The sequence below is a fragment of the Heliomicrobium sulfidophilum genome (genome assembly GCF_057715735.1).
This window is the reverse complement of the sequence record NZ_JBVTZZ010000005.1, coordinates 577,672-635,342: the sequence shown is the minus strand read 5'-3', so window position 1 is coordinate 635,342 and position 57,671 is coordinate 577,672. Positions and strand designations below refer to the sequence as shown.

Below are 57,671 nucleotides of genomic sequence, written 5' to 3'. Positions count from 1 at the left end.
TGCCAAGCAGGGACATCCCCATGTTCACCTGTTGATTTGGGAATCGAATCCCCAGATTCAACGGGGGAAGCTGAACGATGATCAGCTTAAAGAGGTTAAACGGTCCTTCATGAGGCCCATTTATCATGAAAAGCGACAGCGACTATATCAGGAAAAGGATGCCCTGCGTGACCTGCTTCGTTCCAGAGCCCGAGAAAGCGTTACGAGTTTCCTCCAACTGCGCAGAGAGTTGCGCCAGGCCCGCCTGGAGGTGCAGGCGCTGCATGGATTACCGGCAGGCATTCCGCCCGAAGCCACGCCGGAAGCTCTTCAGGAGTTGGGAGTGCAACTGGAGCAGTTGGCCAATCACATGCCTGGGAAAGGCCGGATTGCTTTTAAACTCATGCCGCCGGAGATCAAAGGGGAGGCATTGGCGATCAGCGACTGGATCCTCAAGCAACCGGTATTCGTTCAGAAGCTAGAAGAATATCTGGGTTCGATGCGGGAATTAACGCAATATCACCTGCTCGATGACGAGAAAAACGAAGAGAAGTTTGCGCAGGCAGAGAAGAACGCCTATGAGGATCTAAGAGTGCGGATTGCGCAGGAGGTATTAAAAGGGGCCGCCGAGTTAGAGAAGGTCCAACGGAACCTAGAGGCGGCAATGGAGGGAGAATTGCCGACGGTTCTGCGCGAAGAAGAATCAACCGCTGCTGCGGTGACCCAGCAAAACCCCGGGGCAGACGGTTCATTCAATACCCAAAATGTCAGTGAGGAGTCGAACGGTCATGGTGTGGATGCAAATTCACACCATGACCATTTTTTTGAGCCATTCGAAATCGAAAACGAAACGGAGACGGAAGATGGTTCCGACAGTGTAACCTTCGAGGAGAATGACGAGGAGGAGCGCATAGAGCAGGTTGCGGAAAATGACATCACGAACGACCGGGAGATCCGGCTCCATGGTCGACGCGCAGAGGAAGCCATAGCCAGATTGATGGAGGCGTCGGTTTTCACCTATCAGAGCGACCCGCCGCCAGTGCTTCCCGAGACAGAGGAGGAAAAACGATTTCTCGAACAGCAGATAAAAAGGGCATTGGCGGACGAGACGAAATGGACCGCTTATACCATGGCGGCAGCCGTAAAGCTGATGGGATACGAACGAGGAACCCAGGAGAAGGCGCTGAGAGGTTGGGTTGAACGGGCGGGTGTGGAAGTCGATGTAGACGGGATTTTGCGATGGGTTGAGGAAGATCCGAAACCACGAACGGCTTTGGAAAGACAGGTATTGGATCAACTGAGGAATGACGGCGTTCCGGAATGGCTGGTACAGGAATGGAGGGAAGACTGCTCCCCTACGGGATCATTAGACCGCACGATTCTAGCCCGTTTCCGGGAGGTTGGGCTGAATGACGAGGACATAGACCGGTTTTATGCGCTGGTGACCCCCAACGCTGCGCCACCAGAACCATTCAAGCGATCCCCTTGGCAGATTCGGATGGAGGCACGGACGACAACATTGCATCTAGCAGCCGCGCTTCGACAGGCCGGCTTTACCAGAGAGTTTCGAGAGCAAATCGTGCAGGGTTGGCGACAACGGACTGGGCAGCAGTTGAGTGAGGTTGAGGTCAGCCGCCTCTTGGAACGGGTTCGCGATTACAGCGCAATGACAGATCAAGAGCGAGAAGCGACGCCGCCGATGAGCCGCCGCGACTGGAACCGGTTATTGTATTCGATCGGGAAGGACAACATGGCCTATACCATCATTTCCGAGGCTTCCAGGGGAAAAGAACTTCCAACGGCATTGCAGGCAGAATTGGTCCGGGACTTACAGGGGGGCGTAGGGCCAAGGGCGTCCCTCTTTGCGATTTTGGAAGAACACCTTTCGAAGGGTAACTTGACCCAAACCATGCGCTCCGCTTTGGAAAACGGGATGCGGGCACTGACCCAAGAACGTCCTCCTGAAAAAATGTTGAGCAAATGGAACTGGGAAAGGCTGCGGGCTAATCTGGGGATTTCCGAGCAGGAGTTTTTGCGACCTTGGTTTTCCGTTCGCAAAGAAAAAATCGAACCATGGATGCAACGGATCCGGATGGATGAGGTGGATGCTCAGAAGGCGCTGGCTGCGCTGACCGGACCCGTAGGCTTTCGCTACAGCGCACCCTCAACAGCGAATCAAGATGAAAAACAGGGGAGCGCCGAGAACTACGAAGAGGAACGGAATTGGACGGCGCGGACCTGGTTGCGGGCCATGCGGGGACTGAATGCTAGCGAAACGGAACGGGAGGAAGCAGTCCAGAAATGGAACGCCGGTTTGGAAAAGCCGTTTACAGAGATGGAATTGCGGGACATTCTGGACCGCGCAGAGGTAAACGACCCTCCAGCAATGATCGGCCGAAAGACGTGGCGGAGATTGCTACATAACCTGAACATCCCCTATGTGCGCTCACCTTGGCAGGTTGAACCGTTGCGTCCTGGTCGGGAATGGGAACCGGGTGACGGGCGGAAGTTAGTCATTCATCCGCGAAGGAAGAACGAGGTGCTAGAGGAACTTGCCCAGGCGGAACGGTTCGTCTTTGAGCCGCCAAGACCTACAGCGGAGCCGGAAACGGACGAGGAGAACAGCCTGCTGGAAGAAGAACAAAATCAGGCGGTGCGGGAGGAACGGGAGTGGACAGCGGTCCAGTTGGCCAAGGTGGCGAGGCTGCTCGGGGTGGAACGGGAGACGCAGACAGAGATGGTTCGGAACTGGCTAATAAGGATCGGAGACGCCGGTGGGGAAGCAGAGTATTTCGTAGATCTTGCCAACAACCCTGCGCCGGCAAGGGCGCCCTCGGCGGAACAGACGCTGGCCAATTTGCGAGAGGCGGGTATTCCACGAGAAATAATCCAGGAGTGGGAACGGGCGATCTCACCGGTAGGGACCCTGGACGAGGCGACCCGGGCGTCCTTTCATGAAGCCGGAATCACAGACCGACACCTGGAGGCGATCCATGCGCTGGCCCAGGCCGGGGAACCCTTGGCGGAATATCGCCGGACCGGCGCCCAGGCGGTGGAAGAGGCCCGCTGGACGGCGTTGCATCTGGCGGCCGCCGGCAAGCAGTTGGGGATAACAGCGGAGAGCCGGGCGCGCTTGGTGCGCGAGTGGAACCAGCGGGCTGGCCGGCCATTGACCGAAAACGAAGTCACCCGGGCGCTGGCCCGGGTGAAGGATGCAGCATCGATGACGGAGGCGGAACGGGGGAAGGTCCGGGATCTACGGGGCGGCGACTGGCGACGGCTGCTGCGGAACATTGGCCGGGACCCATCGATGTATCCAGTGTTGCCGGCTGCGGCGGAGACAGGGATTTCCCAGCTAACCACCGAGGCGCAACAGCAGTTGATCGAACAGATGCAGGGGATCCAGGCAACCCCGAAGCAGCTTGTCGAGGTGTTGAAAGCGATCCCTCCGGATGCGCTGCCGGCGGCCATGCAGGAAGCGGTGACGCGGGCCATCGAGGACATAGAGAATCCTCGGATGCCGGCGCCGATGATGGGCAAGGGAGCATGGGAGCGGCTACGAAACAACCTGGGTCTAGCTGAAGCGTCGTTCTTGCGGCCCTGGTTCATCATCCGGGAGACGCAGCGAGAGCCCTGGATGGAGAAGGTGCGTCTCGATACGAAACAGGCGGAGACGGCGATCGCCAAGCTGGCCGCGCCGGAAGCGTTTCACTACGTGCCGCGGCCACCGGTGGGCAGCGAGGAGCCGGATGCGCAGCCCTGGAGCTACGAGGAAGAACGGGACTGGACCGTGCTGACCTGGGCGCGGGCGATGAAGGCCCTGGGCGTCTACGAGGGGCAGAGGGAGGCGGCGATCCGGAATTGGAACGTCCGAATCGACCAGCCGATCGCAGAAGCGCAGCTGCGGGAAATCCTTGACCGGGTGGAACTCAACGACACGCCGCTTATGATTAGTCGGGATAAATGGGAGAGAATGACGACAAATCTGGGGGTGATAATCTCATCGCCGTGGTCAGTTGAAGTGCCAGGATTTTTTCTTAGAAGGTTATGGTCTTCCGCGTGGCGGTCATTAGCCACGGAAAAGTCCAAGGTTGATGCAGAAAATGATCTAGCTGAATCTCATAAAAGAAGAAAGAAAAGAAAGAAAACGCAAGACATGGAGAAATCAAAATAAGACTAGGGGAAGAAAGAGGCCCGTTCTCTTTCTAAATGGTGTTATTTAGTGGGTGAATTATTTCAACGGAAATGAGTCTTAAGGAGAATCAGGTCATTTTATCTTGTGCGAAGCAACTTAGAACATTGATTAATGGACCTTTTCGAGACGTTTTTATCTATTGCAGTACTTAACTCGATATACAGGATTACAACCAAGCCGAACGCTAGTGATATATTCCACGAACGTTCGACTTGGTTGTTATTTTTTAAGGGCATTCTAGCATCGACCAGCCTACAGTCGATGCTCAACTTCGGAAAGATATTGACCGGATTGAATAAAGGATGAACCGGGATGATCGGCGCTGAGAGCTGTCGCCGGGGCATTGGCTATGTTCGATAGCAGGGACCACCTATGCATGGGTGGGAGCTGCAAACAACTTGGACTGCCCGAGGGGTCGTTTCTGCGGACTCGGTTAACCAAATCACGTAAATTTTACTTAACTACAAATTAATTTGTTGTAAAATGTCGTTCCCCTCAGTAGTTAGTTCATAAACATATGGAGTATCTTCAAGTCTTTTAACATAGCCTTTTTCAGATAACTCTTTGCATCTTCGTCCTATAAATTGTGATGTTCTATCTATTTCTTGTCCAATAAGTGATGCAGTAATTCTGTCTTTAAGCAGATTGTGCTTAAGGAAATAAATTGTTTGTAATATTTCAACTTCAACACTACTCACAACGGCTTTTCTGAGGTTATCTTGAACTTGTCTTATAAGGTCATGATTTACCTTTATTTCGACTACTCCTGAATCACACGCCCTACATTTCATTCTAAATTGCTGAAACATGTCTAATTCTTTAATTGAGTATTCTTGACCACAATCTTTGCAGACTATCTTTTTATTATTTACTAGTATGGACAAAACAAAACTCGTAAATTCGAAATCCCTTTGTTGGTAAAACTTATAATCAATGTCGTTTGGCTTTGAAAATTCTATTTTTTCGTAAGTACAAAGCCCGTAGTCAAAACAGTACAAATAATTGTCATCATTTCTATATTTGTTATCTTTTCGACCTTTCGAAGCTATTATACCTACTTTGTGTAAAAAGCCGTTAAATTCTAGTGATTCTAGAACATTATTAACTAATTCGCTTTCAGAATCTATTGTAAAATGACTCGTGGGTACTGTGTCTAAATCTTTAAAATACGTATTGTTTTTATGTGCAAGTCCGTATTTATTAGCCTGTGCTTTTCTTACCATAGATGACAGCAAACTCTCTTGAACTATTGCATCTATTTTTTCATCAAACACACCTTTTGTTATTCCTTGCTTTTTAAAATATACCCCGAGGATTTCTACATAATATTGTCTACTCGCTTCTTCTATTGCAGTGGGTGTGATGGTTTTACCATGTGATATATTTGATAACCAACAATAGTTAAGAATATGGCCAAGTACCCTAGTAACATTAATTGATGAATAAAAAAGCAATTTATAGTACAAGTCCATGGAATATTTAGTGTCAAAATACTGCTCGATGTTGGAAGAACAATAATGGTCTACTCGATTGTTAATTATTCTTTTTGTGTACTCAACAGCCAGGGTTTCTGCCGTTGATATGTTATTTTGCTTTCCATAAATATGAAACATATCAATGTATAATGACTCGTATTTTCCGGTATCCAAATCACCGTAGTAAATTCTACCAGGATAAGCCGCTATTTTTAAATTAATTTTGTCTTTACCAAGGTGATAAAATGGACTTACAATAGTGTTCACAAAGGATACCATATCGTTCTTATCCAATTCCGAAAAATCATCAATGAAAATATACATTTTTTTTCGAGTGCAAACGTCTAAAATGCCTTTAATAATGTCGATAATTTGACCAATGTTAAGATATCTGGCTAAAATATTAGAACTTTGTTTTTCGTTACTAAAAGACCGATTATTAGATATTTTTGCTTGGACCGGTTCATTAAACGCTATACTTAATTCTGCTAAGGTATCTTTGTTTATGGTTTCTTTTTGTTGACTAGAAAAAACCCTAGATATATTTATTAACTCTGGGTTTTCTACTGCTGCGTTAAGATTGTCTAATAGGTTGATTAAACGAGCATCCCTATACATATTTGCTATTTTTTCAAAAAAACCATAAGTCTCCTTTTGAAGTTCTTCTAACAAACTTTTTCTAAATTCACGTAAAAAAATACGTATTAAAAGTATTCTCCTTAAGTCTTCTTTGTTTAATACTTCTTGCAAACCAGTTAAATCACCTAGGTTTTCTACCTTTGCTTGATCATGTACGGACTTAGCGTTTATGTATACAGAAAGATCGGTTTTTAGCTTCTGAATTTCGTATTGTGCTCTAGAAAAGATTGTTGATTTTCCTGTTCCCATTCGACCTATTAAAAAAGTTGTTTTATTTTCTAGAACCTTTTTTAAAATACCTTTATTAGGAAGCATATCCACGTATAAGTCTTCTAATATGGCTGAGTTTTCATCATCGGTATCGTCCATGTTAAAGTCTGATGGTTTAATTCTGTGAAAAAGACGTAAAGATTCAACTGCATTCTGAAAACCATCGATATCCAATTCAATCTCTCCAATCATATTATAATTGCTTTTGTTAAGAGTATACTATGGGAAATACAAAAATAATGTCGAAATTTGCGGACGAATGGGAATAAAAGCACCTAAAATAAAAGAAATACTATCAAGCAGTAAAAATAGCCAGACAAGTACTTAGTTAGCCCTGCATACCTTCCCGAAAGGGGGGATGCGCATGGCTGTTTTTTGGCACTCTGGCCCGTTGCATGACAAACAACGAAAAGCCTGTTATCATTATCTCTGGCAAAAGTATCGGAGGGAAAAGATCAGTGCTGACAGGCATATACATCCGCGAATCGAAGGACGACGCATGGAACAAGAGCTACTCCATCGCATCCCAGATCCGGGCCTGCCGGGAAAAGGCCGGGAATGATGACATAAAAGAATACATCGACGCTCATGTGACTGGGGAAGTCTTAGAACGCCCGGGTCTGACCCAACTAAGAAACGATATAAAGTCCGGTTTAATTAACCGGGTTATTATGTACGATCCGGACCGAATGGCTCGGAAGCTCATGTTTCAGCTTATCGTTACCGAAGAAATCGAACGTTACGGCTGCGAGTTGGTCTTTGTCAACCACGACTATCAGAAGACACCTGAAGGCCACCTGTTCTATACGATGCGCGGAGCTTTCAGTGAGTATGAAAAGGCCAAGATCCGAGAACGAACTGGGCGTGGCCGCCGCGAGAAGATGCAGCAGGGGAAGGTGCTCCGCGACTTTCGCATCTTTGGCTATGACTTTGATTCGGAGAAGGAAAAGCTCGTCATCGATGAAGACGAAGCGGCCATTGTCCGGTTGATTTTCGACCTTTTTACTGTCCCAAACAAACTCGTGGCTGGTATCAACGGGATAGCAGTTTATCTAACCGAAAAAGGCATTCCTACAAAGCGAGGCTCCACCCGATGGCACCGCCAGGTCGTCCGTCAAATCCTCATGAATGAGACCTACACCGGTGTTTTCTATCAGAATAAATGGAACACAGAGGGAATGCACAAAAACAAGTTTTTGCCGGAAGACGAAAGATACCGTATGAAGCCTAAGCCGAAGGAACAGTGGATCTCGGTTCCCTGTCCGGAAATTGTCTCACAGGAGCAGTTTCAGCACGCTCAGAAGATGCTTTCAGAATCCCGCCGACGGTGGGCTGGCAGTCCAAGGCGCCAGTATCTGCTTTCCGGCTTGCTACGTTGTGGCCATTGCGGAAATACCATGACTGGTATGCAGGCTAAGAACTGGAACACCTATCACCTGGTGTACAGTGATGTTAAGAATACCGCCGGTGCAAAAAGCCGGGGCTGCGGATTCAAGATCCGTATCGAGAAGATAGAGGACTTAATTTGGACCACCGTTGTCGAATGGCTCAATGACCCTGAAAAGATCGCCGAGACAGCTAATGAGCAGCCGGCTGGAGATAATTATGAAGAGTTGGAACTGGAGCGTATCGACAAAGAGCTAGAGAAGCTGAAGCAGGCCAGAAAAAAACTCCTCAGCCTCTACTCCTTGTCTAGCGAGATCGGGGAGGAAGACCTGCTAAGCAACCTCCGGGAAATCAAAGACAAAGAGGCAAGACTTACGGAGGAGCGAGAGAAGCTCGCCAAACGGCTTGAAACCATGCAGACGACCGAGCGGACGACGGAAATCCTCAAGGAGGCCGCAGAGTACTATCTTCAGCATTCAGAGGAACTCTCGTTCGAGGACAAACAGACCATCCTCCGGACCATCATCCGGGAGATTAAACTTTACCGGGATATGAACGTCGAGATCTTCACGTTCTAGCGCAACTATTGACATTAGGAACGAAATTCTTATGCACCTTCGGGCCATGAAAAAGATGCGCGGCGAGGTCTCCCTCTATGACCCCATCGGCGTGGATAAGGAAGGCAACGAGATCACCCTCATCGACATCCTTGGCACCGATCCGGAATCGGTGTCCGATATCGTGGAAAACGCCCTGGAACAGGCCCGCCTGTTGAGCAAGCTGAAAAAGCTGAGCAAGCGGGAGCGCTACGTGATTGAACTGCGCTACGGTCTCTTGAGCGGCTGTCGGCAGACGCAGCGGGAGATCGCTCGGAATCTGGGCATCTCGCGGAGTTACGTGAGCCGAATTGAGAAGCGGGCGATTATGAAACTGATGTCTGACCTGGCCAGTAAGGCCTAAGACGGTTATAAAAATAAGGCGACAATAGAAAAAAGAGGCCACAAACCGTGTAGTGGTTGCGGCCTCTTTTTTTGGTGAGAAAGGTTGTCCTCCTGTTTTTTTTGGAATATAATGTTAGTTAATATACGTGCTGAATAATATAACGGTTCGTTAGCATCCTCAAAAGACGTGGCACTCGATTTTAGTCTTTTAGGTAAAAGGTGGAGATGAAAAGTAGTTTTCAAGAGGATCTTAATACCCATCATAGTTTTGAAACTGTTGTTGTGCAAAAGTTAGTGGCCACACTATCGACTATGGTGTATGTAAAAGTCAAACACGGCGATGAAGGATTAACATTCCATTACGTAGAGTTTGAGTCTACGTTTGGAAACTACTTTGCAGCATATAGTAACGAAGAGGGGAGATTGGTGTACTTTATGCTTGCTCCTGATTCCTTTCCTGTCTTTGTCGTTGTCGACCCCTTAGATCCACCGGGATAATTTTATTGATTCATTATTTTGAACAAGATTACGGCTGATTCGAGGTGGGACCATGGCGATGATCATCGACCGTTTTGAAGGCTCTTTTGCTGTTGTCGCAGCAGATGGAAAAGGGACCATCAACATTCCTAGAAAAGAGATTCCGGCTGGAGCGAAGGAAGGCGATGTGCTCCGACTGACCGACGGGAAGTACGAGGTGGACACGGCAGAAACGAAAGGCCTCCTTGAGAAAGTGAACAAACAGATGGAGGATTTTTGGTCATAAAGCCTCTTTTGTGGGAGCCGTAAGGTCCTCCGTTGTGAGGACGGAACGGTCTAGCCACATTGGACATAAAAAAAGCCGCCGAAGCGGCCAGGGGAAGAGGCAAAAGGTTGATCAAGAGCTAGAAACAAAAGGTGAAATCAAAGGGTAGGAACGATGCGGCAAGGCGCAATGTCTACGGGCAGCGGATCCAGAGGTTCATATCCTCATAACCGCCGGCGATATGGCAGTTGTTGATCAGGCGACCGCAGAAGCGGTAGCCGAGTTTGTAGAAGACCCGGTTGATCCCCAGGGAGCGGGCGCGGGCCAAGGTGTAGAGCAGATAGGGATCTTTTCGTTGCGCCAGTGGTTCGAAGAAGCCGATCAACCGCTCCGTCAGGGAGAGACCGCGATAGGCATCCAGGGTGGCGCAGTCGGTGATTTCACACCGGCGCCACCGGTTGTCCGGGTAGGCCGCCGCCACGCTGACCAGTCGCTCGCCCTCAAAGACGCCAGCGAAATGGCAGCCTTTTGCCATAAGTTCGGCAATGTAGCGCGGGTTCTCGACCGGTGTCGGGTAGGAGCCGAAGACGGTTTGCATTAGGTGGGAGATGGCAGCGCTGTCGACAGGAGAGAGCAGTTCAGTGTGCAAGCCCTCCGGTAGCGGCGTCGGCGGGCGGACGGGCGCCTCCTGAATGATCTGAAGCAGTTTGTCTTCCACGGCGATATATTCGGAGCGGCCACGCGTTGGCCGGAGGTAGTGGACCAGGATGACCGTCGGTTTGGCAAAGGGATCTTCTGGCATACGGCCTTCCTCGACAAACCCTGAAGCCAGGAATTCAGCAACATCCTTGGCGAAGGCCCAGAGCCAGATCTTTTCGAGGCCCTGTTCGCGGGCCAGTGCGATCCAGTGCTCGACCAGGCGGGCAGGGTTGCTCGCCCGGGGGCCGCGAAGCATCTCGATGATATGGATCCCCTTGCTGACAGGGGTGCGGAAGTGTTTAATGCCGCGGGAGAGATCGCACTGATACAGGTAGTAGGGGCGGATGCGCATCCGCACGAGCTTTTGGACGAGATTTTTGATCGTGACGGGGCAGTCGTTGACGCCTTTGAGCAGCACCGACTGGTTGCCCAGCGGGATGCCAGCGTCGGCCAGTAAGGCGATGGCCCGTTCTGATTCGGCGGTGATCTCCTTGGGATGGTTGAAGTGGGTGTTCAGCCAAATGGGATGGTGCTTGCGGAGGATGCTGACCAGTTCCGGTGTGATTCGCTGGGGCATGACCACCGGCGTCCGCGTGCCGATGCGGATGATTTCCACATGGGGGATCTGCCGGAGGGAGGAAAGCAGGAATTCGAGCATCTCATCGCTGATGCAGAGGGCAGTCGCCCCCTGACAGGAGCACGTCGCGCACCTCGGGATGGGAGCGGATGCAGTGGAGCGCGAGCATGAGGTCTTTTTTGCTGCGCGGCTTGTCATGAGCGCTGGCAAAGCGACGGCGGGTGCAGTGGCGGCAGTACATGGTGTGACGAGCAACAGGACGCGGTCCGGGTCGCGGTGCGTCAGTCCGGGAACCGGGGAGTCGCCCTCTTCGTGCAGTGGATCTTCCTGATCGGCGGCAGAAAGGGACAGTTCATGGAGCGAGGGGATCGCCTGTTGGCCGATGGGGCAGTTGGGATCGTCCAGGTCGATCAGGGAAAAGTAGTAGGGCGTGATGGCCATGCGGAAGTGTTTCAGGCAGCGTTCCACAACTAGCGTTGTTTCTTCGGGGGCAAGTTCCATGCGGGCTCGCAGTTGGTCCAATGAGTCGATGCGATTGGCCATCTGCCAGCGCCAGTCGTTCCAGTGTTCGGGGGTGGCCACGGGCCAGAATTGTTTGCTTATTGCAGTCATTCCCATCCTCCTTGTATTCAATTGAAAAAGAGCAAAACAAAAAACTCACGCTGTGTGTACCAGCGTGAGTCCTCGTTTTCATGGGGGGTCTGAGAGGTCATACGAAGAGGGCTTCATACGGGGGGAGATGCGAAAAGCGGGGGATAGCGACAAAGCGATTCAATCGGCAAAAAAGCAAGGAAAAGCGCAATAAACAACCCATAGGGCAACAAGCCCCCAAAAGAGGTGGTCTCTCACTGCGGCGCTTACGAAGTTAGCTGACGGATTCGGGCCGGAGAGACGCCGGTTGCCTATGGTTGGTTGCCTGTGGTTACCTAGGTTACAGGCACCTTTGAAAGAATATCCGCTTGTTCGAACGAACGATATAGATGTATAATTAATACATCGAGGACGCAAGGATACCGATGGACGCTGGATAGCGTTGAGATCCCATTGCGAGAAATCCAAGCTAGCACACAGAAAATAATGTGATAAAAAGCACAAACGCAAAAACAGCGTCATATCGAATCCTTTAGGTGATCTTTGATTTCAACGGGACGCCGACTCCACGGGGAATCAGAAAAAGGGGATGAAACAATGCAGATTAAAAACAAGCTACTCGTCAGTTTTGTCGTCCTGACGGTGATCTGCGCCGGCGTTCTCGGTGTCCTGGCTGGTATGAGGGCGGATGATGCGCTCACCCGGGCAGCCGTTCAAGACAGCGAACACATCACCGAATCGATCGAGGGCATGGTGGGCATCCGCCAGGCGGCGCTGGAAGAACAACTGAAGCGCAACATGAAAGAGGCCCAAAAGAAATTGGCTGACATGGGCGAAGTCCGTCTGGAAGTCGGTGAGCCCACGCAGGTCGGCACCTATTCATTGCCAGCCTTGTATGCCGGCAATCAGCGGTTGACCCTCGATACGGCCTTCGTGGACATGCTCCAGGAAACAATCGGCGGGACGGCGACGGTCTTTCTGCTGCGTGATAATGAGTTGGTGCGTGTGAGCACGAACGTACTCGACAAAGAGGGGAGGCGTTCTGTCGGCACCTCGATCAAGAGCGATTCCCCCGTTTACCAGGCGATCCTGCGCAAACAGCCTTTCCAAGGCCGGGCCTTTGTGGTGACAGGTTGGTACATCACGGGGTACACCTCGTTGATGGACAGGCAGGGAAAAGTGGTAGGCGCCCTCTATGTGGGTGTCAAGGAACAGGATCCGATCCTGGAAAAAGCCATCGCCGACATCAAAGTTGGCCAGAACGGCTACGCCTTTGTGATGGATACGGCCGGCGATTTTATCATCCATCCCACCTTGAAAGGCAAAAACGGCAACGACCTGCCTTTTATCCAGCAGATGATCAAAGAGAAAAACGGCAAGATGGAATACGAGTATGAAGGAAAAAAGAAGCTAGCTATCTTCCGTTACTTTGAGCCCTGGGACTGGTACATTGTCGCCAGCGTCGATATGGACGACCTGCGCGCCGAGGCGTCCCGCCTGATCATGACGCTCATCATCGCCGGTCTGGTCATTGCCGGAATCGCAGTGGCTGTCTCGCTGACATTGGCTAACTCCCTCGTCAAACCGATTTACCGGCTGAAGGCGTTTATGGAGACGGCGAGCCAGGGTGATCTGACGGTCCGCTCAGACATCAATGGAACCGATGAGATCGGGGACCTCTCCCGAAGTTTCAACCTCATGATCACCGCCAATCATGATGTGATTCAGGGCCTGCGCAGCGCCGTCGACCAGATGAACCTGTCGACGGAGCAGGTCGCCCAGGCGGTTGAAAGCGCCAATAATGGGATGGCTGAGGTTTCCGCTGGCGTGGAAGGGGTGGTCCGTGATGCCATTCATAACGCTGACTCCTTGAAAGAGGCGGGCAAAGGATCCGATGAGGTAGCGAAAACGGCCCAGCATGTGGCCGAATCGGCCACATCAGCTTCCCATGACAGCGCCGTTGTCAGCGAAGAGGCGGCAGAGGTGTTGAAAACGATGGACCTGGTCGCCGGTACGGTGGAAGACCTGGACACCAGCCGCCGCGAGATCGCCGGCGTCGTCGGGCAACTGGTGGAGGCGACCGAGGGCATCGCCGGCTTCGTCAACATCATCACCGGGATCGCCGAGCAGACGAACCTGCTCGCCTTGAACGCCGCCATCGAGTCGGCCCGGGCCGGCGAACATGGCCGCGGCTTCGCCGTCGTTACCGAAGAGGTGCGCAAGCTGGCGGAGCAGTCGGGAAAATCAGCCCAGGAGATCGTCAATGTCATCGCCGATATGCAGGCGAAGACCCGCGACGCCGTGGTGATGAGCGACAAAACAGGGGAACAGATCGTCTCCACAGCCGCTCAGGTGCAAGTCATGACGGCAAAGGTTCAATCGATCGTGGCCGCCGTCGGCCGTGTGAACAGCCAGATCCAGGAGATCGCCGCCGCCGCTGAGGAACAGTCGGCCTTGAGCGAGGAGATGACGGCCACCATCGGCGACCTCTCCGGTTCTACCCAGACCTCCGCCGCTTTGGCCCAGCAGATGGCGACAGGGGTGCAACTCCAGGCGAGCACCTTGCAACAGATCGGGGCGACGATGGAGGAACTCGATAAGATGGCTGCCGACCTGCTGGAGAAGATCAAGAAGTTCAGCGTATAAGCGTTTAAGGGTATAAGTGTATTCAAAGCGTATAAACCAATCAGCGTAGAAGCCAAATTATAAGCGAGCATGATACCACTCAAGAGAATGACACCCAAGCCTTTTCTGGTTTGGGTGTCATTTTTTCAAAGAAGGGCGCCCATAAACGGAAGGGGCACTGGCTAACCAGCTTTTGACCCCAGGGACGCTTTGCGGAGCAAGCGGCAGAGCCGTTCCATTCCCGCCTCGATCGATGCCTCAGGGACATTGGAGAAGTTCAGCCGCAGGCAGTTAGGTTCGGGATGGCTGGCGTAGAAGGGCGCGCCCGGGACAAAGGCCACCTTCGCCTCGGCAACGGCTTGCGGCAGCAGCGCGCCGGTGTCGACGCCGGCCGGAAGGCGCACCCAGATGAACATGCCGCCCTGGGGCTTTGTCCAATGGGCAGCGGAGCCAAGGTGACGGCTGAGGGAATCGAGCATGACTGACGCCCGGCTGCCATAGGCCTGGCGCAGCGCTGCCAGGTGGGCGGGGAAGTCGAAGGCGGTCATCATTTCTGCCAGGGCGGCTTGTACGAAGGTGCCTGTATGCAAGTCGGTTGACTGCTTTAACAGCACCAACCGGGCGATAAAGGCAGCGGGGCCGAGCACCCAGCCGACGCGAAAACCGGGGACCACCGTCTTGGAAAAGGAGCCCAGATGGATGATGGCGACATCGGTCTCTGCGCTGCTGCCACCGGCGAGGGACCAGAGGGACGGTTGCGCTTCCCCGGTGAAGCGGATCTGGCCGTAAGGGTCGTCTTCCACGATGACGACGCCGTAGCGGCGGGCCAGTTCAATCACTTGCTGGCGCCGCGCCAGGCTCATGGTGATGCCGGTAGGGTTCTGAAAATTCGGGATCGTGTAGAACAATTTGGCCTGGCCCCGGCTGAAGGCTGCCTCCAATGCAGTCGGGTCGGGGCCGTCGTCATCGAGGGGAACCTCCGACAACCGGGCCTGGCAGCCTTGGAAGATCTGCAACGCGCCCAGGTAGCCCGGTCGCTCAACGATCACCTCATCACCGGGGTCGAGGAGGCTGCGGGCGATCAGATCAAGCCCTTGCTGGGAACCAGAGACAGGCAGGACACAGTCGGGCGTGACGCCATATTGCTGTGCGATATAGGCCTTCAAGGGCAGCCACCCTTCCGTCGGGCTGTATTGCAAGACGCTGAGGGAATCGCGGTCGAGGACAGTTTGGGTGGCCTGCCTCAGCGCATCGACAGGAAACAGGGCGGGTTCAGGCAGGCCGCCGGCGAAGGAGAGGATGTCCGGGGCTTGGGTCACCTTCAGGATCTCGCGGATCGCCGATGCTTTCACCGACTGCATCCGCTCGGCGTAAGGGAAGGGCATCTTTGGACACTCCTTTCGTCATGCGAAACCGGTTCGCCGGAGCAGGTTTGCCGAAGCCGCGGCAGGTCTTGCGTTTCCGGCACAGGGTCTACTGAAGCCGGCGCAACGGATGGGCGAAGAGGTCGATGGGTTCCGGGAGATCCTCAACGGAAGGGTCTGGAACGGTCGAGATTGCGCCAGCGGGGATGAATGGGTGGGCCTGGGCCAAGGATTCGGAAGACGCAAAGGGGGCTTTCTGCTCCGAGGGGTCGTTAAGGGTAAAAGGACGTTTCCGCGCCGGAACACTCGAGACGATCGAAGGCTCTGCATAAGTGGCAGAAGAAAAAGCTTGACGGGCCAAGGCATGGAGAGCGCCATGGCTTCCGCGCATTCCGCTAGGGGGATCAGCCCAGACGGCGGTGATGACTGTTCCCTCTTCCGCCCAGAGAATCACCTGTTCGCCTGGGGCGCGGCGGAGTTCGAGCTGGTAGCCCAGACGTTGGCGATGGGCGAGGATTCTCTCTAGTTGCTGCAGGAAGGATGAGGGCCCCTGCAGCCGGACCGTTGTTTCGGTGGTCAGCAGGAGCGTTTCCGATTCCTTGAGGATCTCTTCGTAAGAAGACAGCAAGGCCGGACTTGGCGGGGGAGCGGCGATTTCCCAGCGCATAAGCGCCATCTGCGCCCGTTCCAGATCAGCCAGGAAGGAGCGGCGGAGATAGTCCAACAGGGCTTGCGGCGGTTGGGGCCGGTAGCGCGCCGGTTCCCCGGGGATCAGGAGAACTGCCTGTTTTTCCAGCAGGCGAGGCATCGTCTCGTAAATCTTCGGGTGGGGCACACCAGACAAGCGGCTGATCTCATACCCGGTAGCGGGGTGCTTTTTCAGCAGGGCCAGGTAGGCTTGACCTTCATAGCGGGAGAAGCCCAGGGCTTGTAACAGCGATAACAGGTTTTCATCGATCATCCGGACCCCCCCACTGTTTTTCGTAACTACTAAAGTAGTAACGCTGATGGGCGTATTTTACTCCCAACGGAAAAGTTTGTAAAGGGATCAAACGTCAAGATCTGAACTTTGAAGCTATTGTCACTATCCTTTGACGATAAGGCTGATGCCCTTGTCGAGAGCCTCTCAGGCGGGTTCAAGCGTCGGATTTTCATCCTTCACGTGCTGGTGCGGGTCCTGCTGACGGATGCCTGACCTGGGCACCGGTGCGGTTGATGGAGAAGCGGCTGCTCACGTGAGGAGCGGCTAGTGGCAAGGAGGTTGCATGGCTGTTTCAAGGTGGGGACAGTTTTAAGGTTGAAACTGCCATGCGCAAGCAAGCCTAGAGATCAGATCAAATGAGAAAGACGTCCTTAGCTGGGAACTGCAGCCAAGGGGCGTCTTTTCCGTTTATCAGGACTGATGCACCTTTCTTTTCCCTTTCGAATAAAATGGGAGCGCAATGGAGGAGCAAAGAGGTGAGGAAATGGCCGTCATCAAAGCGCCTGCAGACCACGTCAAAATGCTGGCCCGCCTGATGCGGGCTGAAGCGGAAGGCGAAGGCCAGCAGGGGATGCTTATGGTCGGCAATGTGGGCGTCAATCGCGTTCGGGCCAACTGCCTCGACTTTCGGGGCATCCGCTCAATCCAGCGGATGATCTATCAATCGCCCGGCGGGTTTGAAGCGGTGCAGCGGCCCTACTTCTACCAGAGAGCCAGAGAAAGAGATCTGCGGTTGGCGCGGCGCGTCGTCAGAGGGGAACGCATTCGTCCGGCCAGCAACGCCCTGTGGTTTTTCCGGCCAGGCGGCGCCGGCTGCCCGGGGACTTGGTACAGACAGCCGAATACGGGGAAACACAAAAAACACTGCTTTTTTGCGCCGCTGCAGAGGAATTGCCCTGACGTGTACCGAGGGTAGAAAGGATGTGCTTTCATGGACCGTGATCATCGTGAAGAGATGAGACCGATCGCAGGAAGACCGGATTACACGGGCCAGCCTGGTCCTTGTGATCAAGACGCATGTCGCCCCGAGCCTTATCCGCTGCCTGCCCAACCCATGTATCCCATGCCTGAAATGCCTGCGCCGGGTCCTATGACTGGTCCCATCGCAGCGCCCAGTCCTTGCCCCATGCCCGGCATGATGCCAGAGATGCCCGGGATGTTACCCCAGATGCCTGGGATGATGCCGGGAATGGTCAGCCCTATCTGCGCCTACCCGATGCCCACGGTTCCCTATCCCCCTAGCGGCGGCATGATTCCGGGCGGGCCTGTCATGGAGGAAGGACCTCAGGTGCCGGGCATGTTGCCCTTGGAACAGTCGTACATCGAAAACATCCTTCGTCTCAACCGGGGTAAGGTGGCCACCATTTACATGACCTTCGAGAACAATGTGCAGTGGAACGCCAAGTGCTTCCGCGGGTGCATTGAGGCGGCCGGCCGCGACCACATCATCCTTAGCGACCCCAAGACAGGGAAACGTTATCTCTTGTTGATGGTGAACGTCGATTATGTGACCTTTGATGAGCCCATTGCTTATGATTACCTGAATCCGTGAGTTGATTTAGAAGCTAGACTTCCAATCTGATTATCCAGGGTATCTAGCGCCGCCGGTGCAGCAGCGGTAGCAAAATATTGAGGGAGCAATGCCCGTGCCGGAAGTGTGCGGGCATTTTTTTACTACAAAAGAAAATAGGACTTGGGACCTAGATCCTTTCGTTAGAAAATGGTAGTATGAACTTATAAATAAGGAAGTTTCTCAAAATAATATGCAAGGTTGCGGGGGGCTTATGAACCAACAGGAACAGGGGTTTACGATTTTAGAGACGGTCCTCGCTCTTTCGATTCTGTCTATCATCGTTCTTGCAGCCACCAATGCCTATGTCTTTGCCACCACCCGCGGTACGGAAGAGCGGAATAAGGCAACGGCACTCGCCTTGGCCGCGGAACAACTGGAACAGTATAAGGAGGAATACTCCCGCAATTATCGTTTTGATAAAGAAGGGTATCTTTATCGTCAAAATGAGGCTGGGCAGTGGGGGCACTATGATGTCCCCCCGATTCCAGACAACGATCTACGTAACAACCGCAACAATATGTGGTTTCATTCAGAACTTCAGGTGCGCTGCAGGGACCTGGAGAAGCATATTGATGTCAATGCTGCTTTTGTTATCGCGACAGATAAGAACGGAAATGAGCAAAAACTGTATGACAACCAGTTGATACAACTGACTGTCAAGGTCTCATGGCCTCAGGCGGCACCGCCGGAGCAGAGGCGAACGGTTGAACTGACAACATATGCCAAAACGAGGTAACTGTAATGGTGCAATCCGACAGCCGTGACCAACGGGGTATGACGCTCGTCGAGGTGCTCACTGTTGTGGCTATCCTGTCTCTGGCTTTTACGGCCATCTACGCCATGTTGCAGATGAACAGCCGTGTACTGGAACGGGAGAGCAGAAACGCTGAAATCCGCTCAGGACTTTATGATCAACTGAACAGCCTCTTGCGGGATGCCCAAAAAGCGCGGAAGCTGGTGATTAACGATGCCGACCCCAAGCTTGTTCAATTGGAGTTGTATAACGAACTGTTTGAGCCCCATGGGGTAAAAACATACCGTTTGACCGACGCAGACGGAGACGGACAAGATTATATCTTGTCTGTAGATGGCAATGAGGTGCCAGGCCTCCGGGTGAACTCGATTGAAGGCGAGACATTCAAGTTCTTTAAAAAAGAAGAAGGAAGCAGCATACTCGTCGTTGCGATGAATTGCCGCGATATCCGGACGAACGGCGCCGAGATGGTGTTGGAGACGTCGATTACCAGCCGGGTCTATGGTCCATCGGCGCATGTCAATACGTTGAAGCTAGAAGACCATAGGGGCCATGTGCTAATTGACGACGACAAGCCAGCTTTTTTTTTCTATTCAACAGCCTGCACAGAAGGCGACAAACTTACATTGACGACAGACTATGATGATGATGCCTACCATATTGAATATTGGTTGATAAAAGGAATAGATAAAAATAAGCTGACTGGAATAGATGGGTTTACGATATCGGCTGCTGGTGAGTACCGATTGATTGTAACAGTTGTCAATCAGAACGATGAGAAAGACAAGGTGGACTATGAAATTGTTATCTATGCAAAACCGAGAGTTAATGGGTAGTAATCGTTGAAGTCGCTTGTCTGACTGTTTAATCTATTTTGACAGAACGTTGTCAATTGGGGGTGTGCTTTCCGGTGCAAAGGCTGGACCGACGTGAACAGGGTTCGCTTGTTCTGGTCCTACTCTTCATGATAGTCCTGATGACGACGGCCACCGTCCTGATCGAAGGCACCCTCTCAGAGTATTTGGCGAATAGGAACCGCCAGAACGATATAGTGGCCCGTTATGCGGCGGAAGCAGGGGCGGAGCAGTATCTTTATGAAGTGGTTCGTCAAATAAACGCGCTGAATGACTCTGATGGCTATGCCTTAAAAAGTGAAGGTGAATCGGAAACAAGCTGGTATAACAAAGATAGGCTGGACGTGGATGCTTTTTTCGAATACCTTGTCATTCCGGGCGTAGATACAATCAATGAGGAGTTGAAAAAAGAAGAGGCGAACAAGCTCCCGGGCGGAGGGCATTTTCTGCTGAAGAAGCGCCCTGAGATCATGAACAACGACGCAATCAATGAAGCCTCTTATGATCCCGCTGATCCGAATAAGCTTGTCAATCCTCAAATCTATCTTCCTGAAAGCTTGGATATCTCTGTTTTCGAGATCGTCGATTCCTTTAAGATGAGGTATACCGTTGTCGCTACAACCGCCGCGGGTGTGACACGGGAACTGGAAGTGACCTCTATTATTAATGTTTGTTTAAAGAGGTCGAGGGTTACTTTTGGAGAAAGTCCAGAAACAACGCTGGAACAAGAATGGCGCTTTGAATTATTGCAATAAGAGCAGAGTCAGTGCTTTATTAAGTTTGTATAAAGCTTTGCTGAATTGAAGAAAGGTGCCTAGGAATGAAGGTCTCCTTTGTCGAAGTGTGGGTCACCGAACAGGATCGATGGGGATATTGGGGTCGGTTGGGAACAAGGACGATGAAGATGAAATAGAAGGAAAGGGAGGTGAAGTCTTCGGGGCCTTTGAAGGGGGAAGCCCGAAGACGAGTGATGAGGCGTTGGAAGAAGTGGATCAGCTTAGTTGCTCTCTGTGTGTTTGCTGTGGTCACGGCGTCTGGACTAGACCACGCATGGGCTGCCAGCAAATTTTATGGGCCATCCTCTGATAGGAACAACGGCAACTGGCGTGATAAGTATGTATTTATGACGGATACGCCGGAAGCCGACTACATGTTCCGTGTGGGCGATATTGACAACTTTGCCACTGGATGGGAACAAAACTTTGATCCTTTTAGCGGCCAGAAAACGAAAAATACCCATGCCTTTCCGCCACGGACACAGCCAGCTGACGAGCCGACTGGCTTTGATGTGGTCATGATCGGCTCCAAGTCGAAAACCAATCCTGTGTTACGGCCTGATTATGACAAAGAAGAACATAAAGGGCATGACGGCTACAGCGGAATGCAGAATGGAAGACCTACCGCGATGACGGCAACGCCGATCACCATCGACTTTACCCAGTACAAGGATGAAATCTTTCAACAAGGTCTCAACTCAGTCCTATTGCAAATGTATCTCGACGACTTTCAAGCGACCCGTTTCGGAACAAAATACAAGGTCTGGATTAACGGACAGAGAGCCTATTTTATGGAACCGGCCATTAACTCCCTCGCCCAGAGCGGCCCCAGGGGCCAGTTAGTGACCATTCCAATTCCAGTTGAATTCCACCCCTTGTTGCTCAGTGGTAAGCTGACGCTCAAGTTTGATGATGATGAGACGGGATACCCGGACGGATTTGCCATCGATTTTGCAAAACTCTTGATTAACGTGAACAAGACGTCCAGTACAGGCGCGATCAGAGGGAAAGTGAAGGATAAGGAGAATGGCGGAAATTTGCCAGGTGCCACAGTGGCAATACCGGGGTTGATGGCTGTCACAACGGATCGCAATGGTGATTTTCTCCTAGAAAATGTGCCTGCTGGCCTAGCCTTCGTTACAGCTTCCAAACCGGGTTACGAAAGTTTGACGAAAAACCTGGACGTTCGCGCTGGAAAGACGGAAGAATTGCAATTTTGGCTTCGTTATGGTGGCGATGTGACGGCGCCCAGCGGGAGCTTGATAATCAACGGAGGAGCGGAGACGACAGGATCTCCTGTCGTCGATTTGACCTTGAAGGCGCAGGATCCGGAGCCGAATGCTACAGGTGTTCAGCAGATGCGCTTTTCAAGTGATGGGGTAAGTTGGACGCAATGGGAGACGTATTCAGAGAGTCGCAAGTACATGCTGCCTGGAAGCGGCGGCTTAAAGCACATCTATGTGCAATTTATGGATGGGGCCAACAATGTGAGCGAGACCGCTTCCGCTTCTATCCGATTTGTACCGCAAGTTGTTTCAATTGCTTTTGAACAAAGCCAATACAAGGTTGCCGTCGGTATGAAAGCCAGCGTCAAGGTAACGGCCTTTTTTAGTGACAACAGTAGTCTTGATGTGTCCACTGATTACAATACGACCTATCAGAGTGATGAGAGTGCGATTGTTACGATCACGGGTGGCACAGTGACAGGTGTCAAAATGGGAACCGCGTCCGTGACAGCCCTCTATGGTGGAAAGAGCACCACAACGACAGTTGCCGTAGGACCACCAGAACTGGTCGGCGTCACTTGGGATTCCAACAATTACGTGTTACCTAAGGGAACGCAGCAAGTCGTCACGGTGACGGCCCACTATAGCGACATGTCCAGCAGAGATATTACGAAGGACCCCAAGACCGACTACCGGACAGCCGACCCAAGCGTGGCCACTATCTCGAATGGAGTCGTCACTTCGAAAATGGAAGGATCGTCTAACGTGACGGCTACGTATAATGGAAAGAGCTCTACCTGTACGGTTAACGTCACCGCGGCAGCTGTCAGGGAGATTCGTTGGGAACCAGAAAGTTACAGCATTCCGAAGGGAGACAGCCAATCCTTCACCATTCATGCCATCTACACCGACAATTCCTCCTTGGATGTGACGACCGATCCCCGGATGCGGATTGTGCCTGATAATCAGGCGGTGGCCACGGCAGCAGGTGGCAAGATCATCGGCCAGGGACAAGGAAATACGATGCTCAGGGCGACTTTTGAAGGGATCAGTGAAAGCGCATTGGTCGTTGTGGGCGCGCCTGAGATCAAAGAACTTCGCTGGGAAGGCGCACCTTATCGGCTTGCCAAAGCCGAGAGCCAAAGGGTTACGGTGACGGCTATCTACTCGGACGGCAGTGAAGCAGACATTACAGGTCAGGCTTCCTACAGGCCGGATAAGCCGCAGGTGGCGACGATGGACCGAGAGAATGGCCGGATCGAAGGCATCGGTGTCGGTGATACGACCATAACAGCCTCTATGGGCAGCATTTCCAAAGGGGCTGTCGTGACTGTTACGGAGCCGACGGTGCAACGGTTAATCTGGGAACCGGCGAGTTTTTCCTTGGCTAAGGGGCAAAGCCAGCCATTTACGATCAAGGCCATGTATACCGACGGCTCCTCTTTAGATGTGACAACAGATCCCCGGCTGCGATTCGAGCCGGACCCACAGATGGTGGCCGCAGCGGCAGGGGGGGTGATCACCGGTCTTGGGCAAGGAAATACGATGCTCAAGGCAACCTTTGAAGGGACCAGCGAAAGTGCAGCCGTCTCCGTTGGCGCGCCTGAGATCAAAGAACTTCGCTGGGAAGGCTCGCCTTACCGGATGATAATGGGCAACAGCCAACCCTTTGCGCTGATAGCCATCTACTCGGATGGCAGTGAAGCCGACGTGACAGAAAAGGCTTCTTACTGGCCGGAGAAACCGTTTGTGGTGAATATAGATAGCTCTCTCCGACAGATCACAGGCCGCAGCGTTGGCGATACTTTGCTTTATGCCTCGATAGGCGGTGTTACGAGAGAGGCCCTTGTGACTGTCGATGAACCGATGGTGCAGCGGATATATTGGAACCAAGATCTTATGAACATGGACATGAATACAACAAAAATAGCTTCACTGATGGCGGAATTGACCAATGGTACAAATGTGGAAATCACTGGAATGAAAGATGTGAGCTACGAAACAGATGATGATACCGTTGCCGTCTTCTTCAAAAATAGTGAAAAGGTCATTTCTATTGGAACTGGAGTGGCACAGATTACGGCTCGTTACGGTAGCCTTACAGCGAAAATGACGGTACGTGTTTCCGCTCCCTCTGCTTCCGATTCTCGTGACTCTCGCTCCTCCATCAATATCAACCAGTGGAACAACTAACCTGCCCCCCCGATTCGTCGGGGGCTTTTTTGCGCAGTAAATAAAAAGGAAAACAAGTCGTCGAAGGCGAAAAAAGGGGGAAGAATAGGGTGATGGCCATGATGTTTGCGCCATCTCGGGAAAAGGGGAGCGGCATTTGGAAGCAAAAGAACGGTTGATCGTGGCATTGGATGTAGACACCCGGGACGAAGCAATGGCCATCGTCCGCGATGTGGGGGGGCGCTGCGGCCTCTTCAAAGTGGGGATGCAGTTGCACAACAGCGTCGGTTTTTCCGTTACCGAAGAGATTTTGTCACTAGGTTATTCCGTCTTTATGGATCTGAAGTTTCACGACATCCCTAATACCGTCGGCAAGGCAGCGTCGGTCGTGAGCCGGCGGGGGGTGAAGATGTTCACCGTTCACGGCGCAGGCGGACGGGAGATGCTCTGGCGGGCTGTCCAGGGCGCAAAAAATACCCACGGAAACAAGGGCATAGGGGGGGCGCTCGTCTTGGCCGTGACCGTCTTGACTTCCCTGTCCCAGGTTGCACTCAACGATGAGGTAGGTCTGCCGGGAACGGTCGAGGAGAATGTGGTTCGCTTGGCTCGCCTGGCCCAAGCGGCGGGGGTGCAAGGCGTTGTCGCCTCGCCGCAGGAGATTCGGTCTATCCGTGCAGCTTGTGGCGATGATTATGTCATTGTCACGCCGGGGGTTCGTCCGTCCTGGGCGGCCATAGACGATCAGGCGCGGGTGATGACGCCGGCGGAAGCGATGGAAGCTGGCGCATCCTATCTTGTCGTGGGACGGCCGATCACAGCAGCGACTGACCGTGCTCAAGCGGCTTTGCGGATTGTTGAGGAAATGGCCGAGGGGCTGGCACGCCGGAATAAATAGCAGCCCGTTCAGATGACAAAGCAGGTGAACCCGGCTGTTGTGGGCTTATGATTTGAAGAAGGAGCGATAGTAGGGTGGAAAAGGAATATACAGTTGATGACAGCGCCCGGTTAAGCCATGACGAGGTACTTCATATCTTTCGCCAGAGTGAGGCGCTGCTGGAAGGGCATTTTCGTCTCACCTCCGGCCGCCATAGCAATCGCTATGTCCAATGTGCCCAGGTGCTGCAACATCCTCCATATACAGAACGGCTGTCGCGCCACCTGGCTGCATTGCTTCGCAAAAGCGTCGGCCTTCCCGACGTGGTGATCGGACCGGCCATGGGCGGGATTTTGGTCGCCTATGAGGTCGGACGGGCGCTAGGGATTCGTGCCATTTTCACGGAGCGCGAGAAGGGAACCATGACCTTGCGGCGGAACTTCGTCGTCCATCCAGGCGAGACGGTCGTTGTCTGTGAAGATGTGGTGACAACCGGCGGTTCTGTCCGCGAGGTCATCGACGTGGCGACGGCGGCCGGCGGGCGTGTGGTAGCTGTGGCCTCGCTGGTGGACCGGTCCAACGGACAGGTGGACTTTGGCGTCCCCTTCTTTGCCGCCCTCTCGATGGAGGTGCTTTCTTGGCCGCCTGAGGAGTGTCCATTGTGCAAGGAAGGTACAGCGGCCATTAAGCCGGGAAGCCGGACTTGACCGCTTTTTTGGACAGACAGGATCGGGGATAATTGAGCGGCAGGTGTCAAACCGGGAAGGGGATATTACGTGAAAATACTGAAACCAGCCCGGCGGGTTGATGCCGTTCCTCAGGTGAATGTGGCTGAATTGGCCGATCAAGGCGTCCAGGGCGTAATCATCGACCTAGACAATACCTTGACAGAGTGGAACCAGAATCATCTCTGTCCGGAGATCGCCCGTTGGCTGGAAGAACTCAAGCGATATGGAATCAAGCTTTGCATTTTGTCGAACAACAAGGAAAAACGAGTCCAATCCTTTGCCGAGGCCTGCGGGGTGCCTTATATCTCCAATGCCCGCAAACCGTGGCGTCGGGGATTTTGTCGCGCCATGAACCTTTTGGGGACAAGGCCGGAACAGACGGTTGTCATTGGCGACCAGATTTTCACCGATGTCCTCGGCGGGAACCGATCTGGTCTCTACACGATTCTGGTCAACCCGATCAGCCGCCGAGAGTTTCTTGGCACACGACTTGTCCGGCGGTTGGAGCGTTGGGTGTTGCGCAAGCAGCCGCCTCGCCGCTGGCGAAAGCAGTTTTTTCGTCAAAAAACAAAGGAGGGTCAGCCGTAACAGGCGACCCTTCTTGTCGTTAGCGATTGTTTTCCTTTTTGTAGGCCAAGAGGATAACCTCATCATTCTCGCTCCTCTGGGCATTGAGTTGCTGCTCGACCTTGTGTAGCGCCTGAAACTGGTCTTCGCTCAAGTTGGCGAAGGGCATCTGCTTATCCATAGGGAGGCCTCCTTTTCCACTCTAGGGGTGTTAATGTCTAATATAACTATAACCATTGCGGATGGGTCTCATGCCTCCGCAGTCCTTTGGCCGACAGGGCCGTTGGCGACAGCTTGTGGTTTATTTATGTCAAAGCGCCTTTGAGTCAACTGGGCTCAGACCGGAGTTGCGCCGCCAGCGCAGATGAAATACTGGGAGATAAGGGGGGGCTGGCGATGAATCGTCCCATGTCTGGAACTGCCATCGACGGTCATACACAATGGGTGGCGCTGCTCGGCTATCCGGTTAAGCATTCCTTTTCACCAGCTATGCACAACGCCGCCTTTGAACGGTTGGGGTTTAACTGGCGATACGCCGCCCATGCCGTCAGAACGGAGGACTTGGAAAAGGCTGTCGCAGGACTAGCGGCGCTCGGGTACCGGGGCGCCAATGTGACCGTTCCCCACAAGGAGCAGGTAGCGAGACTGCTCGATAGTGTCGAGCCCTCAGCAAAGCGGTTGGGGGCTGTCAACACCATTGTCATATCGGACGATGGCAAGACGAAGGGATACAATACAGATGGGATCGGTTTTCTGCGCGGGCTACAGCAGGATGGCTTTGCCGTTGCTGGAACAGCAGCCTTGTTGCTGGGATCTGGAGGCGCGGCTCGGGCAGTGGCCTTTGCCCTGCTCGACGGGGGTGTGCGCTCCCTTGTCGTGGTGAATCGGACGTCGGAAAAGGCGGAAGCCTTAGTGGACTCCCTGCGCCAGTCGGGAGTTGCCGAAGGGGTAACCCTGCGCGCTGGCGGATGGGAGGAGGCTTTCCTGTGCGAGCGCGCCAAGGAGGCCGATCTCGTCGTTAACGCCACTTCCTCGGGAATGGTGAAGGGAGACGGCGTCATCGCCTATCCGCTTTCTCCGGAACGGTGGCTCTCCCCCGGCGCTTTTATTTGCGATCTCGTCTATAACCCGTCGGAGACAGAACTGCTGTCGGTAGCCCGCTCCATGGGCTGCCGCTGCCAGAACGGTCTGCCTATGCTGCTCCACCAGGGGGCGGAAGCCTTCGCCCTATGGACCGGTCAGGAGCCGCCGCTGGCCGTGATGACAGAAGCGCTTGTGAAGGCGAAAGGAAAATGAGGGAGTATTTGCTTGCCGGCCTAGGCTCAAAAGAGCAGGAAAAGATAAGAGAAACGTGGAATCTTGACGAAATTGCATTGGCAGATTTGAATAAAGAAGGGATTTTGCACAGATGGCGGCGTTACGTTATTTGACGGCTGGCGAATCGCACGGGCCAGCGTTGACGGTCATCGTGGAAGGCATGGTAGCCGGCCTTCCCCTTCAAGGGGAATACATCGACGAGCAGTTGGCGCGCCGGCAGAAAGGCCACGGCCGTGGCGGCCGCATGGCCATTGAAAAGGACCGTGCAGCGATCCTCTCGGGGATCCGAGGCGGAAAGACCCTGGGAAGCCCTATCTGCCTGCAGATTGAAAACCGGGACTGGAAGAACTGGTCAGCCATCATGGCGGCCAGTGAAGAAGCAAACCTGAACGAACGGAGGGTGACCCAGCCCCGTCCTGGTCATGCCGACTTGGCCGGCGCTATCAAATACGATCAGCGGGATATCCGCAATATTTTGGAACGCTCCAGCGCCCGCGAGACGGCGGCCCGTGTCGCCGCCGGCTCCGTAGCCCGCCGGTTTTTGGTCGAGCTGGGCATCGAGATCTGTTCCCATGTGACAGCCATTGGGAATACCGCAGTTACCGGCGGCCCTATTGACCGGACGGAAGAAGAGTGGGTCAAAATTGCCGCCCGGGCCGAGCAGTCGCCGGTCCGCTGCGCTGATTCTGCCCTGGAACAGGCGATGATCAGCGCCATCGACCAGGCCAAAGCAGGCGGCGACAGCCTGGGTGGCATCGTCGAACTGGCCGTCCTGGGCATGCCTGTCGGCGTCGGCAGCCATGTGCAGGGCGACCGGCGGTTGGATGGGCGCATCGCCGGCGCCATGATGGGCATTCAAGCCATCAAGGGTGTCGAGATCGGCCTCGGCTTTGCCGCGGCCTTGCGCCCAGGATCACAGGTCCACGACGAGATCGGCTATGACCGGCAGAGAGGCTATGAGCGGAGCACGAACCGCGCCGGCGGGGTCGAGGGCGGCATCAGCAATGGCGCCCCTGTCGTTGTGCGCATCGCCATGAAGCCGATCCCCACCCTGTACAAGCCATTGATGACAGTCGATATCGACAGCCGTCAGCCCGTGGCGGCGTCGGTAGAGCGATCGGACGCCTGCGCCGTTCCTGCAGCCGCTGTCGTTGCTGAGGCCGTTCTGGCCATCGTCATTGCCGATAGTCTACTGGAAACGACAGGCGGCGATACGCTGGAACAAGTCAAGGAGCGCGTCGCCGCTATGCGAGAACAGGCGCTGCGTTTTTGAACGGCGAGATGGGGTACGAATAATGGACATGCAAATCCAGCATCAAAGCGACAAGGAACAAAGTCACAATCACAAAAGGAATGTGGTCCTCATTGGTTTTATGGGAACGGGCAAGTCCACCGTAGGCCGTCACCTGGCCGCCCGGCTGGGCTACCGTTACGTCGACACCGATGTGGAGGTGGAAAAGGTGACCGGGATGACCATCGCCCAGATCTTTGATCAGTACGGAGAGGTCCGCTTCCGTTCTGAGGAAACGCAGATGGCCCGCAAAGTGGCTTCCCTGGAAGGGTTCGTCGTGGCGACGGGCGGCGGGATTGTGCTCAAGCCTGAAAATGTGTCCGCTTTGCGATCCAGCGGCGTGCTTATCGGACTGGAGGCAACAGCAGAGGTGATCTGGTCGCGCGTGGCCCGCCGCAATCACCGGCCGCTGATTCAAAAGGATATTAGCGTTGACGATATCCGCGAGATGATGGCGAAGCGAAGGCCTTATTACGCCTTCGCCGATATGACAGTGGACACGTCGCACCTGAGTGTCAACGACATTGTCGAGGTTATTCTCACCTATCTGCGCAACCGCGGTGAGCAACGGGGGGAGTCCTGGGCGACGGGAGAATTGGGAGGAGAGGAGCTATGACGGGAGAAACGACCACAAAGGAAACAACCACAAAGGATGCGACGCCGGTCACCCGCGTTGAGGTGGGGCTAGGCGCTCGCACCTATTCCATTGACATCGGCGCTGGGTTGCTGAGGCAGGCAGGTGCGTTGATCGCCGAAACCCTGCAAGGAAAGAAGATCCTGATCGTCACAAACGCGGCAGTCAACGATCTTTGGGGTGCGCCCTTGCGCCAGTCCCTCACCCAGGCCGGGTTCTTTGTTGCCACAAAGGAAATCCCAGACGGGGAGGCCCACAAGCGCATCGAAACGGTGGCTGCCCTGTATGACGCCTGTGTCGAGGCCCGCTTAAACCGCACGTCGGCTGTCGTCGCCCTGGGCGGAGGTATTGTGGGCGACGTGGCCGGTTTTTTAGCAGCTACCTATATGCGGGGCATCGAATTCATTCAGGTCCCGACGACGCTGCTCTCCCAGGTTGACTCGAGCGTCGGCGGCAAGGTGGGCGTCAACCATCGGGAAGGCAAAAACTTGATCGGTGCCTTTTATCAACCGAAGCGAGTAATCATCGACACAGACACCCTGTCCACTCTCCCGGTCCGGGAGGTGCGTGCCGGCTATGGCGAGGTGATCAAGACGGCCTTGCTAGGGGATTCGGATCTGTTCGCCTATCTCGAAACCTCCGCGCCGGATGTGCTGCGCCTTGATGCTGGCGCACTCCGCCATGTTGTCGCCGCCTGCTGTCGGACGAAGGCAGTTGTTGTCGAGCAGGACGAAAGGGAGGCGGGCCTTCGCGCCATCTTGAACCTCGGCCATACCTTCGGCCATGCCTTGGAGACCCTCACTGGATACCAAACTTATCGCCATGGCGAAGCCGTGGCAGTCGGCCTGATCGCCGCCTGTCGATTGGCTGTGTCGGTCCTCGGGCTGCCAGAGGCGGTGACAGCACGCGTTGCCCGCCTCGTCGAGGCGGCGGGTCTGCCCACGTGGTTCCCCGCCTTTTCTGCCGATGATTGGCGTAAAGCCTTGGCGCTAGACAAGAAAAATCGTGATGATACGGTCACCTTTGTCTTGCCCGAAGGGATTGGGCAGTGCCGTGTTCTTGCTGACGTACCCCTTAGCGAGGCGCTTGTGGTAATCGAAGCAATGACCAAAGGCAGGGCGAAATAATCCAGGAAGATCCAAGGTCGCAACAGAGGAAGCGGGGGCGGTAGTTATGGCATCGACCTATCGGCGGAAGTTAGGCGACCTTTTACAAGAATACAACCTCATTACGGATGAGCAACTCCAGCAGGCGTTAGTGGAGCAGAAGAAAAGGGGGGAACGCCTGGGGCAGACGCTTGTTCGTCTCGGCTTTGTGACCCAGCAGATGATCAACGAGGTGTTGGAATTCCAGCTAGGGATTCCAACGATTTCACTGCTTCAGTACTCACTCAACGCTGAAGTGCTCAAGTTGCTTCCGGAGGGCCTCTGCCGCCGCCACAAATGCCTCCCGGTGAAGCGAGCGGGCAACCGATTGACGGTGGCCATGGCCGACCCCTTGAACCTGCTCGCCTTGGATGACATCAAGATGGCGACGAACCTGGAGATCGACGCGGCGATCGTGGCAGAAGACGAGCTTGAACAGGTCTTCGAAAAGATCTATGGATTGAATGAGGGACAAGAAGCAGACATCAAACGGTTGGAAGTGGAGGCCAACCGTGCCGACGAGGAAAGGTCGATCATCGACCTAGGAGAGCTGGAACGAATGACCGCCGTCGGCGACGCGCCCATCGTCCGGGTGGTCAACACGATCCTGCAGCAGGCCGCCAAGGAAGGCGCCAGCGATATTCACCTAGAACCTCAGGAGGGAGGGGTCCGGGTCCGTTACCGCTCTGACGGCATCCTCCGCCATGTGCTCACACTGCCCAAGGCTGCTCATCCGGCACTGCTGTCCCGGATCAAGCTGTTGGCGAAGATGAATATCGCCGAAAAGCGGCTCCCCCAGGACGGGCGAATCCAGACGAAGCTGGGCGACAAGATGATCGATTTGCGCGTTTCCACTCTCCCGGCCATCCACGGTGAAAAATGCGTCATCCGTCTCTTGGATAAGAGCAACGTGCTCTTCGATCTGCGCCAGCTTGGCTTCCAAGATGAGGTGCGGAAGGCTTATGAAAAAATTGTCCGCAATCCCTATGGCATGGTCCTCATCACAGGACCGACCGGCTCGGGCAAAACGACCACCCTCTACGCCTCGATTCATGAGATCAATACGCCGGAAAAAAACATTGTGACCGTCGAGGACCCCGTCGAGTATGTGCTGGATGGCGTCAACCAGGTGCAGGTGAACATGCGGGCCGGTCTTGACTTCGCCAGCGGCCTTCGCTCGATCCTCCGCCAGGATCCCGACGTCATCCTGGTCGGGGAAATCCGTGACCGGGAAACAGCCGAGATCGGTGTCCGGGCGGCGACGACCGGTCACCTCGTTTTTTCTACGTTACATACAAATGATGCGGCCGGCTCTGTCAACCGACTCGTCGACATGGGGGTCGAACCCTTTTTGGTGGCATCCTCCCTTGTCGGGGTTGTGGCGCAGCGTTTGGTGCGACGTGTTTGCGCCAACTGTAAGCGGCCATACACCCCGGAACCAGGTTCTGCGGAACGGATCTATCTGGGGGTTGCCGATGATGCGCCCTTGACCCTTTTCCAGGGACGCGGCTGTGTTGCCTGCAACAATACAGGCTACAAAAAGCGGGTGGCCATTCATGAGGTGCTGACGGTCACGGCGGCTCAGCGCAAGCTGATCCTGGAGCGGGCTTCTGCTGACGCCATCGCCGCCCAGGCGATCCGCGATGGCATGATTCCCATCCGTCAGGATGGCATGAGCAAGGTCTTGCAGGGGCTGACGACCGTGCAGGAGATTCTGCGCGTGGCCTATGTCAACGAGTAGAGGGGAGGCGCCTTCTCTTGCAGATCCATGATATCCTGATGCTCGCTACTGAGAAAAACGCCTCTGACGTGCATTTCACGGTCGGCCGACCGCCTTTGTTCCGGATCAACGGCAAGTTGACGTCGATACAGGAATTGGGTGTTCCCCTCGACAGCCCGTGGCTGCGTCCGCTCATGCCGCCTGATACGGACGCCTTAGTGCGGCAGGTGCTCAACGAGAAGCAATTGGCCAGCTTTGAACAGAAGGGAGAGGCCGACCTCTCCTATGCGGTGCCTGCGATTGGGCGTTTTCGCGTCAACGCCTTTCGCCAGCGCGGAAGTTCTGCCATGGTGCTGCGGATCATCCCCCTGAAGCCGCCTTCCTTTCGCGAACTTGGCTTGCCCGAGGTGTTGGCCACCCTGGCGCGTCGCCCCAATGGCCTGGTGCTGGTCACTGGACCCACCGGCAGCGGCAAGTCGACAACCCTGGCTGCCATGATCGACCTGATCAACTCAGAACGGGCCGAACATATCATCACCCTGGAGGATCCCATCGAGTTTCTTCACCGCCACAACAAGAGCATCGTCAACCAGCGGGAAATCGGCATTGATTCTCACTCCTTTGCCGGCGCACTGCGGGCAGCCATGCGGGAAGACCCTGACGTCATCCTTGTCGGCGAGATGCGCGACCTGGAGACGATCGCCACGGCCATCACGGCAGCGGAGACGGGCCATCTGGTCATGGCCACCTTGCACACGAACGATGTGGCCCAGACCATCGACCGGATCATCGATGTCTTTGATGTGGGGCAGCAGGCCCAGATCCGCATTCAATTGGCCACTGTCCTACAGGGGGTAATCTGTCAACAGTTATTGCCGCGGGCCGATGGCCGGGGGCGTGTGGTCGCCCAGGAGATCATGGTCTGTACGACCGCCATCCGCAACCTGATCCGGGAGGGGAAGACCCACCAGATCGCCACGGCGATCCAGACCGGTGGCAAGCTGGGCATGCAGACCATGTTTGCAGCTTTAAAAAACCTGGTCACCAAAGGGCTTGTGTCGCGGGAAGAGGCGGTGAAGAAGGTCGCCGATCCGGATGGGTTGATACGGTACATGATGGATATGTACTAAGGAGATGGCGATTAGACGCTGTTTTTTCGACAATATGCCTTGTTTTACAACTGCCGTTGTTAAATGGATATAAAGCTACATTAAAGAAAGGTTAATGGGTGGAAAAATCTCTTTGCAAGGCTTGAGCATTGGGATTAAAATGGAGTTAACAGAAGTCATGGATGTCAATAGGAGCAAAGACCTGTTTTTGACTGACATGAAACCGCCCGTCATCCCCTTTCGTTGAGGTGAGCAACATGGCCTCATATCGGTATAAGGCCCGTGATAAGCAGGGGGCAGTGCGGGAAGGTGTGATGCAGGAGGAATCAGAAAAAACGGTCGCCATGGCCTTGCGGGAACAGGGATTGTTTGTCATCGAGGTGAGGCCTGAAAGAGGCGTTCCATCAAAAGGACAGTTGTCAGCTTCTGGTTCTGTTGGAGTATCCTTTGCCTTCTTCCGAAAAAAAGTGCCTGCCAAAGATCTAGCTGTCTTTTGCCGCCAGTTATCGACACTGGTCAATGCCGGTGTGGCCATCCACAGCGCCCTGTCGATCCTCATCCAGCAGTCCCAGAACGCCGCCTTGCGCCAAGCTTTGATCGACGTGGCTGGAGACCTGCAACGTGGCTTTACCCTTTCCCAGGCGGTCGGGCGGCATCCCAAGGTTTTTCCCGAGGTATTCGTCCACATGATCGAAGCGGGTGAATTGGGTGGCGTTCTTGAAGAGGTGTTGCAGCGCCTGGCTGGTCACTTTGAAAAAGACAATGAGACAAGAAACAAAGTCAAGTCGGCCTTAACCTACCCAGCTGTTGTTTTGCTGATCGGCATTGCCGCCGTCGCCTTTTTGCTGGGATTTGTGATTCCCCGTTTTGCTGGTGTGCTCGGGGAACTGGGCGCTGAACTGCCTGCCCTGACCAAGCTGATGCTCGAACTGGCCGAACTGGTAAAAGCCTATTGGTGGACGTCTTTTATTGCCGCCTTTTTGGGCTATTATGGTCTCCGCGAATTGCTGAAGACGCCAGAGATCCGCTTGCTTGTCGATACCTATGTGCTCAAGGTTCCTGTCTTCGGTGATATGCTGCTCAAGGTGTCTGTATCCCGCTTCAGCCGCACCTTAGGTACCTTGATTCGCAGCGGCGTTCCCATGCTGCAGGCATTGGAGGTCGTCGAGAAAACAGCCGGCAATATGGCCGTATCCAAGGGGGTGATGGGTACCCGAGAGAGTATTCGCAAGGGCCTCGGACTGGCAGAACCGCTGCAAAAGGCGGGCATCTTTCCGCCGATGGTCGTGCAGATGGTGGCTGTCGGCGAAGAGACGGGAGCACTGGATACCATGCTGGAGAAACTCTCCGACTACTATGAGATGGAAGTTAATGGGATTGTTGCACGGCTTTCTACCATCATCGAGCCGATTATGCTCGTCTTTTTGGGCGGCATGGTGGCTTTGATGGTCTTGGCCATGCTCTTGCCGATCTTTGATGTCATCGGCAGCGTCGGCGGAAGGTAACCGGAACTTGATAATGACTGAAGGGGGTTTTCGCATTGCTTACGTATTTTCAGAAAAAATTCAAGAAAATGAAAGAACAGAAGGGCTTTTCCCTGATCGAACTGATGATCGTCGTGGCCATCATCGGCATCCTGTTTGCCGTCCTGGTGCCCCGTCTGGGGAGTTCGGCCGACAAGGCGAAGATCGCCGGTGTCAAGAGCGACATGCGCTCCTTTGAGACGGCGGTTCGGCAGTATCATATTGAAAAGAGTGAGATTCCGACAGCTGATCAGTTGGCAACGGGAACGGTGAAATATCTTGATGCTGCTCCTACAGCTGTAGAAGATCCTTGGAAAAAGGAATATCAATATAAGCTTGTCAATAGCAATAAGACTATATTAATTTATTCTGAAGGAATAAATAAAACAGATGATACTGGAAGCGGTACCGATATTGCAAACAGTAGTGGTAAAGATGATATGGGTATTAAAATTGACTTCTCTTCCGGTTCTCCTGTGGTTACTACTGTTGGATTGGATTAATGCATCGAATATGTTTTTTGCCCTATCTTTAGGCTTATTGATCGGCTCTTTCCTAAACGTCTGCATTTACCGCATCCCGCGTCAGATGTCTGTCGTCTACAAACGCTCCCACTGTGTGTCCTGCGGGCGGCCCTTGTCGCCCGCAGAACTGATCCCCCTGATCAGCTTTTTGCTCCAGCAGGGGCGATGCCGTGGATGTGGGAAAGGGATCTCCCTTCAGTACCCCCTCGTCGAAGGATGTACCGCCTTGACCTTTGCGGCTCTCGCCGCCCTTTACGGCGGCCTAACCGCTGCCTGGGCGGCAGCGGCCCTTATGGCCGCTTTTCTTATCGTCATCGCCGTTATCGACCTGCAGCACAAGATCATTCCCAACAGGGTGCTTGGTGCTGCCCTTGTCGCCATCGCCCTCGGTCAGGCCGGGAAGATCTGGGCTGGCCAGGGCGGCAGTCTCACCCTGTTGCTGGATAGTTTGGCCGGCGGTACCTTCGGCGCAGCCCTCTTATTCGCTGTCTTCTGGTTTAGCAAGGGTGGCCTCGGCCTGGGCGATGTGAAGTTCGCCTTTGTCTTCGGCCTCCTCCTCGGCTGGCCCGGCGCCCTTTGGGCATTGACTTTGTCGGCCATCGCCGGCAGCCTCGTCGGCATTGCTGGCATGGCGACAGGCCGATGGAACCGTAAAAGCGAGATCCCTTTTGGCCCCTTTTTGGCAGTCGGGTACTTTACAGTTTATCTCTTGCTGGACAACGATGCTGCTTTCCTATGGCTTCCCTTTCTGAATTAAGAAGATTTGCCCCGCCTCGCCCTATCGCGAGGCGGTTGGTGCAGATAGAGTGTATGTTCAAAAACACCGCTAAGGAGCGTCGCTTTTGTGCAGTCTGTCAATTTGCTCCCCCTTGAGTTGCGTCCGAAAAAACTGGACAAGCGCGCCCTCTTCATCCGCAGCGGCGTTGCCGCCGGGTTGTTGGCCTGTGTGGCGGGGTATGGCTTATTCCTTGGCAAGATCTATCTGTCCCAGCAGGAAGGCGAAGGCATCGCAGTGGAAATGGCGGACCTGCAACCGGAGTTGCAACGGGTCGACGCTGTGGAAAAAGAGATCCGAGAGATCCGGCACAAGGCGGAGATCCTGGACAAGGTGCGCATCGCCCGTGTGCCCTGGTCTAAGGTCTTCAGCGATGTTGCGATGATAACCCCCGACGGGCTATGGCTGGCCACCGTGACATTGAATGAAAACAACGCCGACAAGACGACCCTCCAGATCGAAGGGGAGACGACCGCCTTCGAACAGGTCGGCGTGTTTATCTTGAAGCTTCGCCAGCTTCCCTATTTTTCAAAAGTGGAGTTGGTCGACGCCCGGGACAAGTCCATCAATCTGAAGTGGGTGACCCGCTTCAAGGTTGAGGCACAACTGGCCCCGATGCCGCAGGAACTGATGCCGTCGAATCAAAATGCAGGCAAAGCTGCGGCCAAAACAAGCGGCGCCGCCCAAGGGGGTGAGCGGCGATGAAGCTGCCACAGTTCCCTAAGTTGTCTTTTTCCTTTCGCCGGTTTCCCCGCATTCCCGCCTTCTTTTCCCTTTCTTTGCCTGCCTGGCTGCGCCTGGAGACGGGAGGTGACAACTGGTGGATGGCGCGGACGAAGCGGGAACGGATGCTCCTGTCGATCTTCGGCGCCGCCGTCGCTGGCGCCAGTTTATACATCCTCGTGTTGGAGGGGCAGCTGGATCAGTTCTCTACGCTGTCAGCCGAACTTCCCGTATCGAGGCAGCAGTTGGAATCGGCAAAAAGACGTATTCAGAACAGACAAGGCCTGGAACGGGAACTGGAAGCCAGCCGTAACAAATACCGCGATGTCATCAGCGCCTATCCCTCTGAACTGTCAAGCGGATCGATGGCAGTGCTGATCGGGGAAGCGGCAAACGCATCGAAGGTGACCATCAAGTACTTCGTCCCCCAGCCTAAGCGGGATCTCCCTGACAGCAATGGAAAGCTGATTTCGGAGATTCCTGTAGATATCGTCGTCGAAGGAACCTTTGACGCCCTCGTCGACTTCTCATCGAAGTTGGAGACACTGCGCGGCGGCGCCCTGGTTCGCAATTTCGCCGTCACCTGGGAGACCCATGACAAGGATAACAAGGAAAACAAAGGCAAAGGCAATGACGGGAAGAAAGAATCGGCCAACGTCCTCCTTGAACTGATCGATATCGTCATCACCACCTTTTCCAAGTCGCCCAACGGCGATGTGGCGGTGCAGCAAAAAAGTGTAAACAACATGTTGACGCGGCTGCCGCGCGCTGAGTACCAACGGGACAGCAAGGAAAAGCCGTCGACGACGATGAATGCGGCCTATACGATCTGCTTCTTTGAAGTGGGAACCGGTGGAAGCCCGGATATGGTGGATCTGAGCCAGTACCGGGTCGGCCGGCCCAATCCCTTTGAGCCCCATGTCTGGGATCGTGCCAATCCTTGGCTGCGCGAGGTCGGTGAACTGCCGCCGTCCATCACAGAGCCGCCCGTCCTCTACCCAGGAGGTACGCCAGGAAATTCGAGCCTCCCCGGCGGATCGGCGTCTCCGGCTTTGCCCGCCATACCGGCGCTCCCCAGCCCCCCCTATCTGCAGGATCTGTTGCCAAAGCAATCCCCATCGAAGGGAGGCGCGGCGCCAACCATCCCGCCGAAAGCGGGGGACAGCGCCAGCACCTGACGTTCCGCCGATTTCACTGAATAGAGCAGGTGAGTACGATGTTCGGACCATCCACGACCTTAGGCGTCGAAATTGCCGGCACGGCAGTGCGTATCGTCGAAGTGGCTTGGCGAAAAAAAAGCTTTGCGATCACTGGCGCAGTGATACAACCCTTTTCGCCGCCTGCAGGAGAGCCGACTTCAGACGCCTATTTTCAGGCGCTGGAACCTGCCATTGAAAAGTGCCTGAGTGGCCTGCAAAAAAAAGTGAAGCGGGCCGTACTGACCTTTCCGTCACGCAATCTGATCTCTCGCCAGATCCGCATGCCCCATATGCCGGAAGAGGAACTGCGGGCATCCCTCCGCTGGGAATTAGAAAAATACGTGCCCCTCTCCGCTGATGATTACGTCTACGACTACCTGCATCAGGGCGTTATCGAAGTAGAGGGCGACCGGATGAGCCAACTGTTGCTGGTGGCCCTGCCCAAGGAGGAGGTTGTCCGGCACTTTGACTGTTTGAAAAAGGCCGGACTGATGGTCGCCGCCGTCGAAACGTCCTCCTTTGCCCTTAACCGGCTCCTCAACGTGGTGCGCGAAAATGATCTCCGGACGTACGGATGCCTCGATATCGGCTTTGACCGCTCCACGCTGACCGTGTTCCGGGAGGGCAAGGTGCAGTTTATCCGGTCGATTCAGATGGGAGCGGCTCGACTGGAGGAGAACCTGATCCAGACCTTCCCTGTCGAGACAGCGCGGTTGCGGCAGATGATGGCTGAGGCGGCTGTGACGGGCGATTCTTCTCCGTCCGCCGACTCTTCCGTATCCCCCGATTCATACACGACAGCCGAAGAGGGACTCATGTTCGAGGGGCAGGCTGCGCAGATGCAGTTTCTCCTGCAGTCCTTCTTCTCAGACCTGATCGTGGAAGTCCGCCGCTCCCTCGATTTTTACAACTTTCAGTACCGCGACAACAGCTTCTCCCATCTCGTCCTCTGCGGCGATCTCTGCCGGCTCAAAGGGATCGACGCCTACTTTACGCAGGAGTTTACGCTGCCTGTCGCTGTGATCGACATGCAGACGAGCTTAGTGGCCCAGATCAGTCCGGATTGTATTGAGCGCATGACCGCTGATATGGCTGTCGTGACCGGACTGGCATTGCGTAGTCCGAACGAAGAATAAACCCGATTGAGAACGAATCTGCTCGAACCCCGCTGAATGTGGCGGGGTTTTCCTGTTTTTAAAAAAGTTTATCTTACAGGAATTAAAAAAATAGGTAGAAATACTAAGAATGGAGTTTGGAAATGGTAAAAACAGGGACAATTCGGGTAGGGAGGAATAGAATGTGACGATTTATTCCAAAATGCAGCCGAGTGATGCCGAGACCTGGCAAGCGACAGCAGAGACGGACCAGAAAGGGCCAATGAAAGAGGTAATTTTTTCATCGAAAAAGGCCAATATGGCTTCGTCTGACAAGGACGGTTACAACTGGGGCGCTGATTCGCGTTCCGTTGTCGAAATGGTAGAAGATATGATTGTTCGGGCAGCCCAGGAACGGGCCACAGACATCCATATCGATGCACTGGAAACACAGAGCGTCGTCCGCATTCGCGTCGATGGGCTGCTCCGGGATGAGTGGCAGTTGCCAAAAAACCTGCACGCACAGGTCATCTCCCGGATCAAGGTGCTGGCCGGCATGGATATTGCCCGACGGCGCGCGGCCCAGGACGGACGCGTTCAAATCACCTTGCCCGACAAGCAGATTGACCTGCGTGTCTCTACACTGCCGACCCTCTTCGGTGAAAAATGCGCACTTCGGCTGCTCGATAAGAAGCAGACGCCCTTGAACCTTGACGAGTTGGGTTTTCTGCCGGAGGCGCTGGAGGCCTTCCGAGAGCTGACACGCAACACCTACGGCATGATTTTGGTGACAGGACCGACCGGCGCAGGAAAGACGACAACCCTTTACGCGTCGGTGAACGCCGTCAAAAGTCCCGAAAAAAACATCATTACGATCGAAGATCCCGTCGAGTACATTCTGAGCGGCATCAACCAGGTGCAGGTCAATCCGAAGGCGGGTATCGATTTCACGGAGGGGCTAAGGGCGATCCTGCGTCATGACCCTGATGTGATCCTGATCGGCGAGATCCGGGATAAAGAGACGGCCAATATTGCCGTCCAAGCGGCGACGACAGGGCATCTTGTTTTTTCTACGTTACATACCGGTGACGCCGCCGGAGCGGCTGGCAGGCTGATCGATATGGGGGTAGAACCCTTTCTCGTCGCTTCAGCAGTTTCCGGCATTGTCGCCCAACGGCTCGTCCGGCGGATCTGCCGATCCTGCAAGACGAGTTATCATCCGCCCCGTTCCTCGCCGGAACGGATACTCCTGGAAACGTCGGGGATACATGCCGACATCTTGTACAAAGGATCTGGCTGTAGCCGGTGCAACCAGACGGGTTTTGACGGGCGTCTGGCCATCCATGAGGTGATGGTTATGCGTTCAAGCCTGCGCGAGTTGATCATGGCAAAGGCCGGCGCCGAGGCGATCCGGGCAAAAGCTATCGAGGACGGCATGGTTGGGCTTGTTGCCGATGGGATGAGAAAGGCGATCCTGGGGGAGACGACGGTGCAGGAGGTCATGCGGGTAGCCTTCCGGATGGATGGATAGCCATGCCCATCTTCGCTTATAAAGTCCGGGATCGCAGCGGCAAAAGGGAGGAGGGTTTTCTCCAAGCACCGACGGAAAAGGCGGCGGCCCAAAGCCTGCAGCGACTGGACCGTTTTGTTATCGACCTCAGGCCCAAAGACTGGCGATGGCGACTGAGGGACTTTTTGGCGAGAAGGCCTGGCGATTGGCTGCGGCTGTGGCCTGTCAAAGGGCGCGACTTGTCACGCTTCTGTCGGCAACTGGCCGCATTAATGGATGCGGGCATTCCCTTATGCACTGCCTTGTCCATGGTAGCCAAGCGATTGACGCCGCCGCCGTTGAAAGGAGCGGTCCAACAGATCGGCCTGGCTGTGGCGCAGGGACAGCCGCTGATCAGCGCCCTGGAGCAGCAGCGCCATGTCTTCCCGGAACTGTTTATCCGCCTTGTTGAAACGGGAGAGACGGGCGGGGTCTTGGACCAGATCCTCCACCGGATGGCGGATCACTATGAAAAGGAAGCGGCAATGTCGCGAAAAATCCGCATGGCCTTGCTGTACCCTGTCCTGGTTCTCGTGACAGCCGGTGGGGCGACGCTTTTTTTTCTCTTCTTTGTCATCCCCGCCTATGCGGATTTGCTGAGCAGTTTGGGGATGGGAATGCCGGGGAGCACCCGCTTTGTCTTAGCGTTGGCAAGTTTTTTCAGAGACTATGGCCCATGGATGGTATTCCTGACCCCGGCAGGACTGGTTGCGCTCCGGAGGGTATTGGCGAGAGAGCGCATTCGTATCGCGCTGGAAAAGGCGCTATTTCAACTCCCTGTGGCCGGCGGCTTTGTCCACCGTGCCGCTATCGCCAGGATCAGCCGGAATCTGAGCGTCTTGACGGGGAACGGCGTTCCCATCTTGCAGTCGCTGATGATCGTGGAAAAAGTGGCGCTCTACCGTAGCCTGGCGGGCGCGGTGCGGGGAGTGCGCCATGGTGTTGGGAAGGGCCATTCCCTGCACCGGATGATGGAACAATCGGATCTGTTTCCGCCTGAGTTTGTTCATCTCGTCTTTATCGGAGAGGAAAGCGGCGCCCTCGATGTGCTTCTAGAGAAAACGGCGGATTACTTCGAAGCCGAAGTGGATGATGCGGTGGCGCGGCTGCTGATTCTGCTGGAACCGGCGTTGCTGTTTTTAATGGCTGGCGTTGTCGGGTTTTTGGCCCTTTCGCTGCTCATGCCCCTTTTCGAGGCTATCAATGGGCCACCGTAAAGGCAGAGTAGGATAAGGCGAGAAGGCGATGGGTACCCCTAAAGCCCATCGGTCCTCTAAAGCCCATCGGTCCACTAAAGACATAGGTTTCATAAGGCAGTTAGGCTCCATTCAGGAGAGAGGTCACAGGAAGTCGCTGAACAGAAGAGCGCATTTGCTGATTGCTGGTGTGGATGAAGGGAGGGAATCAGATGTCACAGGGAGAGCGTCACTTTGGCCGGGAACGGGAGATGTGCATGCCCCAGGATTATTGCCAGCGCGAGGGAGTCTCCAGGTTCCAGAGACTTCGCCAGAGTTGGCATGAAGAACAGGGCTTTACGTTGCTGGAAGTGATGCTCGTGATAACGCTCATTGGCTTGATGACCTTTTTATTTGCGCCGAGGTTGTCAGCTACGCCCGAGAAAGCGAAGGCAGCAGCGGTTCTCAATGATTTGCGGACTGTTGAGATGGCAGTTCGCCATTACTTCATCGACCAGGGAAAACTCCCGGCGGCCGACGAATTGCAGTATGCCAATCTGCTCGATAAAGACCTATCAGCCGTGACTCCGGCAAGTCCAAATGTCTGGAAGGATCCCTGGGGAACAGGCTATCTCTATGAACCGAAAAACTTCTGGGCAGCGCCGACGACGGCGCGAATGGCCTCCTACGGACCGGACCGCCTCCCTGGAGGGGATGATTTGTCGATTACCTTTGCGATTGTCAATGGAAAACTGAGTGTTACACTGTCCGGATTTTAGACGGCGAAGGGGGATTGCCGGCGTTGGCATCGATAAACCTGTTGCCGGTCCCGTTGCGGGCGAAAGGTCAGGAATTGCTCCGGCGCATGGCTGCGGGATTGCTCCTTGGGCTCTTTGTGGGCGCTGTCGTTTACGCAGGGGCCGAAAAGTGGATAAGCAACTTGATGGCGCAAGCGGAAGCCGTTGAAACGGAGACTGAACGCATGCAGGCGAACCTGGCCGTTCAACGAGCGACAGAACAGCGAACTGGGCTTAATGTTAAGGAAGCGGCTTTTTTGAACGCTTTGGTGCTGGAGAAACTGCGCTGGTCAGAGTGCTTGAACAGCCTGGAGAAGGCTTCGCTGGAGGGGCAACTGCGTGTAACGTCTCTCCTGATGGAAAGTGGAACGTCCGGTGAAGCCATGATTGTAGAGGGTGAGAGCAACCAACTGCGCGCAGTTGGCGATTTCATCAATAAGTTGAAGCGGATGGCCGGGTTTTCTGAAGTAATCCTTTTAGAAGGTGTATACGAACAGGGAGGAGAGATTCGATTCCGTCTCTTGTGTCGATTGCCGGGCGCCTTACCCCTCCAAGACCTGGAGCGTCTTTCCGACAACGGTGAGTCTGGGAAAGGAGGACCGTTCAATGGGCGGGCTCCTTGAATGGTTTGAAGGCAGAAGCCGCCGCGAGCGTATCCTGTTGCAGATGACGGCGCTGGCGGCTTTTGTCGCACTGGCGTACAGTTTGTTTTTTGAGTCCCTATGGCGGCAATATCAGGTGAACGCGGAACGCCTGAAGGCTGCCCAGGCGATGGCAGAACAGTTTCGCTTGGTTGAGACAGAAGGGGCTCCCCGAAAAGACCGAGCGGATTCTATCAATGGCGAGCTACTTCAGGCGCTTTCGACCGATTCTGATGGCGCCAGGCAGGTGATGGCGATAACGGAAACCGCCGAGGCGACGGGGGTGCTGATTCGGCGGATCAGCGGCGACGGCTTTGTCGCTGATTCCCAGCGGGGGACGAGCCGGTTGCGCAAGCGCGGAATCACAGTTCTTCTGGAAGGAGATTATCGGGTCTTGAGCAACTTTTTGCGCGACTTGCAGGGGAGGGAGGCAGGCATTTATGTGCAGGCCTTTGCCTGGCTTTCTCCCGAGGAAATCGGGCAGAATGATCCTCTGGCACGTGATCGGGAGGGGCTGTTGAGTAAAGGGCATTGGACGGAGATGGCGACGCTGCTGCAGAAATTGAAAGAGGAAGAAGCAGAGGCAGCGACAGGGGGAAAGGCAGGGGTCAGCCAAGGAGCGGTTGCTGCCGGCACACCACAAGAGACTGTTCGATCAGACGGAATCCAACCGGATAGCCGCCCGCCAGATGGTTCAGATAGCATAAGGGCAGATGATGCTGGAACAGATAGGGCGCAACAAGGGCAACAAGGCGCAGCAAAGAGGGCGCTGACGGGATTACGGTTAGTTTTTTTCTCGATCGACAATGAAAAGAAGCTTGCTGCCAAGAAAGGGTCGCCTGGAAATACAGCGGGAGATGAGACAAAAAGATAAGGAACGGTGGTCATGAGCAATCGACGGATAATGAAAAAAGAACAGGGGAGTATTTTGGTCGAGGTGCTGATTGCCCTGCTCTTGCTGGGTCTTACAGCTGTGCCCCTTTACGGTGTCATGGCAGTGGCGGAACGGCTGGAGCGCCGGAGTGAACGGTTTGCTCAGATGCTGACGCTGGCCCAGCAGGTGTTGGAATCGAAACGGTTACAGATCAAGATGGATCCGGCCCATGCCGACAGTCGTTTTCCTGAGGGGATTGTCATGCCGGAAGGGTTTCGCTGTGACCTCTTCGTCCGGGATGCGACAGAGCCAGCGGGACTGCCTTTGAAGGAGGTGACTGTGGTTGTATGGGATCAGACGATTATCGCACAGGAAGGGGAAGGCGACGGGACGGGGATGCCGTCGGCATCGATTGCTGGGGCAAAGTGTGTGTTGGCAATGCTGGTGGCGCCGAAATGAGGTGGGGAGACGGGGAAAAGGGGGGCGGGCTGCTTTTTCTTTTTTTTATCATTGCAGCGCTGGCGATGATGGCCGCCACGGTCACGGCGATGGGCACCTATGCTTGGTCCTCTGTCCGGACACAAGCAAGGGTGGAACAGGTGCTTTACCGTGCCGAGTCAGGCATCGAAGCGGCCCTCGTCGCAACGGGGGAGTGGCTGCGCAACCGCCCAGATCCTGAAAGTCAGCCTGAGTCGGCCATCCTGGTCAATCACCTCGCCGCCAGGCTCCCGGCTTTTTCACTTAACGAAGGCAGGGTCACTTTAACCTACCGGGCTGTGCCGGGCCAACCGAATGCTTTCGATGTCATTGCGGTTGCGGAAGGGGACGGGGGTCGTTTTGTCATGATGGCTCGCGTGGCAATTGTGAAAGCGGCGGAGGGCCATTGGCAGATTTCTCAGGTGGAAAGGGCCTCCCTGTTGAGTGGCCCGCGTGTTCCCTGAGCGGACGGGGGACTTGCTGGGAGGGTGGGATGAAGAGAGTGGGATGAAAAAAGAGGATAAGCGGGATGTTGAGATCAGCAAAGCAGCGGAGCGTATCGAGCGAAGCCATAATGCCAGAAAATGGTGGGTTTCAAAGGGGGCGTCAGGACGGCGTGAGTCAGAGGTGTTACAAGGATTACATAGGTCGCAAGGGTTTCAAGAATCGCAAGGGTCGCACAGGTTAGACGAATCTCGGGGATATACGCTTGTTGAGATCATTCTCGTCTTGGCCTTGCTCGGCGTTCTTTTACTGGTGGGCGGACCTTTTTTGAGCCGCTGGCATGGGCAGCTATCGCTTGAAGCGGCGGCCCGCCAAGTGCAGACAGATCTGCTTTCGGCCAGGGACAAGTCGGTGCTGGAAAAACGGACGGTGGCGCTGGTCTTCACGATCGGCAGCCCCCAGTACCGCATCACTTACAGTGATGATGAAACCGAATTTCAGGGACGCACCCTCCCAGGAGGAGTTGTCGTGCAAACAACCAGTTTTAACGTGAACTCGCACTTTTATCGGAATACCTTTATTTTTGCCACTGACGGTCGGGCTGGCATGCCGAGTATGGGGGGGACGGTGATGCTGCGAGGGACCAATGGACGCAACCGTTATGTGATCGTATCGCGAAATGGACGGGTGCGCATTGATACGATACTGCCACCGAGCAGCGAAATCCCGTGATGAGCGAGGGTTGGCGCAAGCTCCGTTGGGAGGAGTGCAGGCGAGAAATGGATGGGAAGCGCCAGTATGAGACGCAAGCAAAGCGTGGGGAGAAAGCGGACGTGAGGGGTAGGCGGTTCGCTTTTGGGAAGCAGTCGTGGAAAGAAGTCACCGGGCTAACCCTCATCGAGGTGGTTCTGGCTATGACCATGGCGAGCATCCTGCTCCTGATGGGCTTGCGGTTGCTCAACACAGGCATGTCCATCGTCAACACAGAAAGCCACCGCATGGAGGGGAACAGCGGCGTCCGCTGGGTCTTAGCTTGGATGGCCAAGGATCTGCGGTATGGGCGTGGCATCCGCATTTACAGCGGCGGCGCCCGAGTCGACCTCCAAGTACTGATCGAGAACAACAGCGGCCTTTTGACCTGGACCGATGTTCGGTACACCCTGGAGGCAGGCACCGTCCAGCGACGGGAAGGGGCGGACAAAAAGCCGCTCGCTTCCGGCATCGAAAGCTTGCGCGTCACACAGCTGGCGGCGCCTGCCGGTTCGGGCGAATCGCCCATTCAAATTATGGTAAAGCAGGCCGGTCACAGGAGGAACTCTCGTTCCTTCGTCGAACTTTCTACCGTAGTCGTACCTCGCGGCGTTGTTCCGTAGCATTTGAAGACGCGCCAGAGGGGCGCCGGGAAGGCGCCTTCCGCTCTCATACATTTCCGGTGCAACCGGGGGAGGGTACAGGATGATCCACAATCTCATGGAGGGCGTCGTTGAAAACTTTCTCGACGATTTATTGGCCCAGCATCCCGAAGTCTGCCGTTGTAGCCAATGCCGCAAGGATATCATGGCCGCGGCGCTGAACCGTCTCCCGCCACGGTATGTCGTCACCGACAAAGGGGAAGTCTATTCGAAGATCAATATGCTGGCCAACCAGTTCCATGTCGATGTCATCGGCGCCATCGCCCATGGAATGATGCTCGTCGCCAAAAACCCTCGTCATGTGAGACCGGAGGTCACCCTGGAGGCGGCGGAACCCGCCAACGCAGGTGGCGACGAATAAGGACTGGAGGGGGAGCCCTTTGATTCATCGACCCGCTGTCGACGACCTGCGGGATGTGCTCCAGATCGCACTGCGCCAGGGCGCTGATTTTGCCGATATCTTTATCGAGAAGAAGTCGGTCAACGGGATCGGCTGTGATGACAACAAAATCGAGCGGATCAATTCGGGGATCGATATCGGCGCCGGCATTCGCGTCATCGCCGGGGAGTCGACGGCCTACGCCTACACGAATGATCTTCGTTTGGAGGGACTGGGTCACGCGGCCCAGGTGGCCAGCCATGCCGCTCGCGGCGGCGCGGCCTCCCGTTCCATCGACCTGACGCGGCGGTCGTCTCCGGTGGCGATGACCATCGAGTCACGCCCTGACCAGGTGGCGATCGAGGATAAAGTGGAACAGGTCCTGCGGGCCAATCGCCATGCCCGTTCGCTGGACGACCGGATCAAACAAGTGACCGTCGGGTATGGCGATGTGGTCCAGGAAGTGACCATCGCCAACTCGGAAGGCGATTATATCGAGGATGAGCGGATCCGCACACGCTTCGTCGTCCACGCTGTGGCGGCGGACGGCGCCGTCATCCAGACAGGCTATGAGGCCCTGGGCGGGACGAAGGGCTTTGAGATCTTCCGGGAGCGCGATCCGGAGTCGCTGGCCCAGGCGGCGGTTGACCGGGCGCTGCTGATGCTGACGGCCAAGCCGGCCCCTTCGGGCAAGATGCCTGTCGTCATGTCCAGCGCTGCCGGCGGCACCATGGTTCATGAGGCTTGCGGCCACGGCTTGGAGGCCGACTTAGTCCAAAAAGGCCTCTCCGTCTACGCCGGCAAGGAGGGCCAGCAGGTGGCGTCACCGCTGGTGACCGTCATCGATGACGGCACGATCGCCGGCAAGTATGGCACCCTCCGCTTTGACGACGAAGGGACGCCGGGACAGAAGAACGTCCTGATCGAAAAGGGAATCTTAAAGGGGTTCATGCACGATCGCTTCACTGCAGGGAAGGAGAAACGGTCCCCCACCGGCAACGGCCGGCGCGAGTCCTACCAGCACAAGCCCCTTCCGCGCATGACCAATACCCTCATCGCCTCGGGCGACGAGATCCCGGAAAAGATCATCAAGGACACGAAGCGGGGCCTTTTCGTCAAGAAGATGGGCGGCGGCCAGGTGAATACGACCAACGGCGACTTCGTCTTCGATGTGGCGGAAGGCTATCTGATCGAAAACGGCGAGATCGGCGCGGCGGTGCGCGGCGCCACCTTGACCGGCAACGGCCCTGAGGTGCTGGGGCGGATCGACCGCGTCGGCAACGACCTCGGCTACGCCATCGGCACCTGTGGCAAAGACGGCCAGGGAGCGCCGGTGTCGGACGCCCAGCCGACGCTGCGCATCACCTCCCTGATCGTGGGGGGAACCGGCGCGGCGGAGAGCGGCCATGATGACGATCAAGGGGTCGCCGTCACACCGGCTGGCGGCTCCGGCGCCGGTGGCGAACTGCGTCGCCTCTCAGCGATGGAACTGTTGAACTGTCCCGCCGGACGGATCCGGCGTCTGTAACCCCCATAGGGCCATGCCCGTAGTCGCGGGTGTGGCTTTTTTGGCGTCGTCCGGCAAGCGGATTTGCCGGAACGGGCAAACTGACAAGAGGAGGTGTGGCGGTGAGTCACCTTGCGATGCGGGAACTGGCCCGCCGGATGGTCGAACGGGCGCAGGCGAAGGGCGCGAACCTGTCCGAAGCCTACGGCCTTGACTCTAAAGAACTGTCGATCGATGTCTCCAAAGGCATCGTGGAAACGATGAAGCTGGCCGAGGATCGCGGCATCGGCATCCGCGTCTTTCAAGGCGGAAAAATGGGTTACTCCTTTACGTCTGACCTTTCGGAAAAAGCGCTGGAGGAGACCGTCGACAGGGCGCTGGCCAACGCCCGCTGGAACGCCGAGGACCGCTTGCGGGGCTTGCCAGGAAAAGCGAACCGGTATCCGGACGTGAAGACCTATGACCCGGCCATCGCCGGGGTCCCGGTGGAACGAAAGATCGAACTGGCCAAAGAGATCGAGGCGACGGCGAAGGCCGTCGATCCGAGGATAAAAATCATCGAGCGTTCCAGCTACGCCGATGCCGAGTACACGGTGACGATCATCAACTCACAAGGTGTCGACGTCGCCTACCAAGGCGCTTACTGCGGCGGTTACGCCTACCTCGTGGCCGAGGAGAACGGCGAGAACCAGACCGGCTTCTCCCTTTCCTACGGCTTAAGCTTCGACGGCATCGATCCGAAGCAGATCGGCCGTGAGGCGGCGGAGAAGGCGCTGCGCATGCTCGGCGCGAAGCCCGTATCGTCCCGGCGCGCTCCTGTCGTCTTTGATCCCTATGTGGCCACCCAGTTCCTCGGCATCCTGGCGCCGTCGCTGACGGCGGAGGCCGTCCAGAAGGGGAAATCGCTCTTCGCCGGGAAAAAGGGTCAGCCCATCGCCGCCTCGGAGGTGACCGTCATCGACGACGGCCGCATGGAAGGGCGCATCCTCTCGGCCCCCTTTGACGGCGAAGGCGTGCCCACGTCGCGGACGGTGCTGATCGACAAGGGAACCCTCGAGGGCTACCTGCACAACACCTACACGGCCGCCAAAGAGGGTTCGGCCTCGACCGGCAACGGCTCGCGGGGCTCCTTCCGGGGGACGCCGGAAGTGGGGACGACCAACTTCTATCTGGCGGCAGGCAGCCGCCCGCCGAGCGAACTGATCGGCGAGATTGAATCGGGTTTTTATGTCACCGAGGTGATGGGCATGCACACGGCCAACCCCATCTCGGGCGATTTTTCTGTCGGTGCCGCTGGGCTGCTGATCGAGCAGGGGCGGCTATCCCGACCGGTCCGAGGCGTGGCCATCGCCGGCAACCTCCTCGACTGGCTGCAAGGGATCGACGGCGTCGGCAGCGATCTGACCTTCTTCATCGGCAAGGGCGCGCCGACACTGCGCGCCAAAGAAATGGCCATCAGCGGCGCCTAAGTCGTTGTTGCCGCCGGGGCTTTTGTGGTAAAATGCTGAGGGAAATGGGGGATCTCGCCTGAACGCGCGCATTTTGCTGCTCAACGGTCCCAACCTGAATCTGTTGGGCCGCCGCGAACCTGCCCAGTACGGGATGACGACGCTGGCGGAGATCGAGGAAGCCGTCAGTGAACTCGGCCGCAGTTGGGGTTGGGAGGTTGTCTGTTTTCAGTCGAACCATGAAGGCGCTCTGATCGACTGCATCCATAACGCCTTCGGGCGAGTCGATCTGATCATCATCAACCCTGGCGCTTACACCCATACCTCCATCGCGCTGCGGGACGCCATCGCCGGCGTCAACATCCCGGCGATCGAGGTGCACCTCAGTAACATCCACGCCCGGGAAGCCTTCCGCCATCACTCCTTCATCGCGCCCATCGCCGTCGGCCAGATCGCCGGCTTCGGCGCCGACGGGTACCGCTTAGCCATGGAAGCGGCCCGCCATTACCTGACGGTCCGAAAGGGGGCTATGGCGTGAATCGCGATGAGCGGTCCCTGTGTGAGCAGCCTCTTGAAGCACAACCGTTTAAAGCGCGTTCTTATCAACAAGACTGCCTGGATCAACGCCAAGAACTGCAAAAGCGGGATGCCCATTGCAGGATCACGCGGCTGCGCCAGCGCTGGGATGACGGCATGGACGCGCTCCTGATCTTGTCCCCGGAAAACCGCCGCTATCTCTCCGGCTTCACCGGTTCGGCTGGCTTTTTGCTCATCGACCGGGAAGGCCAGTGGCTGGCCACCGACTTTCGCTACTGGGAGCAGGCGAGCAAACAAGCGCCTGACTGGACATTGCTCCAGCAAAAAGGCGCCTGGACAGGGGCGCTTCTGGAGGCGGTCGCCAACCGGGGCTGGCGGAACATCGCCGTCGAGAGCGATGTGGTCACCCTCGAACAGCAGCAGAAGCTGGAGACGGCTCTGCCCGATGTGAACTGGGTCCCGCGCAAGGGGATCGTGGAGTCGCTCCGGGTGGTCAAAGACGAAAGGGAACAGTTGGCGGTGAGCCGCGCAGCCGCGCTGGCTGACCGGGGTTTTCAACATATTCTGGGTTACATGCGACCGGGGATGGCCGAGCGGGATGTGGCCCTTGAACTGGAGTTCTTTCTTCGGCGGGAGGGCGCCCAGGGCGTCTCCTTCGATTTTATCGTCGCCTCTGGCGAACGATCGGCCTTGCCCCATGGGGTCGCCTCGGACAAGGTGATCGGGACGGGGGAACTGATTACCCTCGACTTCGGATGCATCCTCGACGGATACTGTTCCGACATGACCCGGACGGTGATCTTCGGCCAGCCGACAGCGGAGCAGCGCAAGGTCTACGACACGGTCCTCGATGCCCAGGAACGGGCGTTGGCTGCCATCGCCCCCGGAAAAAGCGGGCGCGCCATCGACCGGATCGCCCGTGATGTGATCGAAGGGGCCGGTTACGGCGACCGCTTCGGCCATGGCCTCGGCCACGGCGTCGGTTTGGTCGTCCATGAAAACCCACGCCTCTCCACCCTGTCTGAGGATATCCTGGAGCTTGGCCATGTGGTCACCGTCGAACCGGGGATCTACATTCCCGGCTGGGGCGGCGTCCGCATCGAAGACCTGGTCATCGTCACAGCCGACGGCTGCCGCAACCTGACCACATCGCCGAAGGAATTGCTCGTCTTATAAGAAGTTTGTATCCCGAATGATTGCCTGCCAAGAGCGCAGTTTCGGGCGATTTGAGCGATTTCGCAGGTTAAGGAAAGTTGCCTGCAGCGGGTGCAGCCGAAGGGCTTTCTCCCGCGCGCAAGCTTTCATGATCATACATCATCCATCAGCCTGACTGGGCATCTAACAAGGGGAAGGAGCATTTTTCGTCCATGATCTCATCGAACGATTTTCGGACGGGTTCGACGATCGAACTGGATGGCGACGCTTTTGTCGTCATCGAATTCCAGCACGTCAAGCCTGGCAAAGGCGCCGCCTTCGTGCGGACGAAACTGAAAAACATCAAGACCGGTTCTGTGGTGGAGCGCACCTTCCGGGCCGGTGAAAAAGTGCCCAAAGCCCGCCTGGAGCGCCGCCAGATGCAGTACCTCTACAGTGACGCCGACGAGTCCTACACCTTTATGGATGTGGAGAACTTCGAACAGATCACGCTACAGCGCAGCCAGATCGAAGAGCAACTCCGTTTCCTGAAGGAAAACATGAACGTCCACGTCCTCACCTGGAACGGCAACCTGATGGGCGTCGAACTGCCCAACACGGTGGAACTGAAGGTGGTCGCCACTGAACCGGGCATCCGCGGCGATACCGCCACTGGCGGCAGCAAGCCGGCCACCCTGGAGACTGGCGCCATCGTCCAGGTCCCCTTCTTCATCAACGAAGGGGAGATGCTGATCATCGACACCCGGAACGGGGCTTACGTTTCCCGCGCCTAAATCGCCATTGCCTAAGAATAATCCCTCCCGGAGATACTACGGATAGCCGATGGCAATCCATAGGAACCGGGAGGGATTTTGTTTTGCAGAAACTACGCCAGCGCATCTCCTACCTGCAAGGACTGGCCGAGGGCATGAACGTGGGGACCAGTTCCCGGGAAGGGCGCCTGCTCACGGAAATGCTGCAGGTCCTCGGCGACATGGCCGACTCGATCGACACGCTGAAAGCAGAGCAGGAACGCCTCGACGAGATCGTCGAGAGCATGGATGACGACCTCTTCCAGTTGGAACAGGACATCTATGAAGACGACGATGAAGACGACGATGAAGACGAAGATGATATCGTCGAGATCGCCTGTCCATCCTGCCATGAAAACGTCTCTTTTGACGCCGAACTGCTTGACGACGATGACTATCTGGAGGTCACCTGCCCCTCCTGCCGGCAAGTGATCTTCGTCCAGGAAGGCGACGAGGATATGGAGGAACGGATACTGACGGGCGGGGAAGAGGAATGCGGCTGTGACTGTGACGATGCAGTCCGTCATCCGCATACCCACTAAGGGCAAAACTCTGCTCAAGGATGAATTTTCCAGGAGTAGCCCGTCATAGGAGCATTGTACCTTTTGGAAGAGAAGGTCTCGCCCGTCAAGGCGCAGGCCTTCTCTTTTTGCATAATCCTGGCAGGGAGGCATATGTTTTTGTAGGGGAAGGGGGGACAAGGATTGCGGTGGCTTTTTTCCGGTGGTGCCGATGGTCTGACGGCGTTTGATGAGGGTGCCGCCGGCAGGCTGGCAGACGATCCGAAGGATATCCGAGACAGTTGCCAAGGATTTAGGGGATGCTTGTCGAGGGACAAAGCCTCTGCGCAACAGGCAGAAGAAAAACAAGAGGCTGATGGAAACTGGCCCGGTCGGCTCATGCCCTACCTGGCCCCCTCGCTTCGCCCCCTCCTGACGGAAGTGCTGGCAGCCCAACCGGGGCTGAGCCATGAGATAACGGAGATCCGGCTCCGCGCTGGTCGACCGCTCGCCCTCTGCGGCAGGTTAGATGACCAATTGTTGCGAGCCGTGACCGAAGAAGAAATCATGCAAACGATTCACCTGATCGCTCACTGTTCGGTCTATGCGCTGGAACAGGAGTTCCGGCAGGGATTTCTGACGCTGCCTGGTGGACACCGGGTGGGACTGGCCGGTCGGGTACTCCTCGACGGTCGGCAGGTGAAGACGATCCATCCCGTTTCTTCCTTGAATATCCGTATCGCTCGCCAGTTTCCCGGCGTCGCCGACCGCCTACTGCCCCAACTCCTTGCCGTTGATGAGGGGATTTTTTTTTCCACCCTGATCATCTCTCCTCCGGGTGGGGGGAAGACGACATTGCTGCGGGATATCATCCGGCAGATCAGCGCAGGGCGACCGGAGTGCCGACTGGCGGGCAAGACGGTGGGGTTGGTGGACGAGCGTTCTGAAATCGCCGCCTGTTATCGGGGCGTTCCGCAAAACGACGTGGGTCCCCGCACCGATGTGCTCGATGGCTGCCCAAAAGCGGAAGGGTTGTTGCGGCTGCTCCGTTCGATGGGTCCCCAGGTGCTGGCCACGGACGAGATTGGCCGCGAAGAGGACGTGCTCGCTGTCGAGGAAGCGGTCCACAGCGGTGTCACCCTGTTGGCCACCGCTCATGGGCGAAACCGGGAAGAACTGCTGACGAGGCCGGGTCTGGAACGGATGTTGAAGCGGAAAGTGTTTCAGCGACTGGTCGTTCTCAGCCGCCGGGAGGGGCCGGGTACGGTGGAAGGCATCTTTGACGCCGGTGGAAATCGGCTGGAGGAGGGAAGGGTATGGCGAAACTGGTCGGCGCAGCGCTGATCCTCGGCGCCTTTTCGGCTGGGGGGTTCATGACGGCGAGGGATCTTCACCAGCGCAAGCAGATCCTGGCGTCGTTGCAATCGGCGCTGGGGATGCTGGCGACAGAGGTCGCCTTCCGAGCGACCCACCTGCCTGAAGCGCTTGAGCAGGTGAGCCGGACCGCCGGTCTGCCCGTCAAAGCGCTCTTTGCCGAAGCGGGCAACCGGTTGCGCCAGGCGGAGGGACAGGCGGCGTCAGAGATCTGGCTGCATTCGGTCGGCGACTGGCTGCCCCGGACGCCGTTGAACCGCTCTGACGGAGAAGAACTGGCGCGTCTAGCCCTCGGCCTCGGCGCAGCGCCGCGGGAGGATCAACTGCACCGCATCGAAGAGGTGAAAAACCGGCTGGCCTATCTGGAGAAGGAGGCGCGGGAGACGGAAACCCGGATGGCTAAAGTCTGGTCCTATGGGGGCGTCCTGTTTGGGGCTGCCGTTGTCCTGGCCATTTGGTGAGGGGGAGGACAAGGGAATGAACATGCTGCAGATCTTTCAGATCGCCGGCATCGGCATCGTCGTCGCCATTTTTTATTCCATACTGAAAGAAGCGAAACGGGAAGAACTGGCGCAACTGTTGGCCATCAGCGGTGTGGCGCTGGTGACGCTCATGGTCCTTCGCCTGATCAGCGACCTCTTCGCTCAGGTCCGGTCGGTCTTTTCCCTCTATTGAAAGCGAAGGCTGCTGAACTCCGCCGCAGCTTCGATGGACCGAAAGCCGGGAGAGGAGGTGTGCCGTGGAGATTCTTCAGGTTGTCGGGGTGGGCATCATTGCGACCATCTTTCTGGTCATCGTGCGCAAGCAGCGGCCCGAACTGGCTGTCCAACTGAGCATCGCCGCCGGGGTGATCCTGTTTCTGTTTGTGCTGAGCAAGATTTCTGCCGTCATTCAGGTCCTGGAGGACCTGGCCAACAAGGCGCAGATCAACCGCTACTACCTGACGACGCTGTTGAAGATTGTCGGCATCGCCTACATCGCCGAGTTTGGCGCTCAGATCTGCCGAGACGCCGGCGAGTCGACGATCGCCACGAAAGTGGAGATGGCGGCTAAGATCCTCGTGATGGTCCTGGCGCTGCCGATCCTGCTGGCATTGATGGATTCACTGATGAGCCTGCTGCCGCGGGGTGGTCCCTCATGAGGCGGCGGGATTGGTTTGCCGGTCGGTTTAGACGAGCGGGTTTTTTTACAAACGCTGAAGCGGCCGCGAACGCCGGGACTGTCTCGCTGGTGTGGCGCCATATCCTCAGGCTGTTCATGGTTCTTCTTCTATCAGTCAGTTATCTTACTCCGGCGGATGCTGCACCAGAAGATGCTCCTTCCGCAGCCGCCGCCTCGGGCGCCTCGCTCATCCCCTCCCAGGGGACTTCCGGCGATCCCTCCGGAGGGGGCAGCCCCGATCCGGCGCCGACAGTGGATCTCTCCGAATTCCAACGGGTCCTCGATGAGTTGGAGCGGGACAAGGGGAAGTACCTGCCCTCTCTGAATCCGCGCACAATCATGGAGGACATCCGCAATGGCCAGGTGAGCCTCTCCGTCGGAGAAGTCTTCCGGGGTGTCATGGGCTACCTCTTTCAGGAGGTGCTGGCCAACACGGCGCTGCTGGGGGAACTGATCATCCTGGCGGTCGTCGTCGCCGTCCTCAACCACTTTCAGTCATCCTTTGAATCAGGGGCCGTCTCCAAGGTGGCCTTCGCCGTCGGCTACATGGTGCTGATCACCATCGCTATCCACAGCTTTTATACGGCCGTTCAGACCGGCCGGGGCGCGATCGAGGACATGGTCCGGTTCATGCAGGCCATCTTGCCGGTCCTGCTCACCCTGCTGACGGCCATGGGTGGCTTCGCCTCAGGAGCGCTTTTTCATCCCGTCATCTTCGGCGCCATCACCCTGATCAGCACCCTGATCAAGGACTGGATCTTTCCCCTCATCCTTTTCTCGGCTGTGCTGGGGATCCTCAATCACGTGTCCCCCCAGTTCAAGGTGAGAAACCTGCAAAACCTGATCAAAGACGGCTACAAGCTGGCCATGGGGCTGTTCATCACCATCTTTTTGGGGGTGATCAGCATCTACGGCGCTGTCGGCGCTGTCGCTGACGGCTTGACGCTGCGGACGGCCAAGTATGCCACCGACGCCCTGCTGCCAGTGGTGGGCGGCCTCGTGGCCGATAGCTTCGAGGTCATCGTCAACTCGTCGATGCTGCTCAAAAACGGCATCGGGATCATTGGCCTTGTCATCATCGCCATCCTCTGCGTCCTGCCGTCGCTGAAGATTCTGGCGCTCGTGCTGATCTACCGCCTGGCTGGCGCGCTGCTCCAGCCCATCGGCGACAGCCCGGTGGCCGACAGCCTGGAGACGATCGGCGCCAGTCTGACCTTGGTCTTCGGCGCCGTCGCCGCCGTGGGGCTCATGTTTTTCCTGGCGCTCACCATCGTCGTCGGGGCCGGCAACCTGACAGTCATGTTGCGGTAAGGAGGGGAGCCGCCTGGACATCCTTCGTCAGATCATCGAACAGGTGGTATTGATCATCCTTGTGGGCACCCTGCTGGACATGCTCTTGCCCAACGGAAGGTTGCAGTCTCTGGTTCGGCTGGTGGCAGGGCTGTTTATCATGGTGGCTGTTCTCAATCCGATCATGAGTTGGGTCAACCGGAACGACTGGGCCGCCACGCTGGGCGGGGACATGCCCGCCCGCGAGGTCTCTGGGTACGATGAGATCCGCCGCAAAGGAGAGGCCATGCGGGAAGAGGGGCTCGAACAGGCTCGCGAAGAGGCAAAAAACCGCTTGCAGCGTCAGGTGGAGGCCCTCGTCGGGCTGAAGCCGGGCGTAAAAGCGGCGGCAGCTCAGGTGGAACTGGGCGGAACGGAGGAGACCCCCTCGGCTATCGGGCAGATCACCGTCACCTTGCGACCGGACGAACCGGCGAAAGGGTCGAAAGAGGCGACAGAAACGGTTGCGCCGGTGATGGTCGACGACGTTCAGGGCCAGGACCCGCAAAAGGGCGCCGGCAACCTTGCGAACGATCCCTGGGCCGCCCCCTCTCAGAGGAGCGAAATCGATAAAGAGGCGACTGCCCAAGCGATCGTGCGGACCTTGTCCGGCTTCTACGGGGTCCCGCCGGAGCGGATCCGGGTTCTCTGGGAGTAAGGAAAGACCCAACATGGAGAAAACGAAAACCGGCGGAAATGGGGGAGGGTAAGGGATGAACTGGCTCAAGCAGCCGAAAGACAAGCTGTTGGCAGTGCTCGCCGTTGCGCTTTTTATGGGTGTCGCCTTGATGATGGCCGAGGAACGGCAGCAAGGTTCCGGGATCTGGCCGGGACAAGAGGCGGCGCCCACGTCGGCGACACCAGCGGCGGAAACCGGGAGGACAGGCCGGGGCTCGGAGTTGGCCGCCCAGGAGCGCCTGCTGAGTGAACGTGTATCCGGCGCTGTTTCCAAGATCGAGGGGGTCGGCGCCACCGAGGTGGTCGTCAGCCTTGCCCAGGGCACCCAGTCGGAATACGCCACCAACAGCAACGCCAACAACAAAAAGATCGAAGAAAAAGACAAGTCCGGCGGCACGCG

The 57,671-nt window shown here is 55.9% G+C and carries 53 protein-coding genes and 1 pseudogene (2 of these 54 only partly in view); 49 read left to right on the top strand and 5 right to left on the bottom strand.

Going from position 1 to position 57,671, the window contains the following annotated elements; all coding sequences use genetic code 11:
• Positions 1-4,153, top strand: the 3' portion of a protein-coding gene (gene mobP3, locus AC0CW1_RS08710; protein WP_488182677.1) for a MobP3 family relaxase. Its footprint begins 455 nt before the window's first position; only the last 4,153 of its 4,608 coding nucleotides appear in the window; the start codon falls outside the window, past its left edge; its stop codon occupies positions 4,151-4,153.
• A gap of 482 nt (positions 4,154-4,635) precedes the next feature.
• Here mobP3 and AC0CW1_RS08705 read toward each other — a convergent pair whose 3' ends face one another.
• Positions 4,636-6,732 carry a hypothetical protein gene (locus AC0CW1_RS08705; RefSeq protein ID WP_488182676.1) on the bottom strand — a complete coding sequence of 699 codons (2,097 nt, stop codon included), beginning with the start codon at positions 6,730-6,732 and terminating at the stop codon, positions 4,636-4,638.
• 284 nt (positions 6,733-7,016) lie between these two features.
• Between AC0CW1_RS08705 and AC0CW1_RS08700 the strand changes: the two genes are divergently transcribed.
• The 3 genes and pseudogenes from AC0CW1_RS08700 (at position 7,017) to AC0CW1_RS08690 (ending at position 9,648) form a co-directional block, all read left to right on the top strand.
• On the top strand, positions 7,017-8,522 hold the full coding sequence (locus AC0CW1_RS08700) for a recombinase family protein (protein WP_488182675.1): 1,506 nt from the start codon (positions 7,017-7,019) through the stop codon (positions 8,520-8,522).
• Between the two features lie 13 nt (positions 8,523-8,535).
• Positions 8,536-8,904: pseudogene (locus AC0CW1_RS08695) on the top strand (sigma-70 family RNA polymerase sigma factor); the annotation flags it as partial.
• A gap of 531 nt (positions 8,905-9,435) precedes the next feature.
• Positions 9,436-9,648 (top strand): DUF3006 domain-containing protein, encoded by a 213-nt coding sequence (locus tag AC0CW1_RS08690; protein WP_488182674.1) that lies wholly within the window; start codon positions 9,436-9,438, stop codon positions 9,646-9,648.
• Positions 9,649-9,820: 172 nt separating this feature from the next.
• Here the strand turns inward: AC0CW1_RS08690 and AC0CW1_RS08685 are convergent, their stop codons facing one another.
• Positions 9,821-11,515: a KamA family radical SAM protein gene (locus AC0CW1_RS08685; RefSeq protein WP_488182673.1), complete on the bottom strand. Its 1,695-nt coding sequence runs from the start codon at positions 11,513-11,515 to the stop codon at positions 9,821-9,823.
• A 576-nt stretch (positions 11,516-12,091) separates the two neighbouring features.
• Between AC0CW1_RS08685 and AC0CW1_RS08680 the strand changes: the two genes are divergently transcribed.
• Positions 12,092-14,140 (top strand): methyl-accepting chemotaxis protein, encoded by a 2,049-nt coding sequence (locus AC0CW1_RS08680; protein WP_488182672.1) that lies wholly within the window; start codon positions 12,092-12,094, stop codon positions 14,138-14,140.
• A 161-nt stretch (positions 14,141-14,301) separates the two neighbouring features.
• Here the strand turns inward: AC0CW1_RS08680 and AC0CW1_RS08675 are convergent, their stop codons facing one another.
• Entirely contained in the window at positions 14,302-15,504 is a 1,203-nt protein-coding gene (locus AC0CW1_RS08675) for an aminotransferase-like domain-containing protein (protein WP_488182671.1), read from the bottom strand.
• A gap of 88 nt (positions 15,505-15,592) precedes the next feature.
• Positions 15,593-16,444 (bottom strand): TrmB family transcriptional regulator, encoded by an 852-nt coding sequence (locus AC0CW1_RS08670; RefSeq protein ID WP_488182670.1) that lies wholly within the window; start codon positions 16,442-16,444, stop codon positions 15,593-15,595.
• 505 nt (positions 16,445-16,949) lie between these two features.
• On the opposite strand from AC0CW1_RS08670, the gene AC0CW1_RS08665 reads away from it, so the two are divergent.
• From AC0CW1_RS08665 to AC0CW1_RS08625, 9 genes are all read left to right on the top strand, one after another.
• Positions 16,950-17,381 carry a cell wall hydrolase gene (locus AC0CW1_RS08665; protein WP_488182669.1) on the top strand — a complete coding sequence of 144 codons (432 nt, stop codon included), beginning with the start codon at positions 16,950-16,952 and terminating at the stop codon, positions 17,379-17,381.
• A 252-nt stretch (positions 17,382-17,633) separates the two neighbouring features.
• Positions 17,634-18,017, top strand: a complete 384-nt coding sequence (gene gerQ, locus AC0CW1_RS08660) for a spore coat protein GerQ (protein ID WP_488182668.1) — start codon at positions 17,634-17,636, stop codon at positions 18,015-18,017.
• Between the two features lie 232 nt (positions 18,018-18,249).
• Positions 18,250-18,774 carry a type IV pilus modification PilV family protein gene (locus AC0CW1_RS08655; RefSeq protein WP_488182667.1) on the top strand — a complete coding sequence of 175 codons (525 nt, stop codon included), beginning with the start codon at positions 18,250-18,252 and terminating at the stop codon, positions 18,772-18,774.
• A gap of 5 nt (positions 18,775-18,779) precedes the next feature.
• The gene (locus AC0CW1_RS08650; RefSeq protein WP_488182666.1) at positions 18,780-19,628 is read left to right on the top strand and encodes a type II secretion system protein; all 849 of its coding nucleotides are present in this window, start codon (positions 18,780-18,782) and stop codon (positions 19,626-19,628) included.
• Between the two features lie 74 nt (positions 19,629-19,702).
• Complete coding sequence (locus tag AC0CW1_RS08645; protein ID WP_488182665.1) at positions 19,703-20,401, top strand: pilus assembly PilX N-terminal domain-containing protein; 699 nt, start codon at positions 19,703-19,705, stop codon at positions 20,399-20,401.
• Positions 20,402-20,616: 215 nt separating this feature from the next.
• A complete protein-coding gene (locus AC0CW1_RS08640) occupies positions 20,617-23,841 on the top strand; it encodes a carboxypeptidase regulatory-like domain-containing protein (protein ID WP_488184119.1) in 3,225 nt (1,074 codons plus the stop codon).
• Positions 23,842-23,977: 136 nt separating this feature from the next.
• Positions 23,978-24,715, top strand: a complete 738-nt coding sequence (gene pyrF / locus AC0CW1_RS08635; RefSeq protein WP_488182664.1) for an orotidine-5'-phosphate decarboxylase — start codon at positions 23,978-23,980, stop codon at positions 24,713-24,715.
• Positions 24,716-24,789: 74 nt separating this feature from the next.
• Entirely contained in the window at positions 24,790-25,401 is a 612-nt protein-coding gene (pyrE, locus tag AC0CW1_RS08630; RefSeq protein WP_488182663.1) for an orotate phosphoribosyltransferase, read from the top strand.
• A 69-nt stretch (positions 25,402-25,470) separates the two neighbouring features.
• Positions 25,471-26,010: a YqeG family HAD IIIA-type phosphatase gene (locus AC0CW1_RS08625; protein ID WP_488182662.1), complete on the top strand. Its 540-nt coding sequence runs from the start codon at positions 25,471-25,473 to the stop codon at positions 26,008-26,010.
• A gap of 19 nt (positions 26,011-26,029) precedes the next feature.
• Here the strand turns inward: AC0CW1_RS08625 and AC0CW1_RS08620 are convergent, their stop codons facing one another.
• Complete coding sequence (locus tag AC0CW1_RS08620; RefSeq protein ID WP_488182660.1) at positions 26,030-26,170, bottom strand: hypothetical protein; 141 nt, start codon at positions 26,168-26,170, stop codon at positions 26,030-26,032.
• A gap of 215 nt (positions 26,171-26,385) precedes the next feature.
• On the opposite strand from AC0CW1_RS08620, the gene AC0CW1_RS08615 reads away from it, so the two are divergent.
• The 35 genes from AC0CW1_RS08615 to AC0CW1_RS08445 all read left to right on the top strand — a co-directional run.
• A complete protein-coding gene (locus AC0CW1_RS08615) occupies positions 26,386-27,285 on the top strand; it encodes a shikimate dehydrogenase (RefSeq protein WP_488182659.1) in 900 nt (299 codons plus the stop codon).
• Positions 27,286-27,397: 112 nt separating this feature from the next.
• Positions 27,398-28,579, top strand: coding sequence for a chorismate synthase (aroC, locus tag AC0CW1_RS08610; protein WP_488182658.1), 1,182 nt, complete (start codon positions 27,398-27,400; stop codon positions 28,577-28,579).
• A gap of 22 nt (positions 28,580-28,601) precedes the next feature.
• Positions 28,602-29,213 (top strand): shikimate kinase, encoded by a 612-nt coding sequence (locus tag AC0CW1_RS08605; RefSeq protein ID WP_488182657.1) that lies wholly within the window; start codon positions 28,602-28,604, stop codon positions 29,211-29,213.
• Positions 29,210-30,358 (top strand): 3-dehydroquinate synthase, encoded by a 1,149-nt coding sequence (gene aroB, locus AC0CW1_RS08600; RefSeq protein ID WP_488182656.1) that lies wholly within the window; start codon positions 29,210-29,212, stop codon positions 30,356-30,358. Before AC0CW1_RS08605 ends, aroB begins: the two co-directional genes overlap by 4 nt.
• A gap of 46 nt (positions 30,359-30,404) precedes the next feature.
• The gene (locus AC0CW1_RS08595) at positions 30,405-32,117 is read left to right on the top strand and encodes a GspE/PulE family protein (RefSeq protein WP_488182655.1); all 1,713 of its coding nucleotides are present in this window, start codon (positions 30,405-30,407) and stop codon (positions 32,115-32,117) included.
• 17 nt (positions 32,118-32,134) lie between these two features.
• Positions 32,135-33,226 (top strand): type IV pilus twitching motility protein PilT, encoded by a 1,092-nt coding sequence (locus tag AC0CW1_RS08590; RefSeq protein WP_488182654.1) that lies wholly within the window; start codon positions 32,135-32,137, stop codon positions 33,224-33,226.
• A 236-nt stretch (positions 33,227-33,462) separates the two neighbouring features.
• Complete coding sequence (locus AC0CW1_RS08585) at positions 33,463-34,710, top strand: type II secretion system F family protein (RefSeq protein WP_488182653.1); 1,248 nt, start codon at positions 33,463-33,465, stop codon at positions 34,708-34,710.
• A 35-nt stretch (positions 34,711-34,745) separates the two neighbouring features.
• Positions 34,746-35,231, top strand: coding sequence for a type II secretion system protein (locus AC0CW1_RS08580; protein ID WP_488182652.1), 486 nt, complete (start codon positions 34,746-34,748; stop codon positions 35,229-35,231).
• Positions 35,218-36,009, top strand: a complete 792-nt coding sequence (locus tag AC0CW1_RS08575) for a prepilin peptidase (RefSeq protein WP_488182650.1) — start codon at positions 35,218-35,220, stop codon at positions 36,007-36,009. The genes AC0CW1_RS08580 and AC0CW1_RS08575 overlap by 14 nt, the downstream gene beginning before the upstream one ends.
• 87 nt (positions 36,010-36,096) lie before the next feature.
• Positions 36,097-36,732, top strand: a complete 636-nt coding sequence (locus AC0CW1_RS08570) for a PilN domain-containing protein (protein WP_488182649.1) — start codon at positions 36,097-36,099, stop codon at positions 36,730-36,732.
• Positions 36,729-37,928, top strand: coding sequence for a type IV pilus inner membrane component PilO (locus AC0CW1_RS08565; protein WP_488182648.1), 1,200 nt, complete (start codon positions 36,729-36,731; stop codon positions 37,926-37,928). The genes AC0CW1_RS08570 and AC0CW1_RS08565 overlap by 4 nt, the downstream gene beginning before the upstream one ends.
• Positions 37,929-37,966: 38 nt before the next feature.
• On the top strand, positions 37,967-39,085 hold the full coding sequence (gene pilM, locus AC0CW1_RS08560; RefSeq protein ID WP_488182647.1) for a type IV pilus assembly protein PilM: 1,119 nt from the start codon (positions 37,967-37,969) through the stop codon (positions 39,083-39,085).
• 163 nt (positions 39,086-39,248) lie between these two features.
• Positions 39,249-40,574, top strand: a complete 1,326-nt coding sequence (locus AC0CW1_RS08555; protein ID WP_488182646.1) for a GspE/PulE family protein — start codon at positions 39,249-39,251, stop codon at positions 40,572-40,574.
• A gap of 2 nt (positions 40,575-40,576) precedes the next feature.
• On the top strand, positions 40,577-41,809 hold the full coding sequence (locus AC0CW1_RS08550; protein ID WP_488182645.1) for a type II secretion system F family protein: 1,233 nt from the start codon (positions 40,577-40,579) through the stop codon (positions 41,807-41,809).
• Between the two features lie 191 nt (positions 41,810-42,000).
• A complete protein-coding gene (locus AC0CW1_RS08545; RefSeq protein WP_488182644.1) occupies positions 42,001-42,546 on the top strand; it encodes a type II secretion system protein GspG in 546 nt (181 codons plus the stop codon).
• A gap of 23 nt (positions 42,547-42,569) precedes the next feature.
• Positions 42,570-43,187: a PilN domain-containing protein gene (locus tag AC0CW1_RS08540; protein WP_488182643.1), complete on the top strand. Its 618-nt coding sequence runs from the start codon at positions 42,570-42,572 to the stop codon at positions 43,185-43,187.
• Entirely contained in the window at positions 43,171-44,079 is a 909-nt protein-coding gene (locus AC0CW1_RS08535; RefSeq protein ID WP_488182642.1) for a type II secretion system protein M, read from the top strand. Before AC0CW1_RS08540 ends, AC0CW1_RS08535 begins: the two co-directional genes overlap by 17 nt.
• Positions 44,080-44,091: 12 nt before the next feature.
• Positions 44,092-44,538 (top strand): hypothetical protein, encoded by a 447-nt coding sequence (locus tag AC0CW1_RS08530; RefSeq protein WP_488182641.1) that lies wholly within the window; start codon positions 44,092-44,094, stop codon positions 44,536-44,538.
• Positions 44,535-45,020: a hypothetical protein gene (locus tag AC0CW1_RS08525; protein WP_488182640.1), complete on the top strand. Its 486-nt coding sequence runs from the start codon at positions 44,535-44,537 to the stop codon at positions 45,018-45,020. The genes AC0CW1_RS08530 and AC0CW1_RS08525 overlap by 4 nt, the downstream gene beginning before the upstream one ends.
• A gap of 43 nt (positions 45,021-45,063) precedes the next feature.
• Positions 45,064-45,732 (top strand): GspH/FimT family protein, encoded by a 669-nt coding sequence (locus AC0CW1_RS08520; protein WP_488182639.1) that lies wholly within the window; start codon positions 45,064-45,066, stop codon positions 45,730-45,732.
• 47 nt (positions 45,733-45,779) lie between these two features.
• Positions 45,780-46,373, top strand: a complete 594-nt coding sequence (locus AC0CW1_RS08515; protein WP_488182638.1) for a hypothetical protein — start codon at positions 45,780-45,782, stop codon at positions 46,371-46,373.
• Between the two features lie 82 nt (positions 46,374-46,455).
• Complete coding sequence (locus tag AC0CW1_RS08510; RefSeq protein WP_488182637.1) at positions 46,456-46,773, top strand: late competence development ComFB family protein; 318 nt, start codon at positions 46,456-46,458, stop codon at positions 46,771-46,773.
• Between the two features lie 19 nt (positions 46,774-46,792).
• Positions 46,793-48,319, top strand: a complete 1,527-nt coding sequence (locus AC0CW1_RS08505) for a TldD/PmbA family protein (protein WP_488182636.1) — start codon at positions 46,793-46,795, stop codon at positions 48,317-48,319.
• A gap of 101 nt (positions 48,320-48,420) precedes the next feature.
• Positions 48,421-49,767 (top strand): TldD/PmbA family protein, encoded by a 1,347-nt coding sequence (locus tag AC0CW1_RS08500; protein WP_488182634.1) that lies wholly within the window; start codon positions 48,421-48,423, stop codon positions 49,765-49,767.
• 73 nt (positions 49,768-49,840) lie between these two features.
• Positions 49,841-50,284 (top strand): type II 3-dehydroquinate dehydratase, encoded by a 444-nt coding sequence (aroQ, locus tag AC0CW1_RS08495; RefSeq protein WP_488182633.1) that lies wholly within the window; start codon positions 49,841-49,843, stop codon positions 50,282-50,284.
• A gap of 122 nt (positions 50,285-50,406) precedes the next feature.
• Complete coding sequence (locus AC0CW1_RS08490) at positions 50,407-51,459, top strand: M24 family metallopeptidase (protein ID WP_488184118.1); 1,053 nt, start codon at positions 50,407-50,409, stop codon at positions 51,457-51,459.
• 191 nt (positions 51,460-51,650) lie between these two features.
• Positions 51,651-52,211, top strand: a complete 561-nt coding sequence (gene efp, locus AC0CW1_RS08485) for an elongation factor P (protein WP_488182632.1) — start codon at positions 51,651-51,653, stop codon at positions 52,209-52,211.
• Positions 52,212-52,294: 83 nt separating this feature from the next.
• Entirely contained in the window at positions 52,295-52,771 is a 477-nt protein-coding gene (locus AC0CW1_RS08480; RefSeq protein WP_488182631.1) for a CD1247 N-terminal domain-containing protein, read from the top strand.
• 162 nt (positions 52,772-52,933) lie between these two features.
• The gene (gene spoIIIAA, locus AC0CW1_RS08475) at positions 52,934-54,073 is read left to right on the top strand and encodes a stage III sporulation protein AA (RefSeq protein WP_488182630.1); all 1,140 of its coding nucleotides are present in this window, start codon (positions 52,934-52,936) and stop codon (positions 54,071-54,073) included.
• Entirely contained in the window at positions 54,046-54,564 is a 519-nt protein-coding gene (locus AC0CW1_RS08470) for a hypothetical protein (protein WP_488182629.1), read from the top strand. Before spoIIIAA ends, AC0CW1_RS08470 begins: the two co-directional genes overlap by 28 nt.
• A 16-nt stretch (positions 54,565-54,580) precedes the next feature.
• Positions 54,581-54,778 carry a stage III sporulation protein AC gene (spoIIIAC, locus tag AC0CW1_RS08465; RefSeq protein WP_488182628.1) on the top strand — a complete coding sequence of 66 codons (198 nt, stop codon included), beginning with the start codon at positions 54,581-54,583 and terminating at the stop codon, positions 54,776-54,778.
• A gap of 64 nt (positions 54,779-54,842) precedes the next feature.
• Positions 54,843-55,244, top strand: coding sequence for a stage III sporulation protein AD (gene spoIIIAD / locus AC0CW1_RS08460; protein WP_488182627.1), 402 nt, complete (start codon positions 54,843-54,845; stop codon positions 55,242-55,244).
• Between the two features lie 116 nt (positions 55,245-55,360).
• Positions 55,361-56,575, top strand: a complete 1,215-nt coding sequence (spoIIIAE, locus tag AC0CW1_RS08455) for a stage III sporulation protein AE (RefSeq protein ID WP_488182626.1) — start codon at positions 55,361-55,363, stop codon at positions 56,573-56,575.
• Positions 56,576-56,624: 49 nt separating this feature from the next.
• The gene (locus AC0CW1_RS08450) at positions 56,625-57,251 is read left to right on the top strand and encodes a stage III sporulation protein AF (protein ID WP_488182625.1); all 627 of its coding nucleotides are present in this window, start codon (positions 56,625-56,627) and stop codon (positions 57,249-57,251) included.
• 55 nt (positions 57,252-57,306) lie between these two features.
• On the top strand, positions 57,307-57,671 hold the 5' portion of the coding sequence (locus AC0CW1_RS08445; protein ID WP_488182624.1) for a stage III sporulation protein AH. Its footprint extends 235 nt past the window's final position; only the first 365 of its 600 coding nucleotides appear in the window; its start codon is at positions 57,307-57,309; its stop codon lies off the right edge, out of view.

What these genes read in the sequence shown, in the direction of transcription:
- AC0CW1_RS08620 (WP_488182660.1), bottom strand. Translation starts at nt 26,170, where the DNA reads ATGGATAAGCAGATGCCCTTCGCCAACTTGAGCGAAGACCAGTTTCAG.
- AC0CW1_RS08680 (WP_488182672.1), top strand. Translation starts at nt 12,092, where the DNA reads ATGCAGATTAAAAACAAGCTACTCGTCAGTTTTGTCGTCCTGACGGTG.
- AC0CW1_RS08525 (WP_488182640.1), top strand. Translation starts at nt 44,535, where the DNA reads ATGAGGTGGGGAGACGGGGAAAAGGGGGGCGGGCTGCTTTTTCTTTTT.
- spoIIIAE (WP_488182626.1), top strand. Translation starts at nt 55,361, where the DNA reads ATGGTTCTTCTTCTATCAGTCAGTTATCTTACTCCGGCGGATGCTGCA.
- pilM (WP_488182647.1), top strand. Translation starts at nt 37,967, where the DNA reads ATGTTCGGACCATCCACGACCTTAGGCGTCGAAATTGCCGGCACGGCA.
- gerQ (WP_488182668.1), top strand. Translation starts at nt 17,634, where the DNA reads ATGCCTGGGATGATGCCGGGAATGGTCAGCCCTATCTGCGCCTACCCG.
- AC0CW1_RS08470 (WP_488182629.1), top strand. Translation starts at nt 54,046, where the DNA reads ATGGCGAAACTGGTCGGCGCAGCGCTGATCCTCGGCGCCTTTTCGGCT.
- AC0CW1_RS08595 (WP_488182655.1), top strand. Translation starts at nt 30,405, where the DNA reads ATGGCATCGACCTATCGGCGGAAGTTAGGCGACCTTTTACAAGAATAC.
- AC0CW1_RS08685 (WP_488182673.1), bottom strand. Translation starts at nt 11,515, where the DNA reads ATGACTGCAATAAGCAAACAATTCTGGCCCGTGGCCACCCCCGAACAC.
- aroB (WP_488182656.1), top strand. Translation starts at nt 29,210, where the DNA reads ATGACGGGAGAAACGACCACAAAGGAAACAACCACAAAGGATGCGACG.
- efp (WP_488182632.1), top strand. Translation starts at nt 51,651, where the DNA reads ATGATCTCATCGAACGATTTTCGGACGGGTTCGACGATCGAACTGGAT.
- AC0CW1_RS08690 (WP_488182674.1), top strand. Translation starts at nt 9,436, where the DNA reads ATGGCGATGATCATCGACCGTTTTGAAGGCTCTTTTGCTGTTGTCGCA.
- spoIIIAC (WP_488182628.1), top strand. Translation starts at nt 54,581, where the DNA reads ATGAACATGCTGCAGATCTTTCAGATCGCCGGCATCGGCATCGTCGTC.
- AC0CW1_RS08550 (WP_488182645.1), top strand. Translation starts at nt 40,577, where the DNA reads ATGCCCATCTTCGCTTATAAAGTCCGGGATCGCAGCGGCAAAAGGGAG.
- AC0CW1_RS08510 (WP_488182637.1), top strand. Translation starts at nt 46,456, where the DNA reads ATGATCCACAATCTCATGGAGGGCGTCGTTGAAAACTTTCTCGACGAT.
- AC0CW1_RS08650 (WP_488182666.1), top strand. Translation starts at nt 18,780, where the DNA reads ATGGTGCAATCCGACAGCCGTGACCAACGGGGTATGACGCTCGTCGAG.
- AC0CW1_RS08670 (WP_488182670.1), bottom strand. Translation starts at nt 16,444, where the DNA reads ATGATCGATGAAAACCTGTTATCGCTGTTACAAGCCCTGGGCTTCTCC.
- AC0CW1_RS08515 (WP_488182638.1), top strand. Translation starts at nt 45,780, where the DNA reads ATGGATGGGAAGCGCCAGTATGAGACGCAAGCAAAGCGTGGGGAGAAA.
- AC0CW1_RS08675 (WP_488182671.1), bottom strand. Translation starts at nt 15,504, where the DNA reads ATGCCCTTCCCTTACGCCGAGCGGATGCAGTCGGTGAAAGCATCGGCG.
- AC0CW1_RS08615 (WP_488182659.1), top strand. Translation starts at nt 26,386, where the DNA reads ATGAATCGTCCCATGTCTGGAACTGCCATCGACGGTCATACACAATGG.
- AC0CW1_RS08665 (WP_488182669.1), top strand. Translation starts at nt 16,950, where the DNA reads ATGGCCGTCATCAAAGCGCCTGCAGACCACGTCAAAATGCTGGCCCGC.
- AC0CW1_RS08640 (WP_488184119.1), top strand. Translation starts at nt 20,617, where the DNA reads ATGAGGCGTTGGAAGAAGTGGATCAGCTTAGTTGCTCTCTGTGTGTTT.
- AC0CW1_RS08545 (WP_488182644.1), top strand. Translation starts at nt 42,001, where the DNA reads ATGTCACAGGGAGAGCGTCACTTTGGCCGGGAACGGGAGATGTGCATG.
- AC0CW1_RS08520 (WP_488182639.1), top strand. Translation starts at nt 45,064, where the DNA reads ATGAAAAAAGAGGATAAGCGGGATGTTGAGATCAGCAAAGCAGCGGAG.
- AC0CW1_RS08530 (WP_488182641.1), top strand. Translation starts at nt 44,092, where the DNA reads ATGAGCAATCGACGGATAATGAAAAAAGAACAGGGGAGTATTTTGGTC.
- AC0CW1_RS08655 (WP_488182667.1), top strand. Translation starts at nt 18,250, where the DNA reads ATGAACCAACAGGAACAGGGGTTTACGATTTTAGAGACGGTCCTCGCT.
- AC0CW1_RS08605 (WP_488182657.1), top strand. Translation starts at nt 28,602, where the DNA reads ATGGACATGCAAATCCAGCATCAAAGCGACAAGGAACAAAGTCACAAT.
- AC0CW1_RS08585 (WP_488182653.1), top strand. Translation starts at nt 33,463, where the DNA reads ATGGCCTCATATCGGTATAAGGCCCGTGATAAGCAGGGGGCAGTGCGG.
- aroC (WP_488182658.1), top strand. Translation starts at nt 27,398, where the DNA reads ATGGCGGCGTTACGTTATTTGACGGCTGGCGAATCGCACGGGCCAGCG.
- AC0CW1_RS08565 (WP_488182648.1), top strand. Translation starts at nt 36,729, where the DNA reads ATGAAGCTGCCACAGTTCCCTAAGTTGTCTTTTTCCTTTCGCCGGTTT.
- AC0CW1_RS08535 (WP_488182642.1), top strand. Translation starts at nt 43,171, where the DNA reads ATGGGCGGGCTCCTTGAATGGTTTGAAGGCAGAAGCCGCCGCGAGCGT.